Below are 57,671 nucleotides of genomic sequence, written 5' to 3'. Positions count from 1 at the left end.
ATCTACAATTGAAGCAAATGCAATTTTTGCTTTAATGCAAGATGTTAATAATTATGACAAGATACGTGTAGGAATTTATACAGACTATGCAACCAAGTCAGGCCGTTATCCAAGTGATTTTAAGAATAGCCAACGATCGCATTTTGTCTTAATTGATGCTAACAGCAAAAAGCATGACCTAAATGTTAAAGAATATGCAACTGACTAAGATATAGTTTGCGGAGAATAATATGACGAAGATAAGCAAAAAGCAAATTTTTGATGGTATATTAGGCTTTGCCATCGGTGATGCCTTAGGTGTGCCAGTAGAATTCATGTCTAGATCAGATTTAGATATGAATCCAGTAACAGACATGAGTGCAGGTGGTGAGCATGGTCAAGTAGCTGGAACTTGGTCTGATGACACTAGCTTGACTTTAGCTACAGTTGATTCATTAACTAAAGCAGGAGTTGACTACAAGGATTTGATGGAACGCTTTTCTAAATGGCTATGGGAAGGTGACTATTCTGCCCGCGGTGAAGCTTTTGACGTTGGCGGTACTACCAAAACGGCGATTTTTAATTTCAATAAAGGCGCAAAGGCCTTAGAAAGTGGCGAAATTAGCGATTGGACTAGTGGCAATGGTTCATTAATGAGAATTTTGCCGATAGTTTTGTATCTACACGCTCAAGGCAAGGGAAAATTGGATCGCGAAAGTGCAGAAATTATCCATAATTACTCCAAATGCACCCATGCCAACCCAAGATGTCTAATTGCATGTGGTATTTATGCGGAAGTGGTTTTCAATCTCTTGAAAGGATACCCTTTGCCATTAGCTATTCGTAGTGGCATTGCAGATGCTTTGGCCTTTTACAATCAGGATCCGTTTTTTGCTAGATATCTCTACGAGTTCGCAAATTTGGTGCATATTTTTGAACTAAGACGTGAGCAAATTAAGAGCACAGGCTATGTAGTTGATACGCTTTATGCAGTGCTGTGGTGTCTGGCAAACAATCATTCTTATGAAGAAGTTGTATTGTCGGCAGTTAATTTAGGCGACGACACAGATACAATCGCAGCAATTGCTGGTGGAGCAGCTGGGTTAGTTTATGGAGTTGAGGCTATGCCAGCAGATTGGCTTCATACCTTAGCTAAGGGCGACTGGATTAAGCAACTGTGCACGGACTTTTATAGCTCATTAAGTGAATAATTCAAGAAGATCAAGCAGTTTTGACTAGGCTGCTTGATTTTTTTGTTTAAAATTTATTTTTGTGCTTGACTTGGAGTTAACTCCAAGGATTAAGATGTTTCTAAATAGAAGTTGAAAGGAAGTACAAAAATGTGGACACAAGATGAATTAAATGATTATCGAATTGAATATTTGAGAGATCATTTAAAGGCTGCAGAAGTTGCAATTGAAAATGGTGTGGATCTGATTGGTTATACTAGCTGGGGATGTATCGATGAAGTTTCTGCTGGAACCGGTCAGATGTCCAAACGGTATGGCTTGATTTATGTCGATCGTCAAGATGATGGCTCGGGTAGTTTAGAGCGGATTCCAAAGGATTCGTTTTACTGGTATAAAGAAGTTATAGCAACTAATGGTGCGAATTTATAACTAAATAGACAGAAAAAATCACAGGATCAAATCAAAATCCTGTGATTTTATTTGTTATAAGTCAATTTGAACAGTCCAGCCGTAGATATCTTCTGCATCACCAACTTGGATGTTGAATAAAGTATCGTAAAGTTTTTGAGTTACTGGACCAACTTCATCACCAAAGGTAATGGTCTTTCCTTCATAAGTCAGCGAACTTACTGGTGAAATTACAGCAGCGGTCCCCATTGCACCAACTTCGACAAAGCGATCAACTTCTGCAATAGGAATTTGAGTCTCAATTGGGTTCAAGCCTTGATCAGCAGCAATTTGCAAAAGCGATCTCTTAGTAATTGATGGCAAAATAGATGGAGACTTAGGTGTTTGAAATTGTCCGTCTTTGGTAATGCCATAGAAGTTAGCACCACTGAATTCGTCAATGTATTTGTGCTCGCGTGGATCTAAGAAGAGGCAGTCTGCAAAGCCTTCTTTTTTAGCTTTAAGAGAAGGCAATAAACTTCCGGCATAATTTCCGGCAGTCTTAGCCTGGCCAGTTCCGGCATAAGCTGCTCGGTCGTACTCACTAACTTTATAAGGCATTGGATTAAGGCCTTTAACATAAGCACCAACTGGAGTTGCATAAATTCTAAAGACATAGCTTTCTGATCTTTGCACGCCAACTAATGGCTGGGTTCCGATCATGAAAGGACGAATATAAAGGGTTCCGCCAGAACCGTAAGGTGGAACAAATTCTTGATTTGCCTTTACCACTTCTTTGATTGCTTCGACGAATTTATCTTCTGGATAAGGTTGCATCATTAAACGTTTGGCAGAATCATACATTCTTTTGGCATTTTGATCAGGACGAAAGAGATTAATGCCTCCGTCTTTTCTTCTATAAGCTTTTAAACCTTCAAAGACTTCTTGACCATAATGCAATTCTTCAGCGGCTTCATTGAAAACCATGTTAGAATCTTGAGTCAAATGACCACCTTGCCATTTACCATCCTTAAATTCGTCAGTCCAACGATAAGGCAAATCGTGATATTGAAATCCTAAATTGTTCCAATCTAAGTCTGATACTTTGGTTTTTGACATCGGCATTACTTCCTCTCTAATAATGTCAGTCTAATAATATTTAAGATAATTGTAATACTAATTTTATAAAAGTAAAGAAATATGTCTTGAACAAAACTCGGTTTAAGCAAAATTTTAAAAGGATAAAAAAGAGCGACTAGCCTTATACTAGTCGCCTTGTGGGGGGAGCCTATACTCTTATTTATTAACTAATGCCGAGTTCCTTCTTTTGCTCAGCGATGATGTCATCCAACTTGCTTTGGTCGAAGTGGGGGTAGTCTTCACGAATATTCTTTCTGATCTCGTCAGGTTGAACCTTGTATTTAATCATAACGCGAACTGCGCCTAGGATCTTGCCTTTAGCTTCACCTTCAGCCCGGCCTTGGGCTTTGCCTCTTGCTTCAATTTTGCCTAAGTAGCTTCCCATCTCGCACCTGCTTTCTTATTATCTTTAGTCATTATCTCAAGAAACTTCTCTAGATAGTCGCCATCTAGTTGGTCCATCCACTTCTCTTTACCAAAGTAAAACACAATGGTTAGGATCGGATATAGCGATTGAGGCCAGTCTTTGGACTTCAACTGATCAATGATTGCTGTTGCGTTATAAGCCATGATCCTAGCTGCCATTAGCCTATCAGACCTAGTTTGATTCTCAATTCCCAATAGCGCTAGCCTAACCTTGCCGTCTGAGTAGATCTTAGCTACGTCTCTTAATTGTGCATGCAGATCATCGCCTAGATCTGGCAATTGGGTTTCAGTTTTTGTGTTGCGCAATTTCTTTGGATCGATTAGATCCTGCTTGAGCACGATGGAATTGAAGATATCGGCAAAGACATCTTCAAAGGACAAAAATTGCTTTTCAGCTAAATTCTTCTGTCCCATTGGTAACCTCCTTTAAAGAGGCTCCCTTAATATTAAATACGCGAAAAAATGCAAAAAAATTTTTCTGTTTTCCAACTTTAGAAATTCTTAAGAAGTTGGATTTTTTGAACAATTGATTGACTAAGGTTATCATTAGAACTAAGCAAGGACAGGAAGTCTGATATCATGAGATACGAAGCGAATTTGATGGCACAAAAGATCCAAGGTCGTGAAGAAGGCGAGATAAAGGGCAGAATTATCGGACGCGCTGAAGGTAGAGCTGAAGGGCTCACAAATTTGATTCTTGGATTTGGCGAAAGTGGACTTTCAGATGAAATAATCTTTAGCCAAGCTAAGAAGCGCTACGGCAAGTACTTCACTGATGAACAGATCAAACAATTCATGAACGAAGCTAAAGGCACTGCCTTGCAAGAAGCGTAGTTATTTATAAAGGCGGGAGAAATCTCGTCTTTTTTCTATCGCAATTAAAGAATTTTTCTAGTAAATGAGGTGAGAAAATGCAAATCACAGTTGTGGGTGGTACAGGTCTTGTAGGCCAAGGAATATTAAAGACGCTTAGCCAAACACCAGGCTATGAACTATATAGTTTGTCGCGCCATGGCAAAAGAACAAATTCGGTTAGTGGGGTTACTTATCATGATGGAAGTTTCGCAGATAAAGTATGGCAAGATTTGATAAAGAGCTCAGACTGGGTAATTGATTGTGTGGGAATTCTGCATGAAGATCCAAAGCGTGGACAGACTTATCAAAACTCGATTGTTGAACCAGCTGAACGAATTGCCGCTATCATGCAAGATCAGAACAATAGATTAATATTTGTTTCAGCAAATTATGCACCGATATTTTTTAGTAGCTACTTGAATGCCAAAAGATACACTGAAAAATCACTTGTAAATTATTTGGGTGATCGAGTAATAATACTTTATCCAGGTTTAATCTATGACCGGGAGCGTTTATCGACTTATTATTTAGGCAAAGTTCTAGAAAAAATACCGATGCTTTCAAAATTAAGGCCAATTAAGAGAACAGATTTCGCTGAAGAAGTAAAGAAAATTATTAGCCACAGCAAACAATCAGAGCTGCAGGATAGAAAATAGATAATAGCTTTATTATTTTATTGAAACAAATTAAAATTATGTGATATTATGTAGAAAAATGGTTTTAAAATAGAAAGGAGACGCGTATGAGCAACTACAGCTTAATCTCGTAAAAGTTTTTAGATCAGGAGAAGAAAAAATGACTGATGAATTAGACTTTGCTCGGATTAAGTCGCTTTTGGCAGATTATGCCAAGACTAATAAAGCAAAAGAAAACATTATGAAAAAGCAGGCAGCTAACAATCCTGCTTATGTCGAACAATTGTTAATTGAAACTCAGCAGGCTATAGCTGTTATCGAGACGGGACAACACATGCCATTTGTGGATTCTGAGGCGATTGATCCAATTTTGCTTAAGGCTCAAAAAGGCTTATTGCTATCTGCTGACGAATTGGAAAAAGTAGCCGACTACTTGCGAGTGATGACCTTGCTCAAGCGCTTCTTTAAGCGATTGGAGAGTGAGGCGCCTTTGCTTAGTTCATATGTGCAAAGCTTGATCGAACTTCCTAAGCTAGAAGAAGCTATCTATGATTCGATTGAACATGGCATCGTGGCTGATCGAGCAGACCGAGATTTAGCCAGATTGAGGAAGCAGCTAACGCAAGATCAAACGGCAATTCGAGAAGGGTTGAATCATTTTTTGACTAATAAAAAGTACAAAACAATGATTCAAGATCCCTTAATTGTCGAAAAAAACGGCGTTTTAACGATTCCAATGAAGGCTAATTATAAGAATCAATTAAATGGCCAGATTGTAGCCAGTTCATCTGGTGGCAAGACTGTTTACTGGCAGCCTAGCAAGATGGTTAATTTAAACGCAGAAATTGCCACACTTAAAATGCAAATTACTAATATTGAGTATGCAATTTTAGGTGCATTGACGGCGCAAGTTTTTGAAAATAGTCGTGACATCAACGAAAACATTGCTGCTATTACGGCAATTGACGAAATTATGGCTCGGGCTCGATATTCGCAAAGCTATGACGGTAAAAAGCCGGTCTTAAATCATGAAAACAGCTTGGAACTAAATGCAGTACGTCATCCCTTACTAGTTAATCCAGTTCCTTTAACTGTTAAGCTAGATCAAGAACGTGCAGTCTTAATGATCACTGGCCCTAATGCTGGAGGTAAGACGGTTGCTTTAAAAACTATCGGTTTGATGGTTTTGATGACTGAACTAGGATTGTTTTTGCCTAGTCAAAAGCCATGTAAGATTCCAGTGATGGATCAGGTTTGTACATTAATTGGCGATCATCAAAGTATCGACAATTCTTTGAGTACTTTTTCAGCGGAGATGAAACAAATTGCCGATATAATATCGGGTGCAACTGCGAGAAGTTTGATTTTGCTGGATGAATTAGGGACGGGAACAGACCCTAATGAAGGAAGCGCAATTGCAATTGGCGTCTTGCAGGAACTATACTTGCGGGGATGTTTGATTGTAGCCACAACGCACTACTCTGCTATCAAGGATTTTGCTTTAAAGCATGAGGCATTTATGACAGCAGAGATGGACTTTGATCCAGCAACTTTGAGCCCAACTTACCGTTTGATTTTGAACCGAGTTGGCGACAGCCGCGCTTTATGGATTGCCAAAAAAGTGGGTCTATCAGACCGAGTTTTGCATCTAGCTGAAAACTATTTAGAGCGGGATGAATTTCCTCTAGCCCATAAGCAGGTAAAACTTAAAGAAAAGCCAGCCGCAAAGCAAAAGCCTAAGCTAGTTTTGCATAAGGGCGATGTGGTCTATATTAGCTCAATTAAAAAAGAAGGCATTTTCCATAGTTTAGACGGACAGCAGGCGAAGGTTTTTGTTGATAAAAAGTTCGACCTGTATCCAGTTAGACGATTGCAATTGCGGAGATTAGCCAAAGACCTTTATCCAGAAGGCTATAATCTGGACTTATTGTTTGTAGAAAATTGGCAGGACTATAAGTTTGATAAGGATTTAGCTCGCGGATCCAAGAAGGCTTATAAGAAATTGCGAAAAATAGAAAAATCTCAAGACCAGACAATGAACTAGAAAGATACTTAGAACAAGAAGCTTAGTAACGAGATCTAAGCTTCTTTTATTTTGGGCCACTAAAATGTAAAATAAGTATTCTAAATGACTACATTATTTCTCAAAGGAAAAACTAGATGAAATTACTTATATTAACTGAAAAGAAATCGCAAATGGACGACTTCGTCGTTGCACTTGGTGGAAAAACTGGCAACTTTCAAGGTCAGTTTGACTATGTACTAACTCATTCATATGGCCACATTTTGCAGCTAAAAGAGCCACAAGAGATGGTTGGCGACGACAAGAAGACGCGCTATTCATCATGGCGCAGCTTGAAGTATTTCCCATGGGATGAAAAGGACTTCTCTTGGGCTAAGAAAATCGTTCCAGGGAGAATGAAGACGCTCAAGGAGATCAGGGATGCTGCCAAAGATTGCGACGGGATCATTATTGCAACTGATGATGATCCTTCTGGTGAAGGTGATTTGCTTGGCTGGGAAATTGTCAATGCCATTCATTGGAAAAAGGTAGTTTACCGGATTCGCTTTGAAGATCAGTCTCCTAAATCAATTATTGCTGCCATGAGACAAATGACTGATGTAACTAATCAAATGGAGCAGGGCGAATATCTGGAAGCCTTAGCAAGGCAGAGATTTGATCTATTATCAATGCAGCTATCGCGAATTGCCATGATTTATGCTAAAAAAGCCGGCTATCGTCCTAAGACCATGCGAATTGGTCGGCTGAAGTCGGCGATTGTCGGGTTGATTTTTGATCGCAATACTGAGATTGAAAATTACGTCAAAAAGCCATATTTCGAGGTCAAATTCAAAGACCAAAATGGCAATATCTTTAGTCGCAAGTTCGATCCAGATAAAGATAAATTCCGTTTTGCTGAAATAAAAGGGGCAAAAGATGATCTGGCTAATTTTGCCTCAAGCTCAATCGTAATTGACGAAAAAAAGCTAAAGAAGCAAACACCACCGCCACTGGTTGATTTAGGACAAATTGGTATTTTAGTAGGTGCTAAGGGTTATAAGGACAAGGAAATTATCAAAACTTACCAGGATATGTATCAAGCTCAAATTGTTTCTTATCCAAGAACTGAAGATACTCAAGTTACGCTTGAACAATTCAATGAATTATTGCCATTGGTGGATCAGATTGCGAATGTTATTGGCGTTGATTCCAAGTTGCTAATTAGGCGCAAGCCTCGTCTGAAATTTATTACCAAGCAAGCAGCCCACGGAGCTAACAGACCTGGCCTGAAGGTTCCTAAGTCGCTTGAACAATTAGAAAAGCGTTTTGGAAAAATTGGCGTTGAAATCTATCAAGTTGTGGCCAAGAGTTATTTGGCAATGTTGGCAGAAGATTATGTTTATGAAGCACAAAAGGCGCATTTGGCAAAATATCCTGACTTCAAATCATCGATTCAACTACCTAAAGAAATGAATTACAAGCTGATTTTTGATGATCGTGATTTGTCAGATGAAGAAGAAATCGAGGCACATGAATTTAAGGATCCAGCAGCTCCATTTGTCTACGAAGGCGCTAACCCGAAGCCAGGAAAGCCAACCAAGAAGTTTATTTTGAACTTTTTGAAAAAGCATAACATTGGAACTGGTGCAACTAGATTGCAGACTTTGGCAGAAATTAGTTCAGGTAAGGGGAGTCTTGCTTCCTTATATCGAGGTGGCTATATTCTAAATTACGAAGGACAAGTGCAAGCAATTTTGTCTAAAGGGAGCATGATCGCTTCGCCTAAGATTACCAAGCGTTTGTTTGATGGGATGGATCGGGTAAAAAGAAAAGAACTGGATTATCAACTGATTCCGCAATCAATGCAAACGATTGTACGCCACGATATGCCAATTTTTGAAACTAATTCTACTATTTTGGATCAAAATGCAACTTTGCAAAAACTTGCAAGCAAGCATCAGACTAAGACTGTAAGTAAGAAAGTTGCCTCTAAGGACAAGGTTACTGGTAAGTTTAATGGAGAAGAGATTAGCTTTAATCAAACTTGGGGTGGACATAAGTTTACCCAGCAAGAAGTTGCGGATTTGCTGGAGGGAAAGACAATCACGATAAATTATCGCTCTAAAAGAGGTGCTCAAAAGTCGGTAAGTGGAAAGTTAGCCAAGCAGTCCTATAAGGGGAGAAGCTTTTATGGATTTAAGCCGGAATTTTAGGGTGATGGATGTGAAAATGGCCAGACAACAGTCTGACCATTTTTGTTATATTTGCTTATTCAACGAAATCATTTCCAGCAGGCTTTGTGCGGTTGAACTTCCTTCATTTCCAGCTTTCAAGCCTGATCTTTGCAAGGCTTGATCAATATTGTCGGTAGTAAGAATTCCAAAAGTAACCGGAACCTTACCTTCTAGGTTGATCTGCATGATAGCGTTGGTAATATTTTGGATAATCATACCATAGTGATCGGTCTCGCCTTTAATTACTGCTCCTAGAGTCATCACTCCATCATATTTGCCTGATTGGGCAACTTTTTGTGCAGTAAAGCCAATTTCAAAAGCTCCTGGTACCCAGTAAATATCGATATCATCAGGATTTACTCCAAATTGTTTTAAAGTGTTGGTCGCACCATCGACTAAGTGATGGGTGACGATTTCATTGAATTTTGAAGCAACAATAGCAATTTTTGCTTGATTATTAGTAAAGTTTCCTTCAAAAGTGGTCATATTTAAATCCTTTCAATTTTTATAAAGCCTTCAACATATGGTTGAAGCGGTCACGCTTAGTTTCAAGATAGAAGCGGTCGATCTCATTTGCTGGCATCTCAAGTGGGATGCGTTTATGAATTTCAATGCCGTAGTCTTCAAGCTGTTCAAGTTTATCAGGATTGTTTGTTAATAAATCAATTTGCTTGATACCGAGGTCTTTAAGCATTTTGGCAGCTACATCATAATTGCGTTCATCTGGCTTGAAACCTAATAATTCGTTGGCTTCATAAGTATCATGTCCTTGATCTTGCAAGGCATAAGCCTTTAATTTATTAGTTAAGCCAATACCACGACCTTCTTGTCGCAAGTAGAGGATAATACCATTACCGTTTTCTTCGATCATTTTCATTGAAGTATGAAGTTGTTCACCGCAGTCGCATCTTAATGAGCCAAAAGTATCGCCGGTTAAGCACTCAGAATGCATTCTTACCAAAACAGGCTTAGTAGGGTCGATTTGCCCTTTTTTGATGACTAAATTTTCACCTTGATAGCTCTTAATTTTAAAATCACCGTACTTAGTAGGCAAATCTACAAATCCTGCATCCAATTGCCCCATGGTTCTTACATATTCTTGCAAATCTGCAATTGTGAAAAATGGCAAATGCAATTCTTGTGCGATTCGTCTTAATTCAGGACGGCGAGCCATATGACCGTCATCTTTTAAAACTTCACAAATATAAGCAGTAGCTGGTTCACCGGCTAGTTTAGCTAAGGTAACAGAGGCTTCGGTGTGGCCATTGCGCTCAAGTACGCCGCCATCTTTAGCTACAAGTGGGAAGCAATGCCCCGGTCTAAAGAAGTCTTCTGGCTTGCTAGTTGGATCAGCTAGAGCCTTGATGGTCGTAGCACGGTCAAAGGCAGAAATTCCAGTAGTGGTTGTTTTGTAGTCAACGCTAATTGTAAAAGCTGTGCCAAAAGGATCTGTGTTGTCATCTTCCATTTGGCCTAAATGAAGTCTTTGAGCAATTTCGCGACTAATACTAGTGCAGAGAAGTCCTCTAGCATATTTAGTCATGAAGTTAATATTTTGCGGGGTTACTTTAGAAGCTAGGCCGATCATATCTCCTTCAGATTCCCGATCTTCATCATCAGCTACGATAACTAGACCACCTTGTTTCATCCATTGAATTGCAGTTTGAATTTTCTTGACATCCATCTTTATATACCTCTTTTTGCTAAATTTTGTGCGACATATTTGCCTAAAATATCAGTTTCTAAGTTGACTTCATCGCCAACTTCTAATTTGGCTAGATTAGTTTCATCCTGCGTATGAGGAATTAATCCAACTGAAAAATTGCTTCCTTGAACATCCATGACCGTTAAGCTTACGCCATTTAAAGCTACGCTTCCCTGAGGAATTACTTGATTGGCTAAACGCTTCGGCAATTCAAAGAAAAGCTCAATCGCGTTTTCATTTGCTTGCTTTTTGAGAAGTTTGATTGTTTGGTCGATATGCCCAGTGACGATATGACCTTCGAGTCGATCGCCGAGCTTTAGAGAACGCTCGAGATTAACCTGGTCGCCGGCTTTGGCATTTTTGAAAATTGTCTTGTTAAAAGTCTGCGGCATCATCGTCACTTGAAAACTGTTGCCATCAATCTTTTCGGCAGTTAAACAAGTTCCGTTGATTGCAATCGAATCACCGATCTTAATGGTGTCGATTACTTCAGCACTTGTTTCAACATCCATGACAATTGTTTGATCTTTAATCTTAATTTGAGCGATTTTGGCATCGCCTCTAACTAATCCACTAAACATGAGAAAGTTTACCTTCGATTCTGAAATTATTTGCTAGCTGCTTTAATTTAAGGTCTGTAAAAAGAACGGTATTATCAGGCGTAAAGGCATCATAGCCATCTTTTCCCAGTAGAACTGGCGCCTGATAAGTAATCAATTCATCGACCAAACCAGTCTGCCAAAAGGCTTGATGAATTTTGGCTCCGCCTTCGACGTAAAGCGACTGGATCCCTACTTTTGTCAGTTGATTAACAACATCTTCGATCGTGCCATCAGTTTGAAAAATTTTTACCCAGCTGTTATGCAAATTTGAGAAAAGTTCAGGATGCTGAGTAAAAATCCAAGTGGCTTGGCTTTGATCAGTAAACAGCTTTAAATCTGGCCTTTTGAATAATCGGCCGCGCCGGTCAAGAACCACTCGAATGGGTGGATAATCGCTAACTTGACTGCTATGAAGAGAAGGATTATCGATCATAGCGGTATTGCTGCCAATGATGATTGCTTGGTAGTCGCTACGCTCTTGATGTACCTTTTCATAAACCTTGGAATTGGTAATAGCAGTCCGCTGATTGGTTAACCCCAGCTTATGATCAAGCGAAATAGCCTGCTTTAAGCTGATCCAGGGACGATGATGCTGATAGAAAAAGGTGTAGAAATAGTTCAAAGCTTGAGCTGCATTAGCTCTGATTCCTGTAACTACTTCAATTCCAGCATCTTTTAGTTTCTGAATTCCTTTGCCAGTAACAAGGCTATGGGGATCAACCTGGGCAATGACAACGCGTTTGATCTGACTTTTAATAATTAAATCAGCACAAGGCGGCTGCTTGCCATAGTGGCTGCAAGGCTCTAGCGTTACGTATAAGGTTGAATTGGATAACTGCTCGAAGGTTAATTTAGAAATGGCGTCTCTTTCTGCATGGCTATCGCCAAAATGCTGGTGATAACCTGTCGCAAGAATTTGTCTGTTTTTAACAATAACAGCCCCAACCATTGGATTTTGCCAAGTTTGATAGCGACCCTTGATCGCTTCTTGGATAGCTAAATCCATGAAATGGTAATCTTGATTCATTTAAATCACTTCCTTTGCATCAAAAAAGGGAAGCCTTGAACTTCAAGACTTCCCCAAAAATAAGCATCGTAAATAAACTGCTGTTTCAGTAATTAACTTCTCCCATCTAGACTATAACTATCGGTACCATTACGGGTTCAGCCACTACAAAAATAGTGGGTTGCGGACTTTACCGCCGGTCGGGAATTTCACCCTGCCTTGAAGACTAAATTATTCAATTCACTTACGAATGATAGTTGTAAGTGCTTTCTTTGTCAACTAAAAAATTTAAAATAACAAAAGATAGATTTATAAAAATAGCCGTTAAAGTGCTATGGATTGGGATAAATTGGGAATGAAAAATTTTTTACTTTTGTGCTAAAATCAAAGAAAAATATCTAGAAGGGGATGCGAAAATGACACAAGATAACTATAACCGCTGCGACTGGGTCGAAGGTGAGCCGGATTTTTACCAAAAGTATCACGATGAAGAGTGGGGTAAATTGAATTTGGATGAGGATTATTTGTACGAGATGATGGTTCTTGAGAGCTTCCAGTCGGGTTTATTATGGAGAATTGTGCTGAATAAACGAGCAAATTTCCGCCAGGCTTTTGCCAATTTTGACCCTGAAAAAGTCGCTTTATTTGATCAAACAGATATTGATCGATTGCTGACTGATAAAGGAATTATTCGCAATCGAATGAAGATCGAAGCAGCTATCAATAATGCAAAAGTTATTAAGCAATTGCATGAAGATGGTACTACTATTAGGCAATTTCTACAGGAAGAATTCCCTAAGCAAATTATTAATCATCCTCAAACTCTCAGCGATCTTCCTAGCCAAGATGAGCATTCAAAAAAATTAGCTAAAAAACTAAAAAAGATGGGCTTTAAGTTCTTGGGTCCGGTAACTTTATATTCATTCTTACAGGCTGTCGGAATCATCAATGATCATCTTGAAAATTGCAACTTCAAGTAACAGCGCTTTCTTTTTGTTAGTAATGGGCCTATAATGAGCTTATATCGTTAATTTAGAACCGAGGTAAAACTATGTCAGATGCAGTTTTAAACAGAAGAGCAGTTAGAAAATATACTGATGAAAGCTTAACTGATGCGCAATTAGAGAAATTAGTTGCAGCCTTTCAAGCAACACCTGCTGGTATGGGACAGTTTGAAGTAATGGAATTGAAATTAGTTACTAGCCAAGAGACTAGAGCAAAGCTGGAATCTATTGCTAACGGTGCCTTTTATGGCGCACCTGCTTTGTTTGTGATTGCGACTAAGTCTGATAGTCCTTTTGCCGATCGTGACGGTTCATGTGCAGCTGAAAACTTGATGATCGAAGCTAAAGAACTAGGCTTAGGTAGTGTATATATTCTTGGCGGTACAATGGCTTTGAACAAGAGTCAAGAAGCTAAAGAACTGCTCAACTTAAAAGACGGCTATGAAGTTTCTGTAGTAGTACCTGTAGGTGTTCCTGCTGAAAAAAATGAAGTACCTGACCGCAGCAGTCGTTATCAAGTCGAAAGAATCTAGACTTATTTACAATGATAAATTGACCACTTAGTGGCATTAATTTACCGCTTGCTTATCTTGGATTTTTGATATTTTCCTCAATGATATAATTTAAGTATCAAATGGATAATAGAAACGGGGGAATAATATGCTAATTATTGGTGGTAGAAAGCATTCAGATACGATCGAAGAAACTCTGACTATTGACAGCTTTGATAGTTTGAAAATCAAGGTTTCTCAGCCCGATGTGAAAATTTTTGCTGGTGAAAAATTCGAAGTTAGATATGTTGGACCAAAAGAATTATTGCCAAGTGTAACTCGTGATGGAAATATGCTGATTTTGCATCAAAGAGTGCATGGGATTTTTTCATTGACTACTAGTGATGAAGTAAGCCTAGAAATTGAAGTACCTCAAGGAGCTAATTTGACGAAGTTATATGCTGAATTAAATAGTGGTGATCTTGAAATTTCAGGTATTAGTGGCAGCGAATTGAAGCTGCATGTTAATAGTGGCGATAGTGAACTTGAGAATTGTCTTTTTGCTGAGGCAAAAATTGAGCTCAACAGCGGAGACTTTGAAGTTGAAAACTCCAGGCTTGATTTATTGAAGTTCAATGGAAATAGTGGTGACTGTGAGTTAACAGACTCTAAATTTAAAGTCTTAAGAATTGAACTTAATAGCGGGGACAATGTCATTCATCATTGCAAGGTTGAAGATGAAGCAACGATTGCCACTGTCAGCGGTGATAATAGGATCGTAGATACGCCTTTTGGCGAGATTAGCTATGCGACTGTATTAGGCGATAGCAAGATTGCTGCAAGTGCGCGTGACGAGAGTTTGAATAATAAGTTGTCGATTGAAACCGTTAATGGCGACAACCGAGTTGAATAATGTAAATAGAAAAGGTTGATCAGCTTTGTTTTAAGCAAAGTCGATCAACCCTTTTGTTTTGGTTGACTAAAGCTTGATTTAATTAGTCTTTATCAAAGAAATCCTCTATATCTTTCTTAGCATTCAATTCCTTGATAGGAATGGTCTTTGATGCTTGTAATATGAGTTCATCTTCTATGGCAATATCAGAATTTACATTTACTTGGACTTTTTTATTTTTGCTCATAATAATCACCTCATAATCATAAAATGACTATAATACGAGGCAAAACTCAAATCAACTATTTTTAATTGAGTAAAAGTAATTTGTCAAATTCTATTTTCTGATAAAAGCCTTATCCTTTTCTGGCAAGCCTTTGTCTTCGACATAACGCTCAACGCGCATGTGTAAATCATATTTTTCGCGAAGTTTAGCAAGTTCGCCCATCATTGGAGTAGCATGGTGGCGATCAATGGCAGCTTGATCTGTCCAAGAATCGATTAACAAGATTGTTTCTGGATCTGCTAAAGGCTGGAAGTAATCGTATTTTAGATTTCCTTCTTCAGCTCGGATTTTATCAGCTAAGCCACTTGCTTCCATTTCTTGAGCAAATTTTTGCGCAGCGCCATTTTTTCCAGTGTAATAAAGGTTAACGGTAATCATTTGCAAAACCTCCGTATCTGTATTCATACTTCAATCTTACCAGTGATGATGGTAGAATGCTAATAGCAAGAAGGTATTGCTGGTGATTCTGAATTGTTATCGAAGGAACGATTCTAGTTCATAAGCAAAAACTATTAATTATAATTAGAAAAAAGTTTTGAAAAAACACTATATATCATTGAAACTACGGGATTCTAATTGCTTTATAACTATAATATACACCATATCGTTATATAAGAAAAAATTAGGATTTGCGCAACTTTCGACTTCACCAAAGACGGTACTCTAACTTTTGAAAATACTGTCAAGTACGCTCCGGTAAAGCAGGAATTGTAGATCAAGGTCTATGACGATGAATCAGACACTCCTGATCAAGCTTTGGATACTACTGAAACTGGTGTAACTACTAGTTTCACTGGCAACTCTAAGTCAGACTTCCCAGCTGAGGTTGCAACTAGTCTTGATGCGCTTAAGACTTTCTATAAACGCAACAACTATGTAGTTGAAACTCTCCCAGCAGCTACTGGCAAGTTCGATTCAACTGGCAACGGTTCTGGTGCAGATACGCAAGTTCAAGTTCTAAAAGTTCACTTGAAGCACGCTAAGGATGTTAAGACCGAATCTATCAAGGTAGTAAGGGAAGTTACTTACTCAGTTGATAGCAAATCACCAGACGCACCTAAAGCACCTGATGCTAAGGTAGATACTTTTGATGGGGTCTTCTCAAGAACAGTAACCACTGACAAGGTGAATGGCAATGTTACTAAGTTAGATTGGTCAGGCACTTACACTTCTAATGGTGTAACAAGTCCGAAGCTTGCAGACGGCTACCACCCAGATAAGGAAGTTGCTGCCAAGGCTACAATTTCTGCTGACTTCTTAAAGAATGCTGGCGAAGATGAAATTGCTAAGTTGATGAGTGACGGCCTAAAGGTGTCAGACGAGGTTGTTTACACACCAGATATGCAACAATTGATCTTGAAGGTTCATGATCAAGATACTGATACGGATCTAGAGGATCCAATAACTTACAGCGGCTTCAGTGATGAAAGTGTCGGTAATGATCCTGTAAACAAGATGTCTGAGCTTATTAAGAAATACCAAGAGCTAGGCTACGACCTTGTTTCAGTACCAATAATTGATCAAAAGTACGATACAACTTCAAACTACGGTCAAGCTGAAGATAGTGAACCACAAACATTCATGCTTGTGCTTAAGCATCATGTTGAAACAGTAACACCAGATCAGCCAAAGACTCCAACTGATGTAATTCCTGGCACTAGTCAAAATTACCCATCAGGCGTTGACAAGAGCGATCTTTCTAAGACAATCACTAGAACGATCATTGTTAACCTTCCTGATGGCACAACTAAGGAAATTAAGCAGGTAGTTGAATACGGCAGAACTGCAACTGTCGATGCTGTAACCAAGAAAGTTACTTACTCCGACTGGACAGCTAAACTAACTAACTGGCCTCAATATGACGCTCCAAGCGTTCCAGGTTACACTCCAGACAAGGAAGTTGTTGATTTGACTCATGTTCCAGTTGATGGCGAGGATGTAACAGTAGAAATTAACTACGTTGCTGTGCCAGATGAACTAGACACTCCAAGTGAGCCTGATACACCGCTAACACCAGTTACGCCAACAACTCCAGACAAGCCGGATAAACCTGCTAAGCCTGAAAAACCTAATAAGCCTTCTAAGCCAGAAAAACCAGCTAAACCTCACACTAATAAACCAGAGGCTCAAGCAATTTCTGACAGAGCTAAGTCAGATAAGGCACCTGAAGGACTTACTTCAACTGAATGGGCTCATATGAGTCTAGCTGAAAGAGAACGCTACTTGAAGGGTCAAGCTTTGGCTAAGCATGATGACAAGGCAGATAGTGGCGTACTAGGAAGAATGGATGATAGGGATGCAAACAAGTTACCTCAAACAGGTAACAGAAGTGGCTTACAATTGACACTTCTAGGATTAGGTTTGATATCACTAGCATTATTCGGACTTAAAAAGAAGAGAGACGATGAATAATCGTTAAATGAAAAGGACTTACAATTAGTAAATTTTGATTTACTAAGATGTAAGTCTTTTTTTATTGCTGCATAGAAATGTTTACTATTTACGAGTAAAATGTAGAAAGTTAGATGATAACGATAATGTGGAGTTTATAAGATAAAGTAAGAGAAATATATATGGAAGAAACTAACATCAAAAACTATTTAACTACGACAGTATTAAATAATTTTATTGATAAGGAGCAGTACTTACCTGAAGGTAATCTATCCGCAAATTTGATTTTTAATCAAAATGCTCGCAATAACGTCTATCGCGTGATGAAGATGAAGCTTGCGACTTGTCAATCCTTTACCTTTGCGGTAGCTTTTATTACTCATGATGGTTTGTCACAATTCTTAACTGTTTTAGCAGATTTGAAGAAAGCAGGGATTAAGGGGAGAATCCTTACTTCTACATATCTGTACTTTAATAAGCCGGAAGCATTTCGTTCATTGATGAAGATTGATAATGTTGAAGTTAGAATCTTTAACGAGCGTGATGAAAATGGTAATGTCTTGCCTTTCCATGCTAAAGGCTACGTATTTGATTATGGAGAATATCATTCAGTTGTTATTGGAAGTTCGAATTTAACTAGTAATGCTTTACTTAAGAATTACGAATGGAATCTTAACGTTAATTCACTAGAAAATGCTGAAATTACTGAACAGATCAGGCTTCAAATCGAAGATGAGTGGAATAAGTCTATTCCATTGACGCAAGAATGGCTTGATCTTTATAAAATTAAATACAATAACAATAATTTTGAGCAAAATAATCCTATTGTTGAAGAAAAGGATCAACTAAATAAGCAGATTGAACCTAATAAAATGCAAGCGGCAGCTTTAGCAGAACTGGATAGCTTTAGAAAAGATGGCAAAGACAAAGCCCTGATAATTTCTGCTACAGGTACGGGAAAAACATACTTAGGTGCTTTTGATGTAAGAAAATATCAGCCCAAACGTTTCCTATTTGTTGTTCACCGAGAACAAATTCTAGAAAAAGCTATGCATGCATTTCACCGAGTAATTGGCGGTGATATTAGTGAATACGGTATCTATTCAGGTAACCGTCAAGATGGATTAGATGCCAAATATGTATTTGCGACAGTGCAAACTTTGTCTAGAGAAGATAATTTGCACAAGTTTCGACCTGATGAATTTGATTATATTTTGTATGATGAAGCTCATCACTTGGCAGCGGCGCAACATCAACGCGTGTTTAATTACTTTCAGCCTAGGTTTTGTTTGGGGATGACAGCAACACCTGAGCGAATGGACGATTACAATATTTTTCAATTGTTTGATTATCAGATTGCTTATGAGATCAGACTTGAAGATGCTCTAAAGGCCCAATTGCTTTGTCCATTTCACTATTATGGCGTTGAAGATTATGTTTATCAAAATGAACTCATTGGCGATAAATCTAGCCTAAAAAGGTTAGTAAGTGAAAAGCGTGTAGACTATATTATCCAGCAGACAGAATATTATGGTTATTCTGGGGATGTTCTACATGGGTTGATCTTCTGTAGTAGCGTGGAAGAAGCTAAGACTTTAGCTAAAATAATGACTGCTAAAGGTTATCCAAGTCGCTGCCTTTCAGGCGAAGATTCACCGGAAACTAGAGCTCAGGTAGCTAAAGAATTAGAAGATGGAAAAATAAAGTACATTCTAACAGTCGATATTTTTAATGAAGGTGTCGACATCCCTTGTATAAACCAAGTCGTATTCTTGCGAACAACTCAATCAAGTATTGTCTTTATTCAGCAACTAGGTAGAGGGTTGAGAAAGTATTCAGCTAAAAGTTACCTAACAGTAATCGACTTTATTGGTAATTATGCAAATAACTATCTTATTCCTGTAGCCTTATCAGGTGATAAAACGCATAATAAAGATAATGTTCGAGACAACGTTGATTTGGATCCGATTGTTGATGTTTCCGTGATTAACTTTACTCAAGTTGCTAAAGAACAGATCTATCGCTCAATCAAGAACAAGAATATGACTAATCTACTTGAACTAAGAAAAGAGTTCCAACTGGAAAAGATGAGACTGGGACATACTCCTTCTATGTATGAGTTGCAACGTGATTCAATTGATAGTCAGGTAATTGCTGATAAATTCAAAAACTATGTCAAATTCTTAGCCGATATGAAGCAGGATGTTCCTGATTTTTCAGATTATGAGCTTAAGGTATTGACCTTTTTAACTTTTGTCTTGGTAAATGGAAAACGCAAGCATGAATTATTGCTGCTAGAGGCTTTACTTGAAAAAGGAAAACTTTTAGAAGCAGAGTATCAAAAAATAATTGCAGATAATAATTGCTATTTTGATAGTCATGTTGAAAAATCCATTGATCAAATTTTGACTTTAGCTTTTTATGAACGAAATTCTTTGCCAAATAAGGATAGTTTTGGTGGACGTAGTTTAATCAAGCATGACAATGGTGAATATCAGTTTGACAGGCAATTAGCTGGAGTGTTGAAAGGCGACTTTTTGGCATTTTTTGAAGATGTTGTAAAAACAGGCCTACTTAGAAGTCAGCAATACGACAGTGATCGCTTATTTACGATTGGAAAAAGATACAGCCGAACTGATGCATGTCGAATTTTAAATTGGGATAAGATTGTTCCTGGATTAAATATCGGTGGTTACAAGTTTGATGAAGATCACCAAAATTGTGCAATTTTTGTTACTTATGACAAGCATGATGGGGCTAGTTTGAATTATCCAGACAGATTTATTAGTCAATCTGTTCTCAACATGTATTCAAAAGTAAAACGCAATTTAGATAGCAAGGATATTAAGTTGTTTGCAGATAAGAATTATGACTTGCATTTATTTATTCAAAAGTCTGATGACGATCAAGCAAGCTTCATTTATTTAGGAACCTGCAGCGGCATGCGCGAGTCATTTAAGCCACATTCAATGAAAGTGATAAAGGGTAATCAAACTAAAACAGAGTCAGTTGTATCAATGAATCTTAAGTTGGATACTCCGGTAGATTTAGATACATACTACATGTTGACCAAAATAAAATATTAATTTGAATTAAATACAAGATTTTTCCCTCATCCCCGTGCTATTGAAAGCGGAAACAATTATAATAGTTTTTATAAAGGTAGGGGATGAAAAAATGACACAATATCTAGTATACGATGTAGGTGGAACTAACTTAAAATACGCCTTGATGGATCACAGCGGAAATATTCTGACCAAGGGCAAGGTTGTTTCTCCAGACAATTTACCAGCTTTCAAACAAGCTTTGATTGACATTGCTGATCAGTTTGAAGGTGAGTTTACCGCAATTGCCATGTGTGCGCCAGGCAAGATTGATGTCCATGAAAAGACCATCTATTACGGCGGAGCCTTGACTTATTTGGATGGCTTTAATTTGGAAGAAAATCTCGGTGCTCGCTATCAAGTGCCTGTTAGCGTGGAAAACGATGGTAAGGCGGCAGCTTTGGCCGAACAATGGCTAGGCGAATTAAAAGGCGTTGATACAGGTGCGATGATGACCTTAGGAACAGGTGTTGGCGGTGGCATTATCGCCAATGGCACGCTTCTACATGGTCGCGACTTTCAAGCTGGTGAACTTAGCTGGATGCTTTTAAGAGCAGGAGAAGGCCTGGAAAAGATCACTTCTTACACAGCCTATCTCTGCTCAGCTGTACAGATGATTGAACGCATCAATGAAGCACTTGGCAATGATCAACTTGATGATGGGCTAGCGGCCTTTGCGGCCATCAACCGCCAAGAGTCGGTTGCTAGCGATATCTTTAAGGATTATTGTGCTAATATCGCCCAAATGATTCTTAATGTTCAAACTGTAATCAATGGCGAAAAGATTGTCATCGGTGGTGGAATTAGCGCTCAGCCAATTTTGCTTGATGAGATTAATTATCAGTTTGAGAAGTTGCTCTCCAGCAACGAAATGCTTGGTGGTCAGATTATCCCGCCAGAAATTGTGGCGGCGCATTTCCAAAATGATGCCAATCTTTATGGTGCGCTTTATGCCTTATTGTTGCAATTAGATGAGAATAATTAGCTATTAGACAACTATTCTTTGCAAGAAAGAATGGTTGTTTTTTCATTGTCTATAAAGTCAAATTGATAAAAAGGTAAAATAATTATGATGATTTTGCCGAAGTTCTGGTAAAATTAAGCAAGCACATTTTTTGTGACATTTTTAATAAAGTGGGTTGTCTATGGATAAAAATAAAAAAATCACTCTATTCAGCTTAATCATGATGATCTTTTCCGGCATCTTTGGTTTTGCTAACACTCCAATTGCATTCTTGCAGATGGGTTATGCCAGCATTATTTGGTACATCTTTGCGGCTGTCTTTTTCTTTTTGCCGCTGGCAATGATGATTGCTGAATATGGTTCAACTTTCAAAGAAGAGCATGGTGGATTTTACAGTTGGCTAAGTCATGCAGTGGGTGAGAAGATGGCCTTTATTGGTACTTTCCTCTGGCTATCTAACTTGATGATTTGGCTTTTGAGCACTTCAACTAAGATTTACATTCCCTTCTCAGCTTTATTGTTTGGTAAGGATGTAACTCAATCTTGGACGATTGGCTCGCTCAATTCGACTCAAGTAATTGGTCTTTTAGGAATTGCTTGGCTTTTATTTGTTACCATTTGCGCTAGCCGAGGCGTGAACGTTATTTCCAAGATTTCAAGTATTGGTGGAACCTTGGTTAGCATGATGGTGGTTGTCTTCTTGGTTACAACTGGCGTAATTTTTGTGGCTGGTCATGGACAAATACAAGAAGCAATCACTGCTCATGCTTTCATCAAGTCGCCAAACCCAGAATTTCAAAGTCCAATCGCAATGATTTCCTTTGTGGTATATGCGATCTTTGCCTATGGTGGACTTGAAACGCTAGGTGGGGTGATTGACAATATTGACAAGCCTGAAAAGACTTTCCCTAAGGGAATTGCCATTTCCTCTCTTTTAATTGCTGGATCTTATTCATTGATGATTTTGCTTTGGGGAGTAAGCACCAACTGGCAACGCGATTTGTCATCAAGTAGCGTTAACTTAGGAAATATTACCTATGTGATGATGCAGCACCTTGGTACTTTCTTAGGCCAAACTTTGGGCTTGAGTGCCAAAGCCTCTGCTATGATTGGTAACATCTTTATTCGCTTTGTTGGATTAGGGATGCTACTAGCTTATGTAGGATCATTTTTCTTATTCATTTACTCACCAATTAAGTCATTCATCTTAGGTTCAAAGCACCTTTGGCCAGAGAAGTTGACCAAGTTAAACAAGCATGGCATCCCTGAAAATGCGATGTGGATGCAGACTTTGATCGTAGGCGTCTTGCTCTTCTTGATTTCTTTTGGCGGCAGTCAAGCTAAGACTTTCTACACGATCTTGACTGATATGTCTAATGTGTCAACGGCTATTTCTTACGTTATCTTGATCGGTGCCTTTCCAATCTTTAAGAAAAAGCACTTTGATCAACCGTTTGAAGTCTATAAGAAGCATACTTTGACGCTGATCATTACTTACTTGTCATTTGCAGTCCTACTATTTGGCGTTGTCTTTACTTGCTTGCAGCCATTTTTGGTTGGTGACTACATTACTGGAATCTGGACTTTGGTTGGACCAATTCTATTTACGGGAATTGCTTTAGGTCTTTACCATTCAGCACAAAAGAAGAATAAATAGCAAAAGATGCTAGCCTCGATAGCGAGGTTAGCATCTTTTTTACTTGTCTTCTTCAATTAGTTTAAGTTGCGTTTTGGCAAAGAAATACATGCAAATCGCAAAAAGAGGTCCAGAAAGCAGATCAACGATCAAATTGATCCAAAAACTTCGGTTAATAATAATGGCTTCGCCACTAAACTTATCGATAATTAATCCGATAATCCATAGTCCAAGGCCAAATTGAACTGCTACTATAACCGACTTATGCTTTAGCCGGTCAACTGCTCTTTGGTAACTGGCTTTGTCATAGTATTCCGATTGGACAAGTCCTTTTTTGCGCAAGACGATGGTCATGTAAAGACTCTTAAAGTAAAGCAATAGGAATAGAATAATTGTCCCGGCAGAAACAGTCTTAAGAACTGCTAGGTCATAACAGAGGCTGACTAGCATGCCAATGGTAATTAACCAGAAAGAAATCATGTTTTCTTTGGCGAGCGTTTCAAAAATTACGCTTCTTTGGTATTCGTCGCGATCTTCGGCAGATCCAACAAACCAGTTGATTAATTTGTTTTCGAAGTTATTCTTGTTCATCTTTATTTTCTCCAAACCAAAATAAACTGTTAAGGTCTGTACCTAAGGCTTGTGCAAGTTTGATACAGAGATTAAGCGATGGGTTATACTTGTCATTTTCAATTAAATTTATCGTTTGTCGGGCAACCCCAACTTGTTGTGCTAGAGTAGATTGGGATAGTTTTAGCTTCTTGCGATATTCTTTGATACTGTTCATGGCCTCACCTAATTTAAAATGTCATATATATGTTACATTTTCATAATAACAGGACAGATGTTAAATGTCAAATATATATGATATTTTTATTCATTTGAAATAATATTCATAATATAAATTATGTAAAACTATCAAAATAGAAAAACAAGAAATCACAAATGTCAATGGAAATTTTTACCTATCTGTGTTAAAGTGGACCCGTATTGTATAAGTAAAAAGGCCGTTGTTAAACGGCGCTTTTTAGTGAGAAGATTGAACTGATATAAATGGGGGTAGATTAATTGAGCATCAAGATCAAGCAAGCCTTGCCATTTTTAGTTGCTAGCTCGCTACTAGCAATAATGATGACAAGTCGAGAAGTACAAGCTACTTCAACTAGCTTGCAAACCAAAATCGCTGGCAATAAGACTTACAATATCTATAAGAAAGTTTCCAAAAAAGGCGTCAAGCATAAGGTAACGACGACTTCGCCTTTTAAATATGCGCACTTGCAATCGCGCTCTTATGTTAGAACTAAGCATGGTACTTACTGGTACTTATATGCTAATGGACGCGGACTTGGCTGGGTGAACCAGAACTTTTTTGCGCGCAACAAAATTAATGTGGTCAAGAGCGTTAGCTTAGTCAAAAATAGCGCCGACCGTGGCTACAATACTGCTGATGCGGTCAACTATGTCACTGACCGGACTGGTAGTGTAGTTGATCTCTACAAGGTTTGGATTTCTCAGCCTACGGTAAGTTCAGCTACTGCTGGTACAACTAGAGTGCTTTACCAATATAATGGTCGCAGCGCAGAAAGCCATGTGACAGTTAGAAGCAATTCAAAAGAAGGCATCGCTAAGCCAATCGTTGCAGCTCAAACTAACGCTGGCCCAACTTCAACTACTTGGGTTAAGCGAACAGGGGGAAGTTTTAAAATTCAAAAGAAAGCCCACACTTATGTTGGCACAAGTGGCATGACTTTGAAGACGGCCTTCTTTCAGCCAAATATCTTAAGCTTAGCTGGCTCGCCTGATACACAGGTTGGCTTGATCCCTGAAGGGATGACTTATGCCGATGGTTGGATGACGACCTCTCTATATTCAACTAGCAACAACGCCAACCAACCATTTGCCTGGGGCCACCTTGCTTCATATCGCTTGAGCGCATTTGACAGCAAGTTCGATGCCCAATACATCCCAACTGATGATTTGAGCTTTAGCAAGTTTAAGAAATACTCTGAAAATATCAAGGTTAGTCCTTATATTCGTCTAGGTCACGGTCAAGCAATTGGCTCAACTACCCAATATATTTATGTGGTAGCTAACTACAACAAGGCTGGCAATCCCCGCTGGTCAAATGAAATCTTGAGAATTAGAAAGAGCGATATGTTGATCGACAAGATTTGGACCTTCAAGGTAGCTGCCAGCAAGGCAAAATATCCACGTTACTTCCATAATGTAACGGTGGTTGACGATTTCACCATGATCGGTTTGTTCCACAATTCTAAGAAACACAAATACGAGTTCTGGAAGATTAGCCGTTTGGGCGACAGCTTTACTGCTAGTCAAATGGGCCAAACGGCTAACGACTTGATCACTAATAGTGCCCAAGTTCAAGGCTTTACTTATGATCAAGCAAATCGCGTATTCTACATTGCTTTTAACGATCACATCTTCAAGTTGGCTGAAGATGGCAGTTTCATCAGTATGAACAAGTTCAATACCAAGCGTGAATTCGAAGGTATTGCCATCAAGAATGGCCAATTGATCGTCAACATGGCTCAAAGAGCTGAATTGATGCAGGCCAGCAATTAGTTTTAATTCACGTAAAAATCCTAAAGCCAAGTTGAAGCTTTGGGATTTTTTGTTTGATTAATTTTTGATATGGTCAATAAATTGCCGAATTACGCTTGCGTTTTGTGATAGCTTTTTGCGATAAGCAATGCCGTGGCGGTAGGTATTCTTGCTATCAGTTAAAGGAATCCAGGCTAAGTCCTTGACTGTGGAATTAGTCATCAATTCCTTAGGCAAGATACTGATGGCGTCTAGCTGGTTTAAAGAGTGCAAGATGAGTTCAAAGTCATCATGGACTAAGATTACCTGCTGGCTGTAGTTATATTTTTCGCAATTTTGCTTCACGAATTCTCCTAGGACGAAGTTGGTTGACAAGCTGACAATATTGCTGTTTTTGAGATCTTTGAAAGATAGCTCCTTATATCCGGCTAAGGGATGGCTTTTTGGTGCAACGACATAGGCGGTGTAGCCTTCAGATTCATCAGCTAACGGGTCGATAATAATATCTTGTTCAAATTGCGGAAATGATAGCAGGGCAACGTCTATTTTTCCGTCAACTAGATCGTGCTGGAGCTTAATTGAACCTTCTTGAATAAAGTGAACGTCAACTTGCTGATTGCGGCGGATAAAGCGCGAGATCTGATCCATATATTCAAGCATAGTCAAAAAAGTTACCCCAATATATAGGGGAGTTTTGACCGTCCTGTCTTGATTCTTGAAGTCGTCAATTAGTTGATTGAATTCTTTAACAAGTGGCTTAGCGCGATCATAAAGCTCTTGGCCAGTCTTAGTTAGTTGCAAATGGTGATTATTGTAGATGAAGAGCTGGGTGTGCAACTCTTCTTCCATCTTAGAAATATTTTGCTTTAAGGCAGGCTGAGAGACGTAAAGAATCTTTGCGGCATGCGAATAATTTTGCATATCTGCAATCGTCAAAAAGTAATTAAGTTGTCTGATATCCATTGCTAAAGTCCTTTCTAATAGGGCTAAGTATAGCTTACAATTTCCAGCAGATTAGCTTAGGAAAAACCTCACATAATAATATTTTAACCTATTTTGTATATTTAGAAAAACAAAACGCATTCAATAAAGTATTTCACTATATAGTGTGATAATTTTATTAAAAATAGCCATGGAACTAGCTATGGGATAGGTGTAGACTAGAGATGTGGGGATTATTTTATGTATATGGCAAGGAATAAGACTATGAAGAAATTGAAATTTATCAGTGCAACCTTAGTAGGGTTGACTTTGCTGACAAGTACTGGTCAAGTTCAAGCTTCTCGCTTATCAGATGATCAAGCTAAGCAGGCTAAATTAGCTAAGATTGAACAGGCTAAGCAAGTTGAATATGAAGCTCTGCTAGCTCAAGTCAAAAATAAGACTAAAGCAACCAAAGTCAAAAAGACCGTTAAGAAAAAGCGCAAGAAGGTTGTTAAGAAGACAACCAAAGCTACTCCAAGTGGCAAGATCAACACCGCAAACACTGGCAAGATCGTTGGCAATATCAGATCAAAGATCTACCATGTTCCAGGTCAAAGTGGCTATCGAATGAATTCAACTAACGCCATTTACTTCAATTCTGAAAAAGAAGCAATTGCAGCAGGTTATCGGAAGGCGAAGAGATAATGAAGAAGTGGATTAAATTTACCAGTAGTATTTTGCTAGGAGTAACTTTAATTGGCAGTTTTGCTACGCCAGTCAAAGCAGACACTAAAAGCGAAATTGCCCAAGCTGAAAATATTGAACGCGAAAATCGGGCAACGCAGGCTCGGATCAAGATTTTAGATCAAAAAATTGCAGCCCTAAAAAAACAACTAGGCATTGCAACTGGCAAACATGTGGTTGAATCAGCTAGTCGCTCTAAATTAGCAAGCCTAAACTACAGCGGACAAGACGTGGTGATGGTCAACAAGAACAAGCCTAGTTTTTCAGCAAGTCAGATGAGTTTGAGCCGTGGCGCTTGGCAAAAATATGGCGAGCTAGATTATTTGAACCGGGTAACTCCAGCTAATGCCATGCTTAACAATCGCCTCATGCCATCAGCTAGACGTGAGAATCTATACATCAATCCAACTGGTTGGCACAATAAGCGGATTGCTAGTGGCTGGCTATACAATCGCTGCCATTTGATCGGCTATCAATTAACTGGTCAGAATAACAACATCCGCAATCTGATGACTGGAACTAGACAATTGAATGATCCAGGGATGCTCCGCTATGAAAACGAAGTGGCAGCTTACTTGCGCTCATCCAGCAAACACTATGTCAGATACCGGGTCAGTCCAATCTTTAAAGGTAATGAATTGCTTGCTAGGGGCGTGCAGATGGAAGCTTGGTCAGTTGGCTCTAACGCTATCAAGTTCAATGTCTACATCTTCAATGTGCAAGACGGGGTAAAGCTCAACTATCAGACGGGAACTAGTCGGGTTTATTAATTACAATCGCTTATGAATATCAATAAGTGATAAATATTTTTTATTATAATTTCTTTGCGCTATGATCTAGGTATATTAGATTTAGGAAGGAAAATTATATGTACGATAAAACTATAACTTTGACTAACGGCGTTGTTGTTCCACAACTTGCTTTAGGAACTTGGCTAATTGACAATGATCATGTAGCAAAGGCAGTTTTGACGGCTTTGGATTTGGGTTATCGTCATATTGATACCGCTCAAGCCTATGGCAACGAAAGTGGCATTGGTCAGGCCTTGAAAGAAACTTCTCTTAAGCGTCAGGACTATTTCATTACCACTAAGGTAGCTGCTGAAAATAAGACTTATGAATCAGCTGCTAAGTCAATTGATGAATCTTTGGCCAAGTTAGGCCTTGATTACATTGACTTAATGATCATTCACTCACCTCAACCTTGGAAGGAAGTAAATCAATCAGACAACCGCTACTTTGAAGAAAATAAGGAAGTTTGGCGAGCAATGGAAGATGCCTACAAGGCAGGCAAGCTTCGTGCAATTGGCGTATCTAATTTCCTGGCAGAAGATTTGGACAATATTTTGGCAGATTGCGAAATTAAGCCAACGGTCAACCAGATCTTGTGTCACATTTCTAATACCCCACTAGATTTAATTGATTACTGCCAAAAGCACGATATTGCTCTAGAAGCATATTCTCCAGTTGCTCACGGGGCAAACTTGGATAATCCAGTTATTGTCAAAACAGCGCAAAAATATGGTGTTAGCGTGCCACAACTTTGCATCAAGTATGATTTGCAACTGGGCATGATTACTTTGCCTAAGACGGCAAACCCTGACCACATGAAGGCTAATGGTGAATTAGACTTTGAGATTTCTGATGAAGACATGGAAATTTTGAAACACGTCGAAAAGATCAAAGACTACGGCGAGGGTCGAATTTTCCCAGTTTATGGCGGCAAGTTATAAGACAAAAATAATAAGCTATCGCTTAAAAAGGGCGGTAGCTTATTTATTTTGTTTAATTTTGGTTGGCTGCATTAACTGCTTCAATGACGGCATGACGAAAGCCGTTTTCTTCTAAACTGGTAACACCCTTGATCGTAGTGCCGCCAGGTGAGCAGACTTGATCTTTTAATAGAGCAGGATGCAAGTGACTATCTAAAGCCAGTTGGGCTGCCCCTTTAACCATACCAGCTGCAATTTGGTTAGCTAATTCGCGTGCTAAACCGTTCAAAACGCCGCTGTCAGCTAAAGCATCCATGAAGACATCGACAAAGGCTGGTCCGCAGCCGGCAATCGTGCCAACAATCGACAACTGTTCTTCTGCTACTTCGACTACTTCGCCAAGGTCATGGAAGACCTCATTGATGAAGTCTTTAGCAGCGGGGGCAAGGTCATCAGGATAGTAAATTCCGGTAAGACCGCTATTGACGCTGACTGGAATGTTAGGGATGCAGCGAGCAATTTGGTAGCCGGCAAGCTTTGCTTGGTAATCCTTTAAACTATGGCCAGCAGCTGCTGAGACGATAATTGTGTCTTTATTTAAAATAGTCAACTTCTGGACAATTTCCATGGTAGCGGCAGCTGGCGTAGTGATGACCACAAGATCTGGTATTAGCTTGGCTAAATCTGATATTGAATAAACTAGCTGGCAGTTATACTTGTCAGTTAGCTGACTAACGCGCTTGTTGACATGGTTTTCTGCGAGTAATTGATATTTCTTAGTCTTGGCTAGGCCAGTGAGGATCGCTCCGCCCATGTGACCAACGCCGATGATTGCGATTTTCTTCAAAGTAATCTTCTCCCTTGTGTTTTGATAACATTATACTTTAAAAAATTTCGCTAGTTCAAATTCAAAAAATTTTTCATCCATTGAATGCTTGTCTGATCCCGATTTACCATATACAACATAATGATTACAGGGTTTGTATAGAATACAATATCTTGTGCTTTGTGGTAAGATTGAAGCAAGAGATTTAGGAGTGAGACAAAATGCTAGCCCAAGACTTGAATATGACTTTAAAAAACGCCCCCATCCCTAAGACTTTTGTTAAGCGCGATGGGACAGAATATCCATTTGAAATTTTTAAATTAGAAAATATTATTAAGGCACTGCAGATACCTGAATTTGAACGCGAGGCTGTCCTTGACGAAATTTTTTGTCGCTTAGATAGTGATTCTAGCGTTAAGGCTGCCGATGTTTTTCAGACTTTCTATGAAAGTTTGCAAGCCTTAGGTTTTGATGATGAAGCAGAAGCATACCTTGCTTACCGCGAAAAAGACGAAGAAAATTGGCAAAATGAGATCAATACGCAAGCTCGTTTGCAAAGAATGATCCATAAGGACCCAACCATTGTTAACGAAAATGCCAACAAAGATAGCGATGTCTTTTCAACTCAGCGTGATTTGACTGCCGGAACTGTCGGCAAGACCGTTGGCTTGACCATGATGCCTGAACATATTGCTAAAGCCCACCTCCGCGGTGATATTCACTGGCACGATTTAGACTATACGCCACTTTCGCCAATGACTAACTGCTGCTTGATCGACTTTGAAGAAATGTTGACCAATGGTTTCAAGATTGGAAATGCTTTTATGGAAAGTCCTAATTCAATTGGCGTTGCAACTAGTCAAGTTTCGCAAATTATTGCCAATGTTGCTTCTAGCCAATACGGTGGTTGTTCATTTGACCGTGCTGACCAGGTCTTAGCACCATTTGCCCAAAAGAGCTACGAAAAGCATTTGGCTGATGCCCGTGAATTAATCGATGATGAAGAAAAGGCTGATGCTTTTGCCAAAAAGCGGACCAAAAAGGACATCTATGATGCAATGCAAAGCCTTGAATATGAGATCAACACCATGTTCTCTAGCCAAGGTCAAACGCCATTTACTTCATTAGGATTTGGCCTAGGTACTTCATGGATTGAACGCGAAATCCAAAAAGATATCTTGAAGATTAGAATCAAGGGTTTAGGCAAGGACCATCGGACGGCAATTTTCCCTAAATTGCTATTTACCATCAAGCGCGGCTTAAACTTGCACCCAGGCGATCCTAACTATGACATCAAGCAATTAGCTGTTGAATGTTCAACTAAGCGGATGTATCCAGACGTCTTGATGTATGACAAGATCGTGGAATTGACTGGTTCGTTCAAGTGTCCAATGGGTTGTCGATCATTCTTGCAAGGCTGGAAGGATGCGCAAGGAAGAGAAGTTAACTCAGGTAGAATGAACTTGGGCGTTGTGACCGTCAACTTGCCAAGAATTGCTATGGAAAGTCGCGGTGACAAGGACCTCTTCTGGAAAATTTTCAACTTAAGAATGAAGACTGCGCATGAAGCTTTGGCTTTCAAGGCTCACCGTGCTACTGAAGCTACGCCGCTCAATGCGCCAATCTTGTACCAAAATGGTGCCTTTGGCAAGCGTTTAGGCGAAGATGGCAATGTCAACGACTTGTTCAAAGATGGCCGTGCAACTGTTTCCTTGGGCTATATCGGCTTATACGAAGTTGGAACTGTCTTTTATGGTTCTGATTGGGAAGATAACCAAGAAGCTCATGACTTCACCTTGGAAATCGTCAAGCGCATGTACAACTTATGCAAGAAGTGGGAACAAGAAGATCCTAACCACTATCATTACAGCGTATATTCAACCCCAAGTGAAAGTTTGACTGACCGTTTCTGCCGTTTGGACTTACAAAAATTTGGCAAGGTAAAGGACATTACTGACAAGGAATACTACACTAATTCCTTCCACTACGACGTACGCAAGCACCCAACTCCATTTGAGAAGTTGCTCTTTGAAAAGGATTATCCAAAATATGCTGCTGGTGGCTTTATTCACTACTGCGAATATCCAAACCTTAAGCAAAATCCAGCGGCTCTAGAGGCTGTTTGGGACTGGGCTTACGATCAAGTTGGCTATTTGGGAACTAACACGCCAATTGACAAGTGTTACAAGTGCGGTTTTGCCGGCGAATTTAAGGCAACAGCCAAGGGCTTTGAATGTCCACAATGCGGCAATCACGACCCTAAGACTTGTGACTGTGTCAAGAGAACTTGTGGCTATTTAGGTAATCCTTTGCGCCGTCCAATGGTTCATGGCCGTCATGAAGAAATTACCCACCGGGTAAAGCACATGAATTCAGGCCTTGAAAGTCGCATGGCTAGCCAAGAAATTAGAAAGAATGAGGCTTACTAATGCCATCAAAAGATCAGAACAATCAAGAGGGGCCAGACGTCAGATCTAGCTTGATCAAAGTCAACATCGATGGCGATACGATGTTTGTTGATTCTAATTTGTATCGTCCGCAAGTTGAACATGCTAAGAAGTTGCTTCGGCAAAAGCGTCTGCCTAAAAATCCTAAGCCAGGCGAATGGACTGATGAAAAGTACAGCTTGCACAAGATTGCTGATTACAAGCCCTTTAACTTTGTTGATGGGGAAGGGGTTCGCTGCTCTTTATATGTTTCAGGTTGCTTGTTTGATTGTCCGGGATGCTACAATTTAGCAGCGCAGAACTTCAATTATGGCGTACCGTTTACCCAAGAATTAGAAGACCAGATTATGAAAGACCTGGCTCAGCCTTATGTACAAGGCTTGACCTTGCTAGGTGGGGAACCATTTCTTAATACCAGTGTCTGCTTGCGCGTGATCGATCGAATTCGCAAGGAGTTTGGTCACAGTAAAGACATCTGGTCTTGGTCAGGTTATACCTGGGATGAACTTCAAAAAGAGACGCCCGACAAGTTAGAAATGCTCTCGAAGATCGATATTTTGGTTGATGGAAGATTTTTGGAAAGCAAAAAAGACCTAACCTTGCAATTTAGAGGATCCAGCAATCAGCGGATCATTGACGTACCTAAGTCTTTAGCTAGCGGAAAGGTTGTTATTTGGGATAAATTAGTTAGATAATATAAGAGGAAAGCTAAAATTAGCTTTCCTTGTTTTTTGAGGTTTAATATATGGAAGAAAAAAAGCTACAGCTTGTTGATCAAGTAATTGAAAAACTACAAAAAGTAGAAGACCCTGAACTTTTTGTCGATATTGTCAACCTGGGCTTGGTCTATGGCATCGAAATTAAGGATCGTAGCTGCCAGGTGAACTTGACCTTGACGACGATGGGCTGTCCTTTGAGTCAATATTTAGATGAAGAAATTAAAAAGGCAATTCTAGAATTGTCAGAGATTGATCAGGTTGAAGTCAAGCTAGTTTGGTATCCAGTTTGGACGCCAGAGCGCATGACGCAGGCTGCTAAAAAGATGCTGGGTATGGCTGAAAAAGAGGCTCCAAAAGAGCCTGAAAAGCCAGGAAAGTTATTAGATGTAGATACGCCGATCAAGACTTTGGCTGACAAGTATCCAGACTTTGTCCAAGATATGTATGATATTGGCTTTACCAGAATTACTATTCCAGGGATGGTTAGCACGGTAGGCCGGATGATGACTTTAAGATTAGGTGCAAAAGCGATGGGCTTTGAACTTGAAAAAGTTAAGGCAGATTTGATTGAAAAGGGGTACCAGTTCAATGACTAAGGCAGAACTTGCCAAAGAGCGTCAAGATGCCATCGTCAAAATCTTGAACTTCATTCAAGACGGGGGCGATTTGGCTACAGCTAAGGAAATGTTTCAAAAATCCTTTGACCAAGTTGACGTAGCAGAAATTACTCAGGCAGAGCGCCAATTGATTGCTGGCGGACTTGATCCAGCTAAGATCCAATATCTCTGTAATGTCCACGTTGACTTGTTCCGCGATCAGATCAAGGAAGAAAAAGATAACCCAGACTTTGACCAACCTGGCCATCCAGTTCATACCTTTAAGCTGGAAAACTTGGTCTTGAAATCTTTGGTCAATGACTACTTATTGCCAAAACTCGAAAAATGGCAGGCAAATCATGATCCAGCCTTGCTAGCAGATCTTCGCCAAGGCTTAGCTGATTTAAATACTGTTCATAAGCATTATCTAAGAAAAGAAGTGTCGATTTTTCCTTTAATGAATAAATACGGCATTACTGCTCCGCCACAAGTGATGTGGGGCGTTGATGATGATATCAGAGCATTGATCAAGCAGGCGATTGAATTGAGCAAAGACCTGGTTGATGAGGAAAAATTTGTCCAAGCCGTCAAAGAAGCTGGTCATGAAGTAGTCGAGATGATCTTCAAAGAAGAAGAGATCATGCTACCAATGCTAGACAAAGTCGCAAATGAGCAAGACTGGTACAACGTCAAGCAAGAAGAAGGCCAGATTGGCTACAGCTTGCTCAAGCAAAAGCCGATGAATTGGAAGCCTAAGCAAGTTCAGGCTAGTCCAGCGGTTGAATTGACGAATATGGCTAGTCTTTTTATCAATTTCAAAGAGGGCAGTTTAAATATCAAGCAGCTGTCAGCCATTCTTGATATGTTGCCTTTTGCCTTGACCTTTGTTGATGAAAATGATCGGGTAGCCTATTTTGGCGGGGGAGCTTCGATTTATCCTCACTCAAAGAATGCCTTAGGCAATTCGGTCTTTTACTGTCACACTGCCAAAAGCCGTCCAGTAATTGAGCGAATTTTCAAGGAATTTCACACCGGTCAAAGAGACAAGTATGAATTCTGGTTTACGCCAAAGAAGATGGGCCGCTTTCTTTACTTGCGCTATTATGCTGTTAGAGATGAAGAAGGTAAGTATCTTGGCTGCTTAGAAGTAGCTCAAGATATCACCGATATTCGCAACTTGCCAGCTGAAAAGCGTAATTTATAATTGAATAAAAAAATAGGGATAATTTGCAGCATAATCAAATTATCCCTATTTAAAACTGCCTATTTATACTACTTAGAACATAAAAACAGACAATGAACTATTTACAAGAAAATTTTAGTACATTCTTTTTGTAAGTGCAATAGAAATTTACTGTTAAAGTATAGCATTTACTTTATTTTACTAAATTAAGCCATTGAGTCCCAAACAGGCATTGCTTCTGCTGGACCTTCTGCTAAGGCAACTTGTTCCTTAGTCAAATACTTCTTGTGAACAACAACTTCGTAAACGTATTCGTTGAACCATTCGTTGCTCATTACGTAGTAACCTTTGTTGCCTACTTTGTCGCCCCAAGAATTTTCAACCTTCCATTGACGGATTTCGCCATTGTCTTCATCAACGCCGACTAAAGTCATAGCGTGGCTCATAGTACCTTCACCAGTTGCCAAACGTTCTGCCTTAGTCATGCTCATGTCAACGTCGAACAATTCTTCGAACTTGTACAAATCAGTTGATAAGAAACCGGTCTTGTTGTCCTTGCCCTTAGCAACATCGTTAGTAAACCAAACAGCTTCGCCGTCCTTAAGTTGAGCAATCGCAGCTTGAGCTAAGTATTCCATTGGCACATTTAGGTAAGTGTTAGGGTACTTGCCGTTAACGTTGTCTTCAAATGGAAGAGCGTAAAGCTTGTTGTATTCGTGGTCTGGTGCATTTGCCAAAACAACGTAGTCGTCAAAGTCAACTTCTGACAAGTACTTATTGAAGAATTCAACTGGAGTAAGGTTCTTATCCAAATGGTAGTTCTTGTCGTCATCTCTGTATTCAAGATCGAAAGTCTTAGGTGGTTCACCAACAGCAATAGCAGTCATGCGGTAAACTTCGTTAAGCAGTTCTTTGCGAGCTTTTTCAACGCCAGCTTCATCGCCTGCTTGAACAAGCTTTCTTAAGACTAAGGCATCCTTTTTCAACTTCTTAGCAAGGTTTTCCTTCAAGCCTTCAGTGTTATTAGTGTTGAAGTTTTCTGGCATTGCATAAGTAGGAACTACGCCGTACTTTTCAATTAAAGAAGTAGCCATGTGCCATAAGCCACCATCTTGTCCAGCTAAATCAAGGTAAGCTCTAACAGTGCGATCATGTAGAGGCTTGTCAGCTGAAGAGATGATTTGGTCGTAGAAGACATTGGCACGTTCAATCTTGTCCCAGAAGAAGTTGTAGGCTTGAGAGAAAGTGAAGTCCTTAGCCTTGTACTTCTTACCGAATTCGTGACGAAGTACATTTAAAGCTGAGAATTCCCAGCAACGACCTGAGTGAAGTTGGTTGGTAACGTTGTTAGTATCAAGTTCAGTTGAAAAGACATGGGTTAATTTTTGTGAGACATGATCATTGAATGATGCTTCGTATAAGCCGCTACGTCTAGCAGCACGACCAACGACAGCATTCTTAGCATCTTGGTTAAGGTCATGGCTAAACTTTTCAATTTCTTGGATAGTTAATTCATGCATTGATAAAACTCCTTAATTAAAATCATATAAGATTTATTATAGCATGCATTTAAAATACTGAGAAGTAGCAAGAAGAAAATATCTCAGTAGCAGATGGTAGTTTACTGATCAAATGAAAAGATGTTAGGCAAATGCTTTGTTACTAGAACAAAAATAAAAAAACACAATAAAAAAGACCATGTTTGTACTGGCCTTTTTTATTGTATGTTATTAGAAATTCGTCATCGACATAATTATAACCGCTTACATCCCTAAAGTCAAAGCTTTTTTAGTTGAGCGTTTTGTTAGCTATTATATTTTTCACAGTATATAATGTAATTAGAAACAAAGGGTTTTACGTGAAAGAGGGGATGTAATAAGTTGTAAAAGTTTTATTGGTAAATTCGTCACCAGTTCTATCTTCCATACCATCATATAAGGAAAGGATGATGATATCATAAGATTTAAACACGAACTATTTTCAACTGGTTATTCCTATAACCTTATTAATATAATACTATAAGTGGTTAGCATACAGAAGTCCGATTTTTCCTCGTCGGGCTTCTTTTTTATAAGATTTCAACTTGCTTTCCGTTTAAGTTGATTCGACCTTCAGCTGCCAATTTTTTTAATTGACGACTGAGTGTTTCAGGGGTAAAACCAAGATAGCTAGCAAGATCCTTCTTCTTCATGGTTAACTTGAAAGAATCGCTACCTTGTTCTCTAGCTTGGTCTTCAAGGTAAGCAAAGAGGCGGTCTTTGGCTTCAAGAGAATTTCTTCTACTGGTATTTTTCTCTATTTCAGTCAACTTTTGGCCAAAGCTATTGAGCAAGTTGATCGAAATTTCGGGATGTTTTTGTAGTAAATTTTGAAAATCGATTCGCTTAATTGAGCAAATGGTGGTGTCTTCTAAAGCTTCGATAAAATTGTCGCTTGCTTCATGACGAAAGAGACTGGCTTGACCTTCAAAGTCGCCGGTCTTTAGGACTTCTAGCACTGATTCTTTGCCATTTTCAGCAATGCTGTAGACTTTAGCTCGGCCGTGATCGACTAGCATCATGCCATCATTGCCATCATCGGGTTGACGAATTAAGCTGCCTTTTTTAAACATTTGCTGATGACTGGAGACGGTCACTAGCTGTTTACGCAATTCAAGGGGCAAGTCCTTAAAGAGTTCGGCTTGGGAGATGCAGGAAAGTGGAGAATGTTCCATAAAAATCATCCTTTTCTTGATATAGATCAAGTCTAATTATAAGACAATTATTTATAATGTTACAATGAGAAATTATAATCAATTAGAAAGAGTGAATATGATGTCAGTTATCAGTAAGGTGCTTGCAGTAGCAGTTGCGGTCGAATTTTTATATATCATGTATTTAGAGACCTTTGCACCTAAGTCGGCTAAGACTGCCAAGGTCTTTGGCTTAGCTAAGGCAGATCAAGCTAACGAAATGATTATTACCTTATTCAAAAATCAGGGCGTCTACAACGGTTTGATTGCAGCCGAAGTGTTATTAGCAACTTTTGTTTTTGCCAGCCAAACTGCCTTAATCGTTTTACTAGTTTATATCATTTTGGTAGCAGCATATGGAGCAATCACTAGCAATCCAAAAATTATTTTGATGCAAGGTGGACTGCCAATTTTAGCGCTGATCAGTTTATTTTTATAAAAAAACGAAAAAATTTTTTACTTTTTAAAGCCCAGTACGTGATTTTTGTTACAAATTCACAAATTGGGCTTTTTTAGTGCATTTAGCTAGCTTTTATCCCTTTAAAAGGGTGGAAAAGTTTGATCGATATTGAGAAGCTTGTGAAATAATAATCATTGATACTACTAGGCTGAAACGAATTTTTTCTAGCTTTTCACTATCTTTTGCAATCGCTTTCATGTATTATGTAACTATCGAGTTAATTAGAAAGGCGTGGAAGTATGTTAAAGTTTGTTTTAGCCTTAATTCCTATCGTATGGTTAATCGTTTCTTTGGGAGTATTGAAAATGGCTGCTCCGAAGGCCACAACAATTGGTTTGGCCTTGACAATTATTATTTCTATTTTTGGCTTTAAGTTATCGCCACTAGACACTTTTAGCGGTGCCTTGGAGGGGGCGTTGATGGGGCTTTTCCCAATCATTTACGTAATCATCGCTGCCTTGTTTACTTACAATGTGACAACCAAGTCTGGGGCGATGAATAAGATTCAAGATATGCTTTCAGCAATTACGACTGACAAGCGTATCCTTACTTTGATCATTGCCTGGGGCTTTGGGGGATTCCTTGAAGCCATTGCTGGCTTTGGTACAGCTGTTGCAATTCCAGCCGGAATTATGATTTCTTTTGGTGTTGATCCGATTAAAGCCTCAGTAGTTTGTTTAATCGCTAACACTACACCAACTGCCTTTGGTGCGATTGGTTTGCCAGTTATCACTTTGGGACAAGTAACTGGTCTTAACTTGAACCATTTGTCAGTTGTGGTAACTCTCCAACTTCTATTGTTGATCGTGTTGATTCCATTTGTTCTTGTTGCTGTTGTCGACAAGGGCATTAAGAGCATCAAGGGTGTGTTCTTAATTACCTTGATGTCAGGTTTGGCATTTGCTTTGCCACAAATATTCGTAGCTAAGTTTGTTGGTCCAGAACTTCCAGCAATTGTTGGTTCAATCTTGAGTATTGCTGTTACTGTGGCGATAGCTAAGACTAGAAAAGCTGATCCATCAGCTGAAAAAATTGATGTGCCACATCACTCAACTAGCGAATTATTGAAGGCCTGTGCACCATTTATTTTGGTTTTTGTCTTTGTTCTTTTGGCAAGTTCATTAGTTCCACCTATCAATCACGCGTTAAACGCTGCCTCAATTAAATTCCCAGTTTACACTGGTAAGGGTGCAGGACTATTCAATTTGAACTTGCTTGCTTCACCTGGTACTTTGATCATCGTTGCCACTTTCATCGGTGGCTTAATCCAAGGCTTAGGTGCAGGTGAATTGTTTGGCATCTTAGGCAAGACTATTGCCGGTATTTGGAAAACTGCGATTACTGTTTGTGCCATCGTTGCTCTTGCTAAGGTAATGGGCTACTCACAAATGACTGCTAGCCTTGCTGATACTTTGGTTAAAATAATGGGTCCAGTTTACCCATTGGTTGCTCCAATTATCGGTGCCCTTGGTACTTTCATTACTGGTTCAGACACTTCAGCCAACGTCTTGTTTGGTGGCTTGCAATTGTCAGCTGCTCATTCATTAGGCGTAAACGAATACTGGCTAGTTGCTAACAACATGGTTGGTGCTACTGCTGGTAAGATGATCTCACCACAAAGTATTGCCGTTGCTTCAGCTGCTATCGGCCAAGAAGGTAGTGAAGGTGAAATTCTCAAGCAAGCCCTTAAGTGGTGTGCACTTTACCTAGTGGTAATCTGTGTCGTACTCTTTGTTTTAGGTAAATTTATCTAAAGAATACTTTCTATATAAAATTTGAATAATTTGTCTGTAAAGATCCAGGTCATACACTTGGATCTTTTTCTTATGGTTTGATAAGAAAGTTGCGCATAATCCCGTTAAAGGTATGTATAAGCTATGCGTTATATAATAATAACCTTGTGTTTAATCATCTATACAATGATATAATTAACTTGTAGTATATGTTTACCATATAAGTAGTAAAAATTTTATGGACTTGACAGACGATCAAAAGAACAAGGCTCATGACGAAGTCAACAACGCAACCAATAAAGATGACATCAACAAGGCTAAGGATGCTCAAGGCACTTCCGACTACAACAACTCTGACCAGGGCAAGAAGGATGATCTTGATAAGTCAATCACTGATGGCGAAAAGGCTAAGACCGACAAGGATGCCACTGCTGAAACTATCAAGGATGCAACCAAGAACATCAACGATGCAATCGACAAGTTGAACGGCGGTGAAAACGGTTCTAACACCAATAGCCAAGCTGATACAACTACTTCATCCCCAGACACTATCGGTATGACTAACATCTTGCCAGGCAAGTCAAGCCAAGGTCCTAGCGAAAAGACTGTCGATGGTAAATACATGCACGCTGCAATTGGTTACGACAAGAACGGCAAGCCAACTAAGAACAGATACAAGTCATACGACTCACTTAAGTACATCCCTAAGGTAGTAAGAATTAAGGGCAGAAACTACTACAAGTTAGCTGGCAAGGATGAATACGTACTTGTAACTAATGTAACTGGTAGAAAGCGCACATTGAAGCGTAACGCCTATGTTTACAACTCCAAGGGTCAAAGAATTGCTATCATCAAGAAGTTGAAGAAGGGTAAGAAGGTAACAACTTACGGTAAGGCATTCATCTTCAAGAACGGCAAGAAGTACTACAGAGTTGGCAAGGGCCAATACATTAGAGTAATCAACTTTGTAGCCCCAAAGAAGAAATAAACTAATAACAGTTAGTTTAAATACAGAATCCATTGGATTCTGTATTTTTTTGTTCTTAAAAATGCTACAAAAAGGCATATTATACTTAACACTATGGTAAAAAAACTTGTATACGTATGTCGTGAATAACGGTATAATGTTAACATATAGACTTATGTAGTAAAAATAGTGGATCGATAGGCAAGTTGGTGGAGACTTGCAAATTTATTAAATACTATATAACATACTAAGTTATAATAATTTATTCTCATATACAGCTCTGTATATTGATGAAATTGATTAGGGGAAATATACATGAAAAAAGTCAATTTCGAAGAACTAAAAAGAGAAGAACGGTTTAGTTTACGAAAGTTAAATGTAGGTGTAGCTTCAGTCCTACTAGGAATAACGGTTTTCGGGGTTAATGCTGAAAAGAACAAAGTATTGGTATATGCCGATATAGTTGATAATGATGAAGGTAACGACTTACCGGATGTGGATACTGATGAGGTGGAAACTCCAGTAGATGGCAGTGTAAATACTACTGATGAAAGCGCAGTAGAGGTACAAACTTTATCTGCCAATACTTCAGATAAGACTTCTAGTGATCAGACTGATGCAACTAATTCAGTGGCTGATTCAACTGCAGATTTGACTAAGTCTGACAGTCAAACAGATAAAACTGCAGCTGAAGAACAAAAGCAAGATAAAAGTAAAGAGCAAGCAGAAGCAGAAAAATTAGCTGCTTTGCCTGATACTACTCAGACTGTAACCAAGGTTACTGATCCAATGATGGAAGACTATGCTAGCAAGAGCGGCAAAGGTACTTGGGTTGATCAGACAATTGCTAAAGGAATGTTTGATTATCCAAGCAATGCGGAGAAGACAATTTTTGGTGATCTTTTCAAGAAGGGAATTATCAAAGAAAATCCTGATCAATACTTCTTTGCAGGATATGTTGATAACACTGAAGATTATCACCGAATCATTATCTTTGCTAGAGGACAAGATGCTAAGGACCAGAATCTTTATGCTTATATTGTCCATACCTTCTCTAACAATGTTCAGCTTGAAACTTTAGCTCCAGATCAAGAAGCTAAGATCAGCTATAGCGGCTTTGCAGGTATTGGTGGTAGTACATACGACTTGATCATTCACAACTACAAGGGTGAATCATTCTCAGTTGGCTATAAGGATTACAAGGACCGCGCAACTGGTGAAAATGGTTTGACGCCAATTTTTGACCAAGGAATCTTGAATCCTAGATACGAAGGTCTCAATGTGCGCCAGATTGATGCACTTAACTACCACGATCACATCGGTCGATGGGCTAGTGTGATCCCACAAGAAACTAAGACTTCAATCAGATATGTTGATCAAGAAACTGGCGAAGATATTGCTAAGCCACTAGAAATCTCAGGTTATGGTTACCAAGGCTACAAAATCAATGGCGATGCACCTGAGATTGAGGGTTATGAACTAGTAAGCAGTCCAGAGACTTTAGGCTTGTCTTATCAAGATGGCGTAATTGCCTCTTACAAGATTGGTGGCACTTACACTCAGTACATCACTGACGACATCTATGTTGAACAGACTGTTCTAGATGCACATGGTACTGTTAGAGCAACTGCCTACTACAAGGGGCAACCACTAGAAAACTATGGCAGTCAAATCTTGGGTCATGGCTTAGACAATAACAAGATGACCTTCTCAGTTGGTGGCAAGGACTACACTTACAGCAACTTGGTCAACTATGTTGATAATTCCATGGTTTACTACTACCACAAGGTAGGCCAAGCTGAAAAGAGTCAACTTAACATTCACTATATTGATGTTAGTTCAGACCACGAACATACTGAATATGCTCCAGTTGATGGTATCGCAGCGGTTGATCCAGCTACTGGCAATCAGATCTCTGATTTGACTTACACTGGCGACATGGGTGAAAGCTATGACTTTAGCTCAGCAGCAATTGCACCAGAAGGCTATCTCGTAGTTGGCACTAGCAACTTGGTTGGAACTTTTTCAACTGATCACGATGCTTATGTTTACATCAAGATTGACCGCTCAAAGGCTAAAGATACCGTGTCAGCCTTGACCAACTTAAATGATGCACAGAAAAAGACTGCCCTAGCTCAAGTTGAACAAGCTAACAACTCAGCTGAACTAGATCATGCTGTTAGTGACGCTACTAGACTGGATAACGGCATGATCCAGTTGCAAAAAGCAGCAGCTGACTTAGTAGACAACACTAATTACAAGTACGCTTCAGATAAGTACAAGGCTAATGCTTCAGCTGACAATTCTAAAGCTGATGCGATTTTAAACCAAGGTCAAGATGCTAGTGTCGGCTATGTCTTAGACTTGATTGGCATGATCAATAACGACAAGCGTGCATTAGATGGCTACAACAATTTAGTTAAGGCTCATTCAGATATTAGTAAGCTAACTAACATCAACAAATGGCAAAATTCTGACGCTAAGCAAGCTATTTCTACAGCAACGGATTACGCAGCTTTGCAAGCAGTAGTTATTAAGATGCAAAAGCTTGATCAAGGCATGCTTGATTTGAAGAACCAACTTGATTTGGTTAAAGACCTGTCTCAAACAGTTAACTACAAGTGTGCTTTGTCAGATTTGCAAATGATGTTTGATGCCAGCGTTGATGCAGCTAAGGCTGATTTAGAGCAAGCTATCGACTTAGTTCAAGTGAACGAATTGCAACAAGCAATTACTGATGCTCAAGCTAAGCTAAATGGTGATGCCAATTTAGCCAATGCCCAAAAGCAAGTTTTTGCTATGAGTGATTTGAACAAGGCTCAAGTTAGTCATATTTCAACTGACTTAACTCAGGCCACAAGCTATGATGCTTTAGAGCAAATGGTGGAGGACGCGCAAGCACTTAACGGCGATATGGCAGGGTTAAAGCAGACCCTTAACCAAGCAGAAATTGCTCAAGGAACCCAAAATTACGCTGATTCTGATGCTCAGATTAGGGCTGATTTTGACCAAGTGATTTTGAATGCACAAGATAAGTTAGTTTTAAATATCTTAGATAGCGAAGTAACTAGTGCTAAGCAGGCTATCTTAGACGCTCAAGCTAAGTTAAACGGTATCCAAAAATTAAAGGAAGCTAAAGACGGCGCAATTGAAGCAGTTAGCGATTTAGCTAATATGATCCAAGAGCAAAAGCAAGCTTCAATCGATCAAATTTCTGCAGCTCAGACCTTATCACAGGCAACTGCTGCTTGGGCAACTGCTCAAAGTTTAAATACTGAACTTGGAAAGTTAACTAAAGCCATCGATTCTGTTATAGCTACTCAAAAATTGGTAAGCTACCTTGAAGCAGATAGCGATAAGAAGACCAGCCTAGATCAAGCTTTAACTGCGGCTAACAGTGTCCGAGTAGGCATGGATGTTTCTGCAGTAACTGATGCACTTAACTTAGTCTTAAATGCCCAAGCTGATTTGAACGGTGTAACGAATTTGGCCAATAAGAAGGCTGAAGTCAACCAGGTAATCGAACAATTAACTAGCCTGAATCAGGCTCAAAAGCAAGAATTCAAGAATCAAGTTGTTGCAGTAGACAAGTCAAGCAACTTGGCAGCAATCTCTACTCAAGCAAGCGATTTGAATGCTGAAATGGGTAAGTTGATCAAGGCAGTTGCTGATGCCGAGGCAAGTTACGCTACTGTCAACTACAATGAAGCAGATCAAGATAAGCAAGCAGCTTTGACTAAGGCAGTTGAAGCTGGCAAGATTGCGACTGATTTTGAAAAGGGGCAGGCAATTGATGATGCAGGAATTAATGATTTAATTGCTTCAATTGTAGCTGAACAAACCGGCTTAAATGGTCAAAGCAATTTAGACCAAGCTAAAGCTGATGCTAGCCAGTACCTTGCTGGCTTAACTAACCTTACGACTGATCAAAGCCAAACTATGCAAGCGAAGATCAATCAAGCTCAAGCTAGAGCTATCATCAATGACTTGCAAGATCAGGCTACTAGTCTGAATGAAGCTTTAGGCAACTTAAAGCAAGCAATTAATTCAGCTAAAGATGCCCAGGAAACAGTAAACTACCTTGAAGCAGATCAGGCTAAGAAGAAGGCGCTAGGCCAAGCTTTGACTAATGCGGAAGTTATGGTGGCAAGTAGCGACATTCAAGCAATTAATCAGGCAAGCCAAGTTTTGCAACTTGCCCAAAGCGCATTGAATGGTGACACCAACCTTGCACAGGCTAAGACTAAAGCAAGTCAAGAAATTGCTGATCTGGATAATTTATCTACTGATCAAAAGCAATATGCTCAAGCTCAAATAAAGGATGCTAAGAGCGTTAAAGATATTAACGGCATCAGCCAAGCAGCAAGTGAATTGAATACTAATGTTGGCGATTTGAAGCAGGCAATTTCAGATGCTGAGAAAGCTAAGAAGAGCTCTAACTATAAAGAAGCTACTGCTGAGAAGAAGTCTGCTTTTGATGAAAGTTTAAATCAAGCTGCAATAATTCAAGATAGCAATGATGTAGCCGAAGTTGTTAAAGCTACTAAGAACTTGCAAGCTGCGCAAAGCGGTCTTGACGGTGCAGAAGTTTTGACCAAGGAAAAAGCTGACAGCAGTCAAAAGATTAGTCAATTGACTGACTTAAACGATAAGCAAAAGCAAGCTATTGAAGATGCTATTGCTAAGGCAGATAGTTCAGCTAATATTATTAAGATTAACCAAGCTGCGGATGTTTTAAATCAAGCAATGTCTAACTTGAGGGATGCAATTAATGATGTAGAAACAAGCCGTGACACGATCGCTTACAAAGAAGCAGATAAGGACAAGCAAGTAGCGCTTGATACTAAGGTTGCTATTGCTGAGCAAGAAGTTTCTGTAGTTAAGGACTTGTCAGTAGTTGAAGAATTGTCTAAAGCGATTAGCGATGCTAAGACTGCTTTGAATGGTGAGTCTAACTTAGCGGATGCTAAGAAGGATGCTGTTTCTGAGATTGAAGATTTGGCAAACTTGTCAGATTCTCAAAGGCAACATGTGAAAGATGTAGTTAACGGCTCAACTTCAAGGGATGAGGCTATTAAGGCTAGTGAAGAAGCAAGTGCTTTGAACGATGCAATTTCTAACTTGGACAATGTTATTAAGGCAGCTGAATCAAATCATGATACTATTTCTTACAAAGAAGCAGATACTGATAAGCAAACTGATTTAGATAGCAAGATTGCTAAGGCTAAGGAACAATTGTCTACTGTAAATGATTTATCAGTAGTTGAAGAATTAGCTAAGTTAATTAGTGATGCCAAGACTGCATTGAATGGTGAATCTAACCTAAATGATGCTAAGAATAACGCAACTTCTGAAATTGAAGAGTTGACTAACTTATCAGACTCACAAAAGCAACATGCTAAGGATCTTGTTGAAGAATCAATTTCAAGGGATGCAGCTATTAAGGCTAGCGATGATGCTAAGGCATTGAATGAATCAATTGCAAATCTAGATGATGTAATCAAGCAAGCAGAATCAACTCACAATTCAATTTCTTACAAAGAAGCAGATAGTGAAAAGCAAACTGATCTAGATAGCAAGATCGCTGATGCTAAGACAGGATTATCCACTACTAATGATGTAGCAACAATTGAAGAATTGGCAAAGAAGATCACCGAAGCACAAACTGCATTGAACGGTGAATCTAACTTAACTGATGCTAAGAACAATGCTATTTCATCAATTAATGGTTTAATTGATCTATCAGACTCACAAAAGCAACATGCTACTGATTTGATCAATAATTCAGATAGCAGAAGCAACGTAACAACAGTTGTAGAAGATGCAACTAAGCTAGCTGAATCAATCGAAAACTTGCAAGAAGTAATCAAGACAGCTGAAGATAGTCACAACACTATTTCATACAAAGAAGCTGACACTGACAAACAAACTGCTTTAGATGAAAAGATTGCAAGTGTTAAATCCGAATCAACCATTACGAATGATTTATCAGTAATTGAAAGCTTAGCTAAGTCAATCACTGAAGCACAGGCTGCGTTAAACGGTGAAAGTAGCTTAGCAGAAGCTAAGAAGCAAGCTGCTAATGATATCGATAGCTTATCTAACTTATCAGATAGCCAAAAGCAGTACGCAAAAGACTTGGTAGATAGCTCTACTTCAAGGGATGCCATTATTAAAGCTAAAGAAGCTACAGATAGTTTGGCAGCAGCCCTTGCTCAATTAGCTGATACTATCGAGACAGCTGAAGCAAGTCATACTACAACTTCTTACACTGAAGCTGATGAAGCTATGCAAGTAGCTTTAGATGAAAAGCTGGAAACTGCTAAGCAAGAAATGACTATTACCAATGAATTGTTAGTTGTTCAAGACCTTACCCAAGCTACCATTGATGCACAAAAAGCATTAAATGGTCAAAGCAATTTAGACCAAGCTAAAAAGGAAGCCATCAGCGCGATCGACAGTTTGACTAACCTTTCTGACAGTCAAAAGAAGCACAGCCAAAGCATGGTTGATCAAGCTGTTTCTAGAGCAGACGTTGCTAAAGCTAAAGGCGATGCCATTAGCTTAGATGATGCAGCTGGCAAAGCAACCGAAGCAATTGATTTTGCTAATGAAACTATCGAGACAGAAAATTATACAATGGCAGACTTTGATCGACAAGCAGAAGTTGATCAAGCACTAAATAAGGCTAAATCAATCGGATTTAGTGGCATTAATGCAGTTGAGATTAACAATGCTGTCCAGGACTTAATGACTGCCTTGAAGAAATTGAACGGCAATATCAACGCATCAAGGGCACAAGCTGATACGATTTCTATCAGCGTTGATGACGCAATCGATGAAAAAGTCACAACAGAAGTAAGTCATATCAAGTTAGTTAACAGTAAGGGAACTAACCGGACTTTAACTAGAAATGCTTACACTTATAATTCAAAGGGCGAAAGAATTTTCATTTTCAAGAAGATGAAGAAGGGTGCCTTAGTCAAGACTTACGGTAAGAAGGTCAAATTAAAGGATGGCAAAGAGTACTACAGAATTGGTAAAGACAGATATATCAAAGCGATCAACTTTAAGTCATTAATTGCGAAAAAGAAAAAGTAATTCAAACTTACAAGAATTATAAGATATAATAGAAAGCCTGAAGGAAAAAACTTCGGGCTTTTATTTCGTTTAAGAATAAATAATATCTAATAAAGTTGTTACTAAATTTAATTATAAAAATAAAAAAAGAAAATAGCAAACAGGGAGCTCTGCAACAGAAACTCTGCTTAATTGTTATGAAATTGTAAAATTATTGTCCAACTGATAGTCTTTTTTAAAATTTAGGGCCGTAAAGTCTGATATAATAAGATCTAGAGAAAATTATGTGTAAGGAGATTAATATGAAAAATAGAATTGGTCTTACAGCTGCAGCAATTTTGGCAGCATTAGCATTGTCAGCATGTTCTAACAATGCTGGTCAAAGTGGCTCAAGTTCAAGTAGTACTAGTTCATCAAATAAAAGCTCACAAGTTCAAAAGAGTTCCACAGAAAGTTCAAAAACTTCATCTAGCAAGAAGCCTTCAAGCCAAGCTCCAAAAGAAAGCAGAATTGATTTATTAACGAGCAAGCTTCGTAAGGCTTTGCCAGGAATGTTGCTTCCAACCAAAGATGGATTAGGCACTGGTAGCGATAAGTTAAATGTTCGCTACACTACTGATAACCAAAAGAATGTAATTTACTACAGCGTAGGAAACACCGCTTCAGCCTTCAATGCTGCTAGCGTTGCTAACGAAAAGCCATATGCTGTCTTAACAGAATACAAGAGCGTATCAAACGCTGATGATATTATCAATTACATGCAACCACAAACTGGCTTGCCAACTGTTAAGCTTGATGACAAGACTACTGCTACTAGCGAAGGTGCAGCTGGTCACAAGTACTTGCAATGGAATCAAGGTCAATGGTCATTCGTGGTTGATGCATCAACTGTAATGAAACAAGACCCAACTGCTACTGCTAAGAAGTTGTTGAGCTTGGTTAACGAATACAACTTGCCAGAAACTTCTACTAATTCTAGTGTTCAAGTTACAGTCGGCGAAAGCGTTGGCTCGCTTAACACTGTAATTTCATGGAAGAGTGGCGACAACGTTTACCAAATGAAGGCCCACGACACCACTACTGCATTTAAGATGTTAAGCAGTTTGCAATAATCCAGAATACAAAACATTCTAAGCTAAATAGTGAATTAGTTATCCGACGGGATAATTGATTCACTATTTTTATTCTTTTGTAGAATTAAAGTAGTAGTAAAACGATATGCCCTGAGGTCTTTAGACACTTGATGTCGTATACAAAACTGGCAGTTTTACTTAAGTTTTCAATAGTCTCTTCGAAGAATGTGGACACTAGATGTCGAGTTTAGAAAATTAGATCTGATTTCTTAAGTAAATACGTTTTACTACTAAGTTTTGGAGGTTTTTATTATGCAAGTTACTTTTGGAATTGATGTAAGCAAATCTACTTCTACTGTTTGTGAACTAATTGGTGAAAGCAAAAATGAACTTATGTGAAGTGAATGATAAGGCTGGGTTAGGTACTAATTCTATCTATAATTGGAAGAACAAAAGACCTGGTGGTGATGCCTTAGAAGCCGTTGCCGAAGTACTAAATACTTCAATCGACTATCTAAAAGGCAAAACCGATGATCCTACTCCTATACCTACCAAAGGACAACCAACTTCTATCCCATTAGATGAGGAGAAGCCTTATTCATATCACGGCTATAATGTTCCAGAAAGATATCTCAACATGGTTCGAGGACTAATGGAAGATGACATCAAGGAAGGTCGCGCAGACAAGAAATTAGAAATCTAGGCAAAGAAGAATTAATTGAATATTTGCTCAACTATGCTTTTAAGCATGGCCTTTCATACATCTTAGTTAGAGGCGAGCCATATGATCCTGCACTTTCGTTTAAACATAAGCACAAGATGATAATCAACACTAGCTGGCACAATTCTAATGAATTGCCTTTTATTATTGGGCACTTAATGTTAGGTGATTCAGGTATTGCTTATTGGCCTAGCTTTTCAGGGCAAAACTCAGAAGAAGAGGAAGCAGATCTATTTTCTCTTAAGATTATTTACGACTATTCCTGCAAAAATGGTGACTACATTCAAGAACCAGGAACCTTCATGCAGAACTATGGCATCCCCGAAAGAATGGCCACCGCAACCAAGCAACTTTTCAAAGACAATGACGACCTAATGTAGCAAAAAAACTGATGCTCCTAGCTTTATAGCTTAGATGCATCAGTTTTTTAGTTTTAAAATCTATTTTTAATTTTACTTTTTCGCAGCAGCCTCTGCTTCAGCAGCAGTGTTTGATGGTGTTAATTTCAAACCATTTGGATCAACTTTAACTTCACTTGCTTTTATGTATGCATTTTTAATTGGAACACGATCGGAAACATAGTCGCCATTGTTTGTTAAGCGATAAACGCTTCTATATTCACCATTCAAATGTAAACGATAGAATAGTTCAGCCTTATTTTCCTTGGCTACCCAAATGTATGATAAGCTATCAACTCTCCATGCCGAATCGTTCTTCTTAATTCTAATATTTTGAGAAGTACCATCTGCATTGTAGACTTCAACTGGTTGATCCATAGTAATTAATGATTTGTCTGTTTTGTTATAACTCTGAACTGATAATTGCTTAGCAGCTTGAACATCATTATTATAAATCCAGTAATCCGTTCCCTTAATATGATAAATTGCTAGCTCATTATCGTCATCACCGTCTTGCCCAGTACCAGCACGTGTCCCTTGTTCTAAACGGTCTACCACAAACTTATCACCTTTTTTAACACGTTTATTAGTACGTTGGACTTGGATTTTACCTGGAACTTCTGTAAAAAGATAAGTGTATGGAGTAATTACTGTTACAGTGGTTTCATATTTACCAACTGATTGGGTATTATTAGTTGGGGTGTTTGACGAATTATTAGAACTTGTTGAAGTATTAGTTCCGATAACTGGACCTAAGTTAGCAGTTCTAACATATTGCTTTCTTGGTCCGCCTACCTTGAAGTAGTGCTTACCATTTTTAAAGGTGTAATAGCCACCATAAGTAGTTACTATTTCGCCTTTGTATAACTTCCATTTCTTACTGCTTGCAGTCATACCGTAAGGCGTTTTTTGAGTAGAAGTACGATAAATATAGGCATTGTGGGTTACTCTACGTCTTACACCATCAATATTAGTTACTCTAACATATTGGTTTTTACCTGAAATCTTGTAATATTGGTTACCGTTAATAGTTACAGGGGTTGGTTCAACACTGATTGATCCGTAAGTGTAATACTTTTGACCTGTTGAATTGCCATCTTTATCATAAGCAATTGAATTATGCATAACTGTCTTTCTGACAGAATTATCTGCAGCTTGAACCGTATGAGCCTGTGAGCTAAGTGGAAGTACTGGACTTACAGCCATTAATGCTGCAATTGAAGCTGATATAATCTTGTTTTTTATCATAATAATTGTCCTTTTAATTTAGAAATAATGCCTATAATTATTTTACTCTTATCCCAGCAATATATATTATAAGTATATCCAATAATTTGGATGCTTTCAACTTCACTATGTTTACCTGGAATATCCAAGCCACCGAATTCGCTTAAATTTACAGCTCTCCATTGGTCTTCGCTTTCTTTAGACCGATCATAATATGGAATCTTAACAATCTGCTTATGATGTGCATAATAAGAGCCATCAAAATCTGGCGCTTTTTGACTGGAAATATAAATATTTCCATCATTATCCAGATCATACCCTTGAATTGAATTTACAATAGAATTATTATCATCACCATATAAATTATCAATGATAAAACTATCTTCGTATTTAACAGTTTCGAGATTAACATCTTCACTATTTCCCTTTTCATCAAGTTTTTCATTAATTGTATCTAAATTGTATATAGTAAAAGACCGAGTCAATCGACTCGGTCTTTTTATACCTAAAATTCTTGATGTGTCTTTGGATCTAACCGGCGACCATCTGGACGATCAAGGTCGACCAACTTTTGAACATCGTCTTGACTTAATTCAAAATCAAAAATGTCCGTGTTGCTGAGTTGGTGTGCACTAGAGCTTGCCTTAGGAATTGGTACAACGTTTAATTGAGTTTCCCAGCGCAAAATTATTTGAGCAGGAGACTTGTGATACTTTTTGGCTAATTCTTGAACTACTGGTTCTTTAAATGATTCGCCAGCTCTTTGCAATGGACTCCAAGCTTCAGTGATGATGCCTAACTTATCATCATATTCACGGATTGTCTTATTTGAAGCATATGGGTGAAGTTCAACTTGGTTTACAGCTGGAGTAATGCCAGTTGCATCAATAATTCGATCAAGATGTTCTGGTTCAAAGTTTGATACACCAATAGATCTTACTAGACCAAACTTTTGCGCATCGACTAAAGCTTGCCAAGCCTCAACATAATGATCTTCCTTAGGGTTAGGCCAGTGAATCAAATACAAATCGATGTAATCAAGTCCGGTAGCAAACAATGACTCTTGAATTTGATTAATTGCTTGATGATAGTCGTGGTGGCGACCTGGCAATTTATCAGTGACAAAAATTTGATCGCGGGCGATACTTGAATTTTTAATTGCATGGCCAAGGGCACCTTCATTTTCGTAATTGACGGCTGAATCTAGTAAGCGATAGCCATTAAGCAAGGCGGATCTGATTGACAGCGATCCCTGACTGCCATGTAAGCCGAAAGTTCCAAAACCAATTTTAGGGATTAAGTTTCCATCATTAAGTTCAAAATATTCCATGAAAAACCCTCCTTTATTTATAGTAAAAATAGATCTAACTATCTTTAACATAGCACAAGCAAGTTAGATAGCAAGTAAAAGATCAAATTATGGCAAATTTTCTATGCGTCATAATGCGATTAAGACGCATAGAATTTAAAAAATATTGTAAAAAGCCTAATAGATCGGTAGTTGGTGCGTGTTTTTATTCTTAAATCAGATTTCTTTATTAAGCGTACTTATTAAGTATTTTATATTTAAGACGCTTATGCTGAGAGAACGATTCTAGAGACGTTTAATTTTATAAGAGCAGTAAACTAATCATAAAAGTGTCTAGAATCTCAAATTATAAGATTTGGCATAATTTGGCTAAATAACACTGATTTTTAAAAATTTATGGTAGAATTTAATTAATAACCTAAAGAGAGGAAACATTATGGATTTAAATTACAAAGAATTAGCTGCTGCTAAAAAAGACGATATTTTAAGAGACTTAGCTGAATTAATCGCTATTGACTCATCCGAAGATCTTGAACACGCAACTGAAGAATTCCCAGTTGGTGAAGGCCCTACTAAGGCGATGTTGAAGTTCTTATCATTTGCTGAAAGAGATGGCTTCCACGTAAAGAACGTTGACAACTACGCTGGTCGTGTTGACTACGGTGAAGGTGAAAAGCGTGTTGGTGTTATCGGCCACATGGACGTTGTTCCTGCAGGTGATGGCTGGGTAACTGATCCATTTAAGATGTTGATCCAAGACGGCAAGATTATTGGTCGTGGTTCAGCTGATGACAAGGGTCCAGCACTTGCTGCTTACTACGGTTTGTTATTGCTTAAGGAAGCAGGTTTCAAGCCAAAGAAGAAGATCGACTTCGTTGTTGGTACTAACGAAGAAACTGGTTGGGTAGGTATTAACTACTACTTGAAGCATGAACCAACTCCAGATCAAGTATTTTCACCAGATGCTGAATTCCCAATTATCAACGGTGAACAAGGTATCTACACTCTTAGACTTGACTTTAAGCCAGCAGAAGGCCAAGGTAGCGTTCGTTTAGTTAAGTTTGAAGCAGGTATTGCTGCTAACGTTACTCCACAAAAGGCCTTTGCTACTATCAAGGCTGATAACTTATCAGACATTAAGGCAGACTTTGAAAAGTTCATTGCTGACAACAAGCTTGAAGGTGAATTTGCTATCGAAGATGGCCAAGCTAAGCTTGAAGTAACTGGTCAAGGTGCTCACGCTTCTGCTCCTCAAGTTGGTCGCAACGCTGCTACTTTCTTGGGTGTATTCTTAGACTCATTAGACTTAGCAGGAACTGCAAAGAACTATGTACACTTCCTTGCTGAAGTTGAACATGAAGACTTCAAGGGTGAAAAGTTAGGTGTTGCTCACCACGACGAATTGATGGGTGACCTTTCTTCAGCTCCTTCAATCTTCAGTTTCGAAGAAGATGGCGAAGCATACTTGTTAGACAACATTCGTTACCCTCAAGGAACTGACCCAGAAAAGATGGTTAGCCAAGTTAACGAATTACACGGCGATGTTGTTACTCCATCATACAAGGGCTTTGAAAAGCCTCACTACGTACCTGGTGATGATCCACTTGTTAAAACTTTGCTTGCAGTTTACGAACGTCAAACTGGTAAGAAGGGTCACGAAGTTATCATTGGTGGTGGTACTTACGGTCGTTTATTCGAACACGGTGTTGCCTTCGGTGCTCAACCTGAAGGTGCTCCAATGGTAATGCACCAAGCTAACGAATACATGATGGTTGACGACTTGATCGATTCAATTGCTATCTACGCTGAAGCAATTTACGAATTAAGTAAGGACGCTGACTAATTGAACTAAAACTTGCCTTAGGGCAAGTTTTTTTATTTTCGGTAAAAATTATCAAATCTCTTGCATAACCAGCAATAAAACTATTACAATAACTAGGATAGTTTTTTATATGAAAGGATTTTTATGAATAGCAGTAAGCCTGGCCCGGCCACGGACCTAATATATGACACTATTAGAGAACTTGAAGATGAAGACTACTTGTTAGATATTGCAGTTGTCGATGAATCTGAAAGTATGTGGAAACGGGCTAATAGATTAGTATATGACAGAAACACCGAGATCAATGATGAAAGAAGCGATATTGCAGACTTTCTAACTGATCCTGACTTTTTCGAGTTTAAAAATACCGAATTAGGTAATTATGTTGAAAGCTTGATAATTCAGCATAATGCAATTACACGCATTAAATTGCTGGAGGATGCCAATAGTGCAATCAGACTCGGTGACTTGGTACTTTATCACAAGAAGGTTGCTGAAACTAGAGACCTTGCATTTAAATATCGCGACCTTAAGATCGGTCAATATACGATGAAGGTAAGAGATCGTCCAGATACAGACAAGGCAATTAAGCCATTTTTAACTTTAATGGAATGGCATCAGCAAATTGATCAACGAGAAGATTCTTATGTAGAAGCACCTAAGATTGAGGCTGGCTTTGACCTAGCTGAGCTAGCATATCTTTACTTCTCTGACGAAGAGTACGATCTAATGGGATATCTTGATCAGTTATATGATCGAGCAGAGGATCTGTCATTCTTAGACAACGGTATGGTAGAGAATCCATCTTTACAGATTACTCAAAATCTCTTCCAACAAAGCGTAAGGGTGCTTAATCGTTACCGTTAAAAATTAAATTTGAATATATTAAGCAAAGTAAGAATTAGAAACTTGTTTTCTGGTTCTTATTTTTTCGCAAAAAATAGGTAATTATGTCTTTATTATTTAAAGTGATTACTTTAAGCACACTTATTTGTATTATACAAATGGTAGAGAAGTAGCGAAAATATTGGTTAATTTAGGTAAAATCAGCCAATTTTGAAAGATAATTTCGTAATTAATTAGATAAGCCATAGCATTATTAACATTTAAAAAATTATGTAAATCTATATCAAAAAGCAAACTACAGCAAGTAAATCACTTAGAATTTTTACGTTAAATTCATCAGCAAATCTAACTTGATAGCTTTAGCTATGAGAAATCAAAAATCAGCTATAAAGATCAAACTTATTAATAAAACATCTTTAATATCAGCTTTATAAACACAAACTTAATCAAATAGTTTTTAACTTATACAGTTATAAATCTTAGTCATTTAGCTAAATCATGAAGACTGATGATTTGGACCGGATTTTGGTACTTTGATAGCTCTCTTCGATATTTTTGTATTTACTTTCATTAAAACAGTAATTTTAATCAAACATGTTTGTCGCTTTGCTTTTATATCAACAAATGCTTTTATAAAGCCTTCTATGATAGTTTTACTGTGTCCTAGATTTTCCAATAAAATACGGTAAAATAAATGATTTTTCGAAAAATTGTCTTCTTTTTGTCTTCTTTTTTTGCACACAAAAAAGCCGGTACCTGGGAAGTACCGGCTTCTTTAATGCTAAACTTAAAAAATTGAATTAATAGTGCAAATTTACTGTTTTTTGAAGTATTTAGCATGTGCTGATCTGATTTGCGCTACAGCTTTAGGATTAATGTAATTTGTGCCTTCGGTTGCTTTGACAAAAACAAATTTAGCACCATGGCTAACATAAAAACCTAGATTAGTGGGCTGATAAACTGCAACATCTATTCCGTATTCTCTAGGCATTCTCAGTCACCTTTTTACCTACAGTTGGCTTAATAACATCTGAATCTGGCACTGTGGTTGCGATCTCAGCACTATAATTAGGCTCTGGGCTTACTGACAAATCATTATTAGCTAGTTTCATCGCATTAACACTCTTTTCAAATGCACCATTGATTAATGCAGCATCAACATTCTTAATCCCTAGCCAAGATAGACCTTGACTAACAACTTCAGATGCGTACTGTCTCTTATCTTCTCCGTCCATACCCGTGTACTCTGCTTCATGCACCGCATAAGTAGCAAGCTGACCAATAACATCGATTACTTTACCTGCAGTTGTTGTCTTATTGATCTTGCTTTTATTTTTAGCATAGATGCCTGCCACGATAGTAATCGCATAACTAGCAACGACAATGCCCAAATACAACCAATCTTTAACTGTCATGATTTATCTCCCTTTTTAATTCTTCTAGCTCTTGTCTAAGCTCCTGATTTTCTCTATTTAAACGATCATTCTACTCCATGATGTAATCTCTGTCTTCCTTTTTATCGCTAGAATTGAATTTCTTATTTGATAAATAAAAGGAAAACAATGCCGAAAGAAAAGCGGTTAGCACGGTAATCAGAGAATCTAAGTTATTGTGCACATCGTTCTCCTTTCTATTTTTTAGCATGGTGCCTATATGATATTTCCAGGATATTCACGATGAAATATGCTTCAAAAGCAATCATCGGATGGAATTGAATAAAGTTTGCTCCCCACGAATGAACCAACTCAATAGCAATTAAAAAGCCAATAAAACCACTGGCTATACATAATGTAGTAACTATCAACCAATCATTCTTGATGTTGCACAAACCTGCGACAAGTAAGAGAATCCCAGAAATAAGCCATATGCTATCCGCCATGCATTATTCCAAATTGGAGCAAGATTTGGCGGATAGAAAAAGTAGGTTCGATCTAGCAGTAGAATGGCTGCTACAACAATCATAGGAATTCCTGCTTTAATCAGCTCATGCTTCTCCCAATCCAACTTATCCTTGACTCTCTTCATATTTTTCACCCGTAATTTTTTCATAGCCTTCTGGGCTTAAGAAAAGATTTGGTACATACGATCTTAGTTGTTCCTTTGTGTACCATCCACAGTCGTACCAAACCTTATAGTTGTCAAACCACATTGCATTGAAATCAAAAGTCATTCTAAATACCTCCTATTGTTGTTTCTCTTCATTGCTTGTAGTTGGATTTGAACTTGGTGCCGTTTGTACAATCTTAGAAACCATTACTGTCAATTGTTGTAAAGCCTTTTGCGTAGCTTCTTGTGATTGCTTTGAACTTTCAAGCATTTTAGCCAATTGAGCTGATTGATTAATAGCTACGTTCTGTGATTGTTGTAAATTTGAAACAGTTTGAGTATATCCTTTTAAATCATTGGATAATTCCTTAACCTGTGCTTCATAGTATGCTTCACCACGGTCAATCCATTTGTTAGCTGCATAATCATACTTTGGATGCTTCATATCTGGATCAGGACCGGTTAATACAAAAGGATATTCATTTGTATTCATCATATGAGGTGCATTGATTGGACCATAGCAATCCTCATTTTTGCCTAAATAAGTACCAGAAACCCAAACCATTTGAGGTTTTGAAGCTTGTTCCTTAAACTGCTCGAATTCTTCTTTTAGAGCA

51 protein-coding genes, 4 pseudogenes and 1 riboswitch (1 of these 56 running past the window's edge) are annotated in these 57,671 nt (G+C 38.6%); of the genes and pseudogenes, 32 read left to right on the top strand and 23 right to left on the bottom strand.

Translation table 11 applies throughout. The features are described 5' to 3' along the window. The 3 genes and pseudogenes from BN53_RS06200 to BN53_RS06190 form a co-directional block, all read left to right on the top strand. Nucleotides 1-208: the final stretch of an SLAP domain-containing protein gene (locus BN53_RS06200; RefSeq protein WP_009560081.1), read on the top strand. The gene continues 1,688 nt to the left of window position 1, outside the view; 208 of the gene's 1,896 nt are visible here — the last part of the coding sequence; its start codon lies off the left edge, out of view; the stop codon is at nucleotides 206-208. Between the two features lie 22 nt (nucleotides 209-230). Next, entirely contained in the window at nucleotides 231-1,190 is a 960-nt protein-coding gene (locus BN53_RS06195) for an ADP-ribosylglycohydrolase family protein (RefSeq protein ID WP_009560080.1), read from the top strand. A gap of 150 nt (nucleotides 1,191-1,340) precedes the next feature. Further along, a pseudogene (locus BN53_RS06190) lies at nucleotides 1,341-1,598 on the top strand (family 1 glycosylhydrolase); the annotation flags it as partial. A gap of 54 nt (nucleotides 1,599-1,652) precedes the next feature. Here BN53_RS06190 and BN53_RS06185 read toward each other — a convergent pair. The 3 genes from BN53_RS06185 to BN53_RS06175 all read right to left on the bottom strand — a co-directional run bounded on the left by BN53_RS06185 (nucleotide 1,653) and on the right by BN53_RS06175 (nucleotide 3,536). After that, nucleotides 1,653-2,675 carry a branched-chain amino acid aminotransferase gene (locus BN53_RS06185; protein WP_009560078.1) on the bottom strand — a complete coding sequence of 341 codons (1,023 nt, stop codon included), beginning with the start codon at nucleotides 2,673-2,675 and terminating at the stop codon, nucleotides 1,653-1,655. Between the two features lie 184 nt (nucleotides 2,676-2,859). After that, nucleotides 2,860-3,081 carry a hypothetical protein gene (locus BN53_RS06180; RefSeq protein ID WP_009560077.1) on the bottom strand — a complete coding sequence of 74 codons (222 nt, stop codon included), beginning with the start codon at nucleotides 3,079-3,081 and terminating at the stop codon, nucleotides 2,860-2,862. After that, nucleotides 3,066-3,536: an Rpn family recombination-promoting nuclease/putative transposase gene (locus BN53_RS06175; protein ID WP_009560076.1), complete on the bottom strand. Its 471-nt coding sequence runs from the start codon at nucleotides 3,534-3,536 to the stop codon at nucleotides 3,066-3,068. Before BN53_RS06175 ends, BN53_RS06180 begins: the two co-directional genes overlap by 16 nt. Nucleotides 3,537-3,722: 186 nt before the next feature. Between BN53_RS06175 and BN53_RS06170 the strand changes: the two genes are divergently transcribed. From BN53_RS06170 to BN53_RS06155, 4 genes are all read left to right on the top strand, one after another. Beyond that, nucleotides 3,723-3,956, top strand: a complete 234-nt coding sequence (locus tag BN53_RS06170; RefSeq protein WP_202897993.1) for a hypothetical protein — start codon at nucleotides 3,723-3,725, stop codon at nucleotides 3,954-3,956. Between the two features lie 77 nt (nucleotides 3,957-4,033). After that, nucleotides 4,034-4,633, top strand: coding sequence for an NAD-dependent epimerase/dehydratase family protein (locus BN53_RS06165; protein WP_009560074.1), 600 nt, complete (start codon nucleotides 4,034-4,036; stop codon nucleotides 4,631-4,633). Nucleotides 4,634-4,772: 139 nt separating this feature from the next. Continuing rightward, nucleotides 4,773-6,656: an endonuclease MutS2 gene (locus tag BN53_RS06160; RefSeq protein WP_009560073.1), complete on the top strand. Its 1,884-nt coding sequence runs from the start codon at nucleotides 4,773-4,775 to the stop codon at nucleotides 6,654-6,656. A 116-nt stretch (nucleotides 6,657-6,772) separates the two neighbouring features. Beyond that, on the top strand, nucleotides 6,773-8,827 hold the full coding sequence (locus BN53_RS06155; RefSeq protein ID WP_040537360.1) for a DNA topoisomerase: 2,055 nt from the start codon (nucleotides 6,773-6,775) through the stop codon (nucleotides 8,825-8,827). A gap of 45 nt (nucleotides 8,828-8,872) precedes the next feature. Here the strand turns inward: BN53_RS06155 and ribH are convergent, their stop codons facing one another. Genes ribH through ribD form a run of 4 tightly spaced genes read right to left on the bottom strand, consistent with a single transcriptional unit; the run spans nucleotide 8,873 to nucleotide 12,182 of the window. Next, nucleotides 8,873-9,334: a 6,7-dimethyl-8-ribityllumazine synthase gene (gene ribH, locus BN53_RS06150; RefSeq protein ID WP_009560071.1), complete on the bottom strand. Its 462-nt coding sequence runs from the start codon at nucleotides 9,332-9,334 to the stop codon at nucleotides 8,873-8,875. 19 nt (nucleotides 9,335-9,353) lie between these two features. Beyond that, entirely contained in the window at nucleotides 9,354-10,532 is a 1,179-nt protein-coding gene (locus BN53_RS06145) for a bifunctional 3,4-dihydroxy-2-butanone-4-phosphate synthase/GTP cyclohydrolase II (RefSeq protein ID WP_009560070.1), read from the bottom strand. A 2-nt stretch (nucleotides 10,533-10,534) separates the two neighbouring features. After that, nucleotides 10,535-11,134, bottom strand: a complete 600-nt coding sequence (locus tag BN53_RS06140) for a riboflavin synthase (protein ID WP_009560069.1) — start codon at nucleotides 11,132-11,134, stop codon at nucleotides 10,535-10,537. Continuing rightward, a complete protein-coding gene (gene ribD / locus BN53_RS06135) occupies nucleotides 11,127-12,182 on the bottom strand; it encodes a bifunctional diaminohydroxyphosphoribosylaminopyrimidine deaminase/5-amino-6-(5-phosphoribosylamino)uracil reductase RibD (RefSeq protein ID WP_009560068.1) in 1,056 nt (351 codons plus the stop codon). The genes BN53_RS06140 and ribD overlap by 8 nt, the downstream gene beginning before the upstream one ends. 90 nt (nucleotides 12,183-12,272) lie before the next feature. Beyond that, nucleotides 12,273-12,392: riboswitch (FMN riboswitch) on the bottom strand. 185 nt (nucleotides 12,393-12,577) lie between these two features. Between ribD and BN53_RS06130 the strand changes: the two genes are divergently transcribed. The 3 genes from BN53_RS06130 (at nucleotide 12,578) to BN53_RS06120 (ending at nucleotide 14,569) form a co-directional block, all read left to right on the top strand. After that, nucleotides 12,578-13,141: a DNA-3-methyladenine glycosylase I gene (locus BN53_RS06130; RefSeq protein WP_009560067.1), complete on the top strand. Its 564-nt coding sequence runs from the start codon at nucleotides 12,578-12,580 to the stop codon at nucleotides 13,139-13,141. A 71-nt stretch (nucleotides 13,142-13,212) separates the two neighbouring features. Then, nucleotides 13,213-13,698 carry a nitroreductase family protein gene (locus tag BN53_RS06125; RefSeq protein WP_009560066.1) on the top strand — a complete coding sequence of 162 codons (486 nt, stop codon included), beginning with the start codon at nucleotides 13,213-13,215 and terminating at the stop codon, nucleotides 13,696-13,698. Between the two features lie 127 nt (nucleotides 13,699-13,825). Continuing rightward, nucleotides 13,826-14,569 (top strand): DUF4097 family beta strand repeat-containing protein, encoded by a 744-nt coding sequence (locus tag BN53_RS06120; RefSeq protein ID WP_009560065.1) that lies wholly within the window; start codon nucleotides 13,826-13,828, stop codon nucleotides 14,567-14,569. Between the two features lie 82 nt (nucleotides 14,570-14,651). Here the strand turns inward: BN53_RS06120 and BN53_RS09635 are convergent, their stop codons facing one another. Together BN53_RS09635 and BN53_RS06115 are read right to left on the bottom strand one after the other, a co-directional pair. Continuing rightward, the gene (locus BN53_RS09635) at nucleotides 14,652-14,795 is read right to left on the bottom strand and encodes a hypothetical protein (RefSeq protein ID WP_009560064.1); all 144 of its coding nucleotides are present in this window, start codon (nucleotides 14,793-14,795) and stop codon (nucleotides 14,652-14,654) included. 90 nt (nucleotides 14,796-14,885) lie between these two features. After that, nucleotides 14,886-15,212 carry a putative quinol monooxygenase gene (locus BN53_RS06115; protein ID WP_009560063.1) on the bottom strand — a complete coding sequence of 109 codons (327 nt, stop codon included), beginning with the start codon at nucleotides 15,210-15,212 and terminating at the stop codon, nucleotides 14,886-14,888. 378 nt (nucleotides 15,213-15,590) lie between these two features. Here BN53_RS06115 and BN53_RS06110 point away from each other — a divergent pair, with 378 nt between their 5' ends. From BN53_RS06110 to yjeM, 4 genes are all read left to right on the top strand, one after another. After that, complete coding sequence (locus BN53_RS06110) at nucleotides 15,591-17,246, top strand: mucin-binding protein (protein WP_009560062.1); 1,656 nt, start codon at nucleotides 15,591-15,593, stop codon at nucleotides 17,244-17,246. A gap of 161 nt (nucleotides 17,247-17,407) precedes the next feature. Beyond that, nucleotides 17,408-20,311: a DEAD/DEAH box helicase gene (locus BN53_RS06105; RefSeq protein ID WP_009560061.1), complete on the top strand. Its 2,904-nt coding sequence runs from the start codon at nucleotides 17,408-17,410 to the stop codon at nucleotides 20,309-20,311. Nucleotides 20,312-20,402: 91 nt separating this feature from the next. Then, entirely contained in the window at nucleotides 20,403-21,314 is a 912-nt protein-coding gene (locus tag BN53_RS06100) for an ROK family protein (RefSeq protein ID WP_009560060.1), read from the top strand. Nucleotides 21,315-21,474: 160 nt separating this feature from the next. After that, nucleotides 21,475-22,950 carry a glutamate/gamma-aminobutyrate family transporter YjeM gene (gene yjeM / locus BN53_RS06095; protein ID WP_009560059.1) on the top strand — a complete coding sequence of 492 codons (1,476 nt, stop codon included), beginning with the start codon at nucleotides 21,475-21,477 and terminating at the stop codon, nucleotides 22,948-22,950. 39 nt (nucleotides 22,951-22,989) lie between these two features. Here the strand turns inward: yjeM and BN53_RS06090 are convergent, their stop codons facing one another. Beyond that, a complete protein-coding gene (locus tag BN53_RS06090; protein WP_009560058.1) occupies nucleotides 22,990-23,520 on the bottom strand; it encodes a DUF3278 domain-containing protein in 531 nt (176 codons plus the stop codon). Further along, entirely contained in the window at nucleotides 23,507-23,716 is a 210-nt protein-coding gene (locus tag BN53_RS06085; protein WP_009560057.1) for a helix-turn-helix transcriptional regulator, read from the bottom strand. Before BN53_RS06085 ends, BN53_RS06090 begins: the two co-directional genes overlap by 14 nt. A 281-nt stretch (nucleotides 23,717-23,997) precedes the next feature. On the opposite strand from BN53_RS06085, the gene BN53_RS06080 reads away from it, so the two are divergent. Further along, a complete protein-coding gene (locus BN53_RS06080; RefSeq protein WP_009560056.1) occupies nucleotides 23,998-25,512 on the top strand; it encodes an SH3-like domain-containing protein in 1,515 nt (504 codons plus the stop codon). A 57-nt stretch (nucleotides 25,513-25,569) separates the two neighbouring features. Here the strand turns inward: BN53_RS06080 and BN53_RS06075 are convergent, their stop codons facing one another. Beyond that, a complete protein-coding gene (locus BN53_RS06075; protein WP_009560055.1) occupies nucleotides 25,570-26,454 on the bottom strand; it encodes a LysR family transcriptional regulator in 885 nt (294 codons plus the stop codon). Nucleotides 26,455-26,955: 501 nt separating this feature from the next. Here BN53_RS06075 and BN53_RS10100 point away from each other — a divergent pair. The 3 genes and pseudogenes from BN53_RS10100 to BN53_RS06060 form a co-directional block, all read left to right on the top strand. Then, a pseudogene (locus BN53_RS10100) lies at nucleotides 26,956-27,120 on the top strand (sunset domain-containing protein); the annotation flags it as partial. Continuing rightward, entirely contained in the window at nucleotides 27,120-27,929 is an 810-nt protein-coding gene (locus tag BN53_RS06065; protein WP_009560053.1) for a DNA/RNA non-specific endonuclease, read from the top strand. The pseudogene BN53_RS10100 and the gene BN53_RS06065, both read left to right, overlap by 1 nt. Before the next feature lie 98 nt (nucleotides 27,930-28,027). Beyond that, nucleotides 28,028-28,891: an aldo/keto reductase gene (locus BN53_RS06060; protein WP_009560052.1), complete on the top strand. Its 864-nt coding sequence runs from the start codon at nucleotides 28,028-28,030 to the stop codon at nucleotides 28,889-28,891. A gap of 52 nt (nucleotides 28,892-28,943) precedes the next feature. On the opposite strand, the gene proC is transcribed toward BN53_RS06060, so the two are convergent. Then, nucleotides 28,944-29,717, bottom strand: coding sequence for a pyrroline-5-carboxylate reductase (proC, locus tag BN53_RS06055; RefSeq protein WP_009560051.1), 774 nt, complete (start codon nucleotides 29,715-29,717; stop codon nucleotides 28,944-28,946). 200 nt (nucleotides 29,718-29,917) lie between these two features. Between proC and nrdD the strand changes: the two genes are divergently transcribed. The 4 genes from nrdD to BN53_RS06035 are packed head-to-tail and all read left to right on the top strand — an operon-like array spanning nucleotide 29,918 to nucleotide 34,662. After that, the gene (gene nrdD / locus BN53_RS06050; protein WP_009560050.1) at nucleotides 29,918-32,125 is read left to right on the top strand and encodes an anaerobic ribonucleoside-triphosphate reductase; all 2,208 of its coding nucleotides are present in this window, start codon (nucleotides 29,918-29,920) and stop codon (nucleotides 32,123-32,125) included. Next, nucleotides 32,125-32,838 carry an anaerobic ribonucleoside-triphosphate reductase activating protein gene (nrdG, locus tag BN53_RS06045; RefSeq protein ID WP_009560049.1) on the top strand — a complete coding sequence of 238 codons (714 nt, stop codon included), beginning with the start codon at nucleotides 32,125-32,127 and terminating at the stop codon, nucleotides 32,836-32,838. Before nrdD ends, nrdG begins: the two co-directional genes overlap by 1 nt. 50 nt (nucleotides 32,839-32,888) lie before the next feature. Further along, nucleotides 32,889-33,458: an iron-sulfur cluster assembly protein gene (locus tag BN53_RS06040; RefSeq protein ID WP_009560048.1), complete on the top strand. Its 570-nt coding sequence runs from the start codon at nucleotides 32,889-32,891 to the stop codon at nucleotides 33,456-33,458. Beyond that, a complete protein-coding gene (locus BN53_RS06035) occupies nucleotides 33,451-34,662 on the top strand; it encodes a DUF438 domain-containing protein (RefSeq protein ID WP_009560047.1) in 1,212 nt (403 codons plus the stop codon). Before BN53_RS06040 ends, BN53_RS06035 begins: the two co-directional genes overlap by 8 nt. Nucleotides 34,663-34,847: 185 nt before the next feature. Here BN53_RS06035 and BN53_RS06030 read toward each other — a convergent pair whose 3' ends face one another. Both BN53_RS06030 and BN53_RS06025 read right to left on the bottom strand, forming a co-directional pair. Further along, nucleotides 34,848-36,161 (bottom strand): C1 family peptidase, encoded by a 1,314-nt coding sequence (locus BN53_RS06030; RefSeq protein ID WP_009560046.1) that lies wholly within the window; start codon nucleotides 36,159-36,161, stop codon nucleotides 34,848-34,850. Nucleotides 36,162-36,709: 548 nt separating this feature from the next. Continuing rightward, nucleotides 36,710-37,354 (bottom strand): Crp/Fnr family transcriptional regulator, encoded by a 645-nt coding sequence (locus tag BN53_RS06025; protein WP_009560045.1) that lies wholly within the window; start codon nucleotides 37,352-37,354, stop codon nucleotides 36,710-36,712. A 100-nt stretch (nucleotides 37,355-37,454) separates the two neighbouring features. Between BN53_RS06025 and BN53_RS06020 the strand changes: the two genes are divergently transcribed. The 8 genes and pseudogenes from BN53_RS06020 to BN53_RS05985 all read left to right on the top strand — a co-directional run bounded on the left by BN53_RS06020 (nucleotide 37,455) and on the right by BN53_RS05985 (nucleotide 49,786). Beyond that, a complete protein-coding gene (locus BN53_RS06020; protein ID WP_040537365.1) occupies nucleotides 37,455-37,811 on the top strand; it encodes a DUF1304 domain-containing protein in 357 nt (118 codons plus the stop codon). Nucleotides 37,812-38,071: 260 nt separating this feature from the next. Then, complete coding sequence (locus tag BN53_RS06015; RefSeq protein ID WP_009560043.1) at nucleotides 38,072-39,586, top strand: L-lactate permease; 1,515 nt, start codon at nucleotides 38,072-38,074, stop codon at nucleotides 39,584-39,586. 217 nt (nucleotides 39,587-39,803) lie between these two features. Next, the gene (locus BN53_RS09285) at nucleotides 39,804-40,553 is read left to right on the top strand and encodes an SLAP domain-containing protein (protein WP_009560042.1); all 750 of its coding nucleotides are present in this window, start codon (nucleotides 39,804-39,806) and stop codon (nucleotides 40,551-40,553) included. Between the two features lie 294 nt (nucleotides 40,554-40,847). Continuing rightward, complete coding sequence (locus BN53_RS06005) at nucleotides 40,848-47,633, top strand: SLAP domain-containing protein (RefSeq protein WP_009560041.1); 6,786 nt, start codon at nucleotides 40,848-40,850, stop codon at nucleotides 47,631-47,633. A 281-nt stretch (nucleotides 47,634-47,914) separates the two neighbouring features. Next, a complete protein-coding gene (locus tag BN53_RS06000) occupies nucleotides 47,915-48,724 on the top strand; it encodes a hypothetical protein (protein ID WP_009560040.1) in 810 nt (269 codons plus the stop codon). A gap of 273 nt (nucleotides 48,725-48,997) precedes the next feature. Continuing rightward, a pseudogene (locus BN53_RS05995) lies at nucleotides 48,998-49,078 on the top strand (Mobile element protein); the annotation flags it as partial. Then, nucleotides 49,071-49,388: a helix-turn-helix transcriptional regulator gene (locus tag BN53_RS05990; RefSeq protein ID WP_009560039.1), complete on the top strand. Its 318-nt coding sequence runs from the start codon at nucleotides 49,071-49,073 to the stop codon at nucleotides 49,386-49,388. The pseudogene BN53_RS05995 and the gene BN53_RS05990, both read left to right, overlap by 8 nt. 23 nt (nucleotides 49,389-49,411) lie before the next feature. Then, a complete protein-coding gene (locus tag BN53_RS05985) occupies nucleotides 49,412-49,786 on the top strand; it encodes a hypothetical protein (RefSeq protein WP_009560038.1) in 375 nt (124 codons plus the stop codon). A 72-nt stretch (nucleotides 49,787-49,858) separates the two neighbouring features. Here BN53_RS05985 and BN53_RS05980 read toward each other — a convergent pair whose 3' ends face one another. The 3 genes and pseudogenes from BN53_RS05980 to BN53_RS05970 form a co-directional block, all read right to left on the bottom strand. Continuing rightward, the gene (locus BN53_RS05980) at nucleotides 49,859-51,052 is read right to left on the bottom strand and encodes an SLAP domain-containing protein (RefSeq protein ID WP_009560037.1); all 1,194 of its coding nucleotides are present in this window, start codon (nucleotides 51,050-51,052) and stop codon (nucleotides 49,859-49,861) included. Nucleotides 51,053-51,129: 77 nt separating this feature from the next. After that, nucleotides 51,130-51,504 (bottom strand): annotated as a pseudogene (locus tag BN53_RS05975) (helveticin-J); the annotation flags it as partial. Nucleotides 51,505-51,536: 32 nt separating this feature from the next. Next, nucleotides 51,537-52,361 (bottom strand): aldo/keto reductase, encoded by an 825-nt coding sequence (locus tag BN53_RS05970; protein ID WP_009560035.1) that lies wholly within the window; start codon nucleotides 52,359-52,361, stop codon nucleotides 51,537-51,539. A 415-nt stretch (nucleotides 52,362-52,776) separates the two neighbouring features. Between BN53_RS05970 and pepV the strand changes: the two genes are divergently transcribed. Continuing rightward, complete coding sequence (pepV, locus tag BN53_RS05965; RefSeq protein ID WP_009560034.1) at nucleotides 52,777-54,183, top strand: dipeptidase PepV; 1,407 nt, start codon at nucleotides 52,777-52,779, stop codon at nucleotides 54,181-54,183. A gap of 123 nt (nucleotides 54,184-54,306) precedes the next feature. Next, complete coding sequence (locus BN53_RS05960; protein WP_009560033.1) at nucleotides 54,307-55,029, top strand: hypothetical protein; 723 nt, start codon at nucleotides 54,307-54,309, stop codon at nucleotides 55,027-55,029. A gap of 793 nt (nucleotides 55,030-55,822) precedes the next feature. Here BN53_RS05960 and BN53_RS09450 read toward each other — a convergent pair. The 5 genes from BN53_RS09450 to BN53_RS09720 all read right to left on the bottom strand — a co-directional run. Then, a complete protein-coding gene (locus BN53_RS09450; RefSeq protein ID WP_009560032.1) occupies nucleotides 55,823-55,999 on the bottom strand; it encodes a GH25 family lysozyme in 177 nt (58 codons plus the stop codon). Further along, complete coding sequence (locus BN53_RS05955; protein ID WP_009560031.1) at nucleotides 55,992-56,423, bottom strand: phage holin; 432 nt, start codon at nucleotides 56,421-56,423, stop codon at nucleotides 55,992-55,994. Before BN53_RS05955 ends, BN53_RS09450 begins: the two co-directional genes overlap by 8 nt. Before the next feature lie 385 nt (nucleotides 56,424-56,808). Beyond that, entirely contained in the window at nucleotides 56,809-57,033 is a 225-nt protein-coding gene (locus BN53_RS09280) for a hypothetical protein (protein ID WP_009560029.1), read from the bottom strand. Then, entirely contained in the window at nucleotides 57,014-57,178 is a 165-nt protein-coding gene (locus BN53_RS09445) for an XkdX family protein (RefSeq protein ID WP_009560028.1), read from the bottom strand. The genes BN53_RS09280 and BN53_RS09445 overlap by 20 nt, the downstream gene beginning before the upstream one ends. 12 nt (nucleotides 57,179-57,190) lie before the next feature. Further along, nucleotides 57,191-57,671: exocyst complex component 4 (locus BN53_RS09720; protein WP_040537357.1), on the bottom strand; the 481-nt coding region annotated here is incomplete at its 5' end.

The sequence above is a fragment of the Lactobacillus pasteurii DSM 23907 = CRBIP 24.76 genome, assembly GCF_000297025.1.
Taxonomy (GTDB): domain Bacteria; phylum Bacillota; class Bacilli; order Lactobacillales; family Lactobacillaceae; genus Lactobacillus; species Lactobacillus pasteurii.
Note: the sequence above shows the minus strand (reverse complement) of the source record. Positions and strands in the feature narration are given on the sequence as shown.

What these genes read in the sequence shown, in the direction of transcription:
- BN53_RS06040 (WP_009560048.1), top strand. Translation starts at nt 32,889, where the DNA reads ATGGAAGAAAAAAAGCTACAGCTTGTTGATCAAGTAATTGAAAAACTA.
- BN53_RS06160 (WP_009560073.1), top strand. Translation starts at nt 4,773, where the DNA reads ATGACTGATGAATTAGACTTTGCTCGGATTAAGTCGCTTTTGGCAGAT.
- BN53_RS06100 (WP_009560060.1), top strand. Translation starts at nt 20,403, where the DNA reads ATGACACAATATCTAGTATACGATGTAGGTGGAACTAACTTAAAATAC.
- BN53_RS06140 (WP_009560069.1), bottom strand. Translation starts at nt 11,134, where the DNA reads ATGTTTAGTGGATTAGTTAGAGGCGATGCCAAAATCGCTCAAATTAAG.
- BN53_RS09635 (WP_009560064.1), bottom strand. Translation starts at nt 14,795, where the DNA reads ATGAGCAAAAATAAAAAAGTCCAAGTAAATGTAAATTCTGATATTGCC.
- BN53_RS06035 (WP_009560047.1), top strand. Translation starts at nt 33,451, where the DNA reads ATGACTAAGGCAGAACTTGCCAAAGAGCGTCAAGATGCCATCGTCAAA.
- BN53_RS09450 (WP_009560032.1), bottom strand. Translation starts at nt 55,999, where the DNA reads ATGCCTAGAGAATACGGAATAGATGTTGCAGTTTATCAGCCCACTAAT.
- BN53_RS05955 (WP_009560031.1), bottom strand. Translation starts at nt 56,423, where the DNA reads ATGACAGTTAAAGATTGGTTGTATTTGGGCATTGTCGTTGCTAGTTAT.
- BN53_RS09280 (WP_009560029.1), bottom strand. Translation starts at nt 57,033, where the DNA reads ATGAAGAGAGTCAAGGATAAGTTGGATTGGGAGAAGCATGAGCTGATT.
- BN53_RS06060 (WP_009560052.1), top strand. Translation starts at nt 28,028, where the DNA reads ATGTACGATAAAACTATAACTTTGACTAACGGCGTTGTTGTTCCACAA.
- BN53_RS06155 (WP_040537360.1), top strand. Translation starts at nt 6,773, where the DNA reads ATGAAATTACTTATATTAACTGAAAAGAAATCGCAAATGGACGACTTC.
- BN53_RS05970 (WP_009560035.1), bottom strand. Translation starts at nt 52,361, where the DNA reads ATGGAATATTTTGAACTTAATGATGGAAACTTAATCCCTAAAATTGGT.
- BN53_RS06180 (WP_009560077.1), bottom strand. Translation starts at nt 3,081, where the DNA reads ATGGGAAGCTACTTAGGCAAAATTGAAGCAAGAGGCAAAGCCCAAGGC.
- BN53_RS06115 (WP_009560063.1), bottom strand. Translation starts at nt 15,212, where the DNA reads ATGATTACCGTTAACCTTTATTACACTGGAAAAAATGGCGCTGCGCAA.
- yjeM (WP_009560059.1), top strand. Translation starts at nt 21,475, where the DNA reads ATGGATAAAAATAAAAAAATCACTCTATTCAGCTTAATCATGATGATC.
- BN53_RS06130 (WP_009560067.1), top strand. Translation starts at nt 12,578, where the DNA reads ATGACACAAGATAACTATAACCGCTGCGACTGGGTCGAAGGTGAGCCG.
- BN53_RS06020 (WP_040537365.1), top strand. Translation starts at nt 37,455, where the DNA reads ATGTCAGTTATCAGTAAGGTGCTTGCAGTAGCAGTTGCGGTCGAATTT.
- BN53_RS06185 (WP_009560078.1), bottom strand. Translation starts at nt 2,675, where the DNA reads ATGTCAAAAACCAAAGTATCAGACTTAGATTGGAACAATTTAGGATTT.
- BN53_RS05990 (WP_009560039.1), top strand. Translation starts at nt 49,071, where the DNA reads ATGAACTTATGTGAAGTGAATGATAAGGCTGGGTTAGGTACTAATTCT.
- BN53_RS06105 (WP_009560061.1), top strand. Translation starts at nt 17,408, where the DNA reads ATGGAAGAAACTAACATCAAAAACTATTTAACTACGACAGTATTAAAT.
- BN53_RS06030 (WP_009560046.1), bottom strand. Translation starts at nt 36,161, where the DNA reads ATGCATGAATTAACTATCCAAGAAATTGAAAAGTTTAGCCATGACCTT.
- BN53_RS06015 (WP_009560043.1), top strand. Translation starts at nt 38,072, where the DNA reads ATGTTAAAGTTTGTTTTAGCCTTAATTCCTATCGTATGGTTAATCGTT.
- BN53_RS06145 (WP_009560070.1), bottom strand. Translation starts at nt 10,532, where the DNA reads ATGGATGTCAAGAAAATTCAAACTGCAATTCAATGGATGAAACAAGGT.
- BN53_RS06065 (WP_009560053.1), top strand. Translation starts at nt 27,120, where the DNA reads ATGAAGAAGTGGATTAAATTTACCAGTAGTATTTTGCTAGGAGTAACT.
- BN53_RS05980 (WP_009560037.1), bottom strand. Translation starts at nt 51,052, where the DNA reads ATGATAAAAAACAAGATTATATCAGCTTCAATTGCAGCATTAATGGCT.
- nrdG (WP_009560049.1), top strand. Translation starts at nt 32,125, where the DNA reads ATGCCATCAAAAGATCAGAACAATCAAGAGGGGCCAGACGTCAGATCT.
- BN53_RS06195 (WP_009560080.1), top strand. Translation starts at nt 231, where the DNA reads ATGACGAAGATAAGCAAAAAGCAAATTTTTGATGGTATATTAGGCTTT.
- BN53_RS06005 (WP_009560041.1), top strand. Translation starts at nt 40,848, where the DNA reads ATGAAAAAAGTCAATTTCGAAGAACTAAAAAGAGAAGAACGGTTTAGT.
- BN53_RS09445 (WP_009560028.1), bottom strand. Translation starts at nt 57,178, where the DNA reads ATGACTTTTGATTTCAATGCAATGTGGTTTGACAACTATAAGGTTTGG.
- BN53_RS06175 (WP_009560076.1), bottom strand. Translation starts at nt 3,536, where the DNA reads ATGGGACAGAAGAATTTAGCTGAAAAGCAATTTTTGTCCTTTGAAGAT.
- BN53_RS06170 (WP_202897993.1), top strand. Translation starts at nt 3,723, where the DNA reads ATGGCACAAAAGATCCAAGGTCGTGAAGAAGGCGAGATAAAGGGCAGA.
- BN53_RS06125 (WP_009560066.1), top strand. Translation starts at nt 13,213, where the DNA reads ATGTCAGATGCAGTTTTAAACAGAAGAGCAGTTAGAAAATATACTGAT.
- BN53_RS06120 (WP_009560065.1), top strand. Translation starts at nt 13,826, where the DNA reads ATGCTAATTATTGGTGGTAGAAAGCATTCAGATACGATCGAAGAAACT.
- pepV (WP_009560034.1), top strand. Translation starts at nt 52,777, where the DNA reads ATGGATTTAAATTACAAAGAATTAGCTGCTGCTAAAAAAGACGATATT.
- BN53_RS05960 (WP_009560033.1), top strand. Translation starts at nt 54,307, where the DNA reads ATGAATAGCAGTAAGCCTGGCCCGGCCACGGACCTAATATATGACACT.
- nrdD (WP_009560050.1), top strand. Translation starts at nt 29,918, where the DNA reads ATGCTAGCCCAAGACTTGAATATGACTTTAAAAAACGCCCCCATCCCT.
- BN53_RS09285 (WP_009560042.1), top strand. Translation starts at nt 39,804, where the DNA reads ATGGACTTGACAGACGATCAAAAGAACAAGGCTCATGACGAAGTCAAC.
- BN53_RS06000 (WP_009560040.1), top strand. Translation starts at nt 47,915, where the DNA reads ATGAAAAATAGAATTGGTCTTACAGCTGCAGCAATTTTGGCAGCATTA.
- BN53_RS06025 (WP_009560045.1), bottom strand. Translation starts at nt 37,354, where the DNA reads ATGGAACATTCTCCACTTTCCTGCATCTCCCAAGCCGAACTCTTTAAG.
- BN53_RS06085 (WP_009560057.1), bottom strand. Translation starts at nt 23,716, where the DNA reads ATGAACAGTATCAAAGAATATCGCAAGAAGCTAAAACTATCCCAATCT.
- BN53_RS06075 (WP_009560055.1), bottom strand. Translation starts at nt 26,454, where the DNA reads ATGGATATCAGACAACTTAATTACTTTTTGACGATTGCAGATATGCAA.
- BN53_RS06165 (WP_009560074.1), top strand. Translation starts at nt 4,034, where the DNA reads ATGCAAATCACAGTTGTGGGTGGTACAGGTCTTGTAGGCCAAGGAATA.
- BN53_RS06090 (WP_009560058.1), bottom strand. Translation starts at nt 23,520, where the DNA reads ATGAACAAGAATAACTTCGAAAACAAATTAATCAACTGGTTTGTTGGA.
- ribD (WP_009560068.1), bottom strand. Translation starts at nt 12,182, where the DNA reads ATGAATCAAGATTACCATTTCATGGATTTAGCTATCCAAGAAGCGATC.
- ribH (WP_009560071.1), bottom strand. Translation starts at nt 9,334, where the DNA reads ATGACCACTTTTGAAGGAAACTTTACTAATAATCAAGCAAAAATTGCT.